Below are 53,256 nucleotides of genomic sequence, written 5' to 3' on the forward strand. Positions count from 1 at the left end.
TAAATTGTTAAAGAACAATTTCCACTTTTTTAGCGGAAAGGATTGATATCCTACACAATCCATTTTTTTTCGTCAAGTGATTTCAGTATTATTTATCACTCAACTATCTGACAACTTAAAACATTTTGCTTTCTCGCTGTCAGTGGGTGCGCATTATAGAGCGCCAATATTTTTTGGCAAGATCTTTTTTCAAAAAAGATCACTATTTTGAGAAAAACGGGATCGATTGATAATTTCTTAAACAAAACGAGGATTTAAACCGCACTTTGTGAGCAGGAATCAGCCGTCCTTGATTATTAATCTTGTGATAAATAGCCTAATTCGCTAAAACCATAGCGTTGCATCATATTATGAAAACCAAAAATATGGTTTATCGGCGCTGTCGCAAAAATCAAATGTCGGGAAATTTCATCAAGTTTCGCTTTTTCTCTGAACAGTTGTTTTTGCTGTAATAAATACTTTACCCGTTTGGCAATCGCTTTGCCCGAATCGACAAAAAACTTCACATGCGGCAAGCAAAGTTTTAGTTCATTCTCCAACAAGGGGAAATGTGTACACCCCCAGATCACGGTATCCAAATCCTTTAATTCCACCCACGGTTTGACAATGCTATGCAGACGCCCCAAGTCAACCGAATCGCCCCGCATTTTTCTTTCCGCCAGTTCAACCAGTTCAGTGGTGCCGATTTTCTCAACGATACAGTTTGCCGCATAACGTTGGATCAGGTCTTCCGTGTAGGCTCGCTTGACCGTCCCTTTTGTTGCCAATAAGCCGATATGTTTGCTTTGCGAGACGGCTGCAGCCGGTTTAATCGCCGGCACGGTGCCGACAATTCCGATATGCTGCGGCAAATGCTCCCTCAAGGTCGGCAGCACGACCGTACTGGCTGTATTGCAGGCAATGACGATCAAATCTATCGGATATTGATTGACGAGTCGGCGGCAAACCCACAAAGTGCGGTCAATAATCTGCCGCTCACTTTTTTCCGAGTAGGGAAAAAAGGCATTATCCAGACAATAAAGATAATGATAGTGGGGTAATAGTTGTTGGATTTCATGGTAGACCGTTAAGCCGCCCACACCGGAATCAAATACTAAAATAGTCGCTAACGCATTGTCTTTATTCATTATAAATAACCAAAGTCATCAAGAAACAGTTCCGTCACCAACAACGCATCCGCCTGCATATAGAACAGGGAACGCCTCGCCGCCAGTCCGTTGATTTTACTCCATTGCAATGCATCACGTCTGAATTTTTGTTCAAATAAAAACTCACCCAGCGGCTTTTGCCCTAACGCCAACAATGGCGGAAATCGTCTGCTGAGCGATGCGGGAATCACGGTACGGGCGAAAATCCAGCGTTGTCCGTTACCATACAAAAAAACTTCCCGAACAAAATAATCCTGCCCCGCAGGCAAAACCGCACTTTCATTTGCTAATGGATTCGGATACCAATCTTGATTTAACAGTTCAACATGAAACTGACCGCAATGTCTTTTCAGTTTGACCGTGAGCGAATCTGTCGATAGCAGCCACGCCGTTTCTTTTGCTGTCAAGCGATTTGTGCCGACTGATTGTGTTTGCCAAACCGCACTTTGCAATAAAGTGCGGTATCGTTCAAGCTCGTTACGCATGGCTATACATTGTCCGTTGATCCAACCAGCGTCTAATCAAGGCATCGACACACGCCGGATATTGTTCGATAATCTGCCTGGCGTGATGCTGCACGAGCGGGATCATTTTACGATCACGCATTAAGCTGGCAATCTTGAATTCGGCGATGCCGGTTTGTTTTGTTCCCAGAACTTCCCCCGGTCCGCGGATTTGCAAGTCTTTTTCAGCGATGACAAAGCCGTCTTGGCTGTCTCGCAAAACTTGTAGCCGCTGGCGGGACACCTTGCCGAGCGGTGGCTTATACATCAGTACACAATAAGAATCGATACTGCCGCGCCCAACCCGTCCGCGTAGTTGATGCAATTGTGACAAACCGAGGCGCTCTGCATTTTCGATAATCATCAGGCTGGCATTCGGCACGTCAACACCCACTTCAATCACCGTGGTCGCCACCAGTAAATCCAGTTCCGCCTCTTTAAAAGCGTGCATAATCGCCTGTTTTTCCTGTGGTTTCATGCGGCCGTGTACCAGCCCAATCGCCAGGTTCGGCAAGGCTCGCTGCAAATCTTCTGCTATTGCTTCGGCCGCCTGTGCTTCCAGTAGCTCGGATTCTTCGATTAGGGTACATACCCAATATGCCTGCCGTTTTTCATGGCTGCACGCCTGATTTACCCGCTGTACGATTTCATCACGCCGCTCTTCGGAAACAACTATGGTTTGAATCGGCGTTCGTCCCGGCGGCAATTCATCAATGATCGAGGTATCCAAATCCGCATATACCGTCATCGCCAATGTCCGCGGAATCGGTGTTGCCGTCATGATCAATTGATGTGGATATACGGCATTTTTTAGCCCTTTTTCACGCAACATCAAACGCTGGTGAACCCCAAAACGGTGCTGTTCATCAATAATCACCAATGCCAAATTGTGGAACTCCACCTCTTGCTGAAACAAAGCATGGGTGCCGATAATCATGTTGATCTGACCGCACTTCAACTTTTCCAGCTCGGCCCGACGTGCTTTACCTTTCACTTTGCCCGCCAGCCAGCCGATCTCAATGCCCAACGGTTCAAACCAACGGCGAAAATTTTGCGCATGTTGCTCCGCCAAAATTTCAGTCGGCGCCATCAGTGCTACCTGTTTATGATTGCCGATGGCAATCAGTGCCGCCAAGGCGGCAACCAGCGTTTTGCCCGATCCGACATCACCTTGTACCAAACGCATCATCGGTTCGCTTTTTGCCAAATCCAAACGAATATCCTGAGTGACTCGTTGCTGAGCTTTGGTCGGCTGAAACGGTAACTGCGCCAAAAACTGCACCGTTAATGCGGTATCTTCGCGCAACACTTCCGCATTCAGACACTTGGTTTCCGCCCGACTCTGCTGCATGGCGAGATTATGTGCCAACAACTCCTCATAAATCAAACGTTGTTGCGCCGGATGAGTGCCCTGAGCCAATTGATCAAACGAAACACCGGGCGGCGGACGATGTAAAAAGGTCAGCGCATCTTTCAGACTGATCTCATGCGGAGTAAATCCCACCGGCAGCAGTTCGTTTACCGGTGTGCTATGGAGTAGTTTTAATGCCTGATCGGTTAAATGGCGAAGTGCGGTCTGACGCAAACCGTCGGTAGTCGGGTAAATCGGGGTCAGATTCTCTTCCGGCAGCAACGGCTGATCATTGTGAATAATCTGATATTGCGGATGGTGGATTTCCGCCATAAAACGGCCGCGTTTAATTTCACCGAATGCTTTCACCCGTGTGCCGGCGCTGAGGCTGTTTTTCATACCGGCATTAAAATTGAAAAAACGCAGCATAATTTTGCTGCTGCCGTCAGACAAAGTCACACTCAGAATCGGGCGTTTCCCGAATGTGACCTCGTTGGTCTGCACCACGCCTTCAATGGTGGCATAACCGTCGGGGCGAATCTCATTCAGCGGCGTAATTCGGGTGCGATCTTCATAACGGCTCGGCAGATGAAACAGTAAATCCTGTACATTATGGATATTAATTTTAGCCAATTTGGCCGCAACTGCCGCACCGACGCCGGCAAGTGCGGTCAGAGGAATCGCGTCCAGCAGTTGCTCTTTCATGCCAAAATCACCTATTCGTTGATATTACGAACGATCTCGATCACGCCGGAAACCGAACCGAGCTTTTTCATGATCCCGTTAAGCTGCTGCACATGGTGAGTTGAAATCAGGAGGGTGACAAAGTAAACCCGCCCTTCTCTTTCTTCTGTGGTAATACTTTTGATATTGCTGCCGGTGGCGGCAATCGCCGAAGTCAAATTGGCCAAAATACCCTGTTTATTGACCATTTCAATCCGCAGTTCCGCATCAAATTCACTTCCGTTTTCGCTTTTTTCCCATTCGACCGAAGTGAAATGCTGCGGCTGGCTATGACTTTCACGCGTAATATTAGAGCAGAATTCATGGTGCACCACTAAGCCTTTGCCCGGGCTGACAAACGCAATTATCGGATCACCGGGAACCGGATGACAACATTTGGCACAGCTGATTAACAACCCTTCCGCCCCTTTGATGATCAAATTCGAATCTTTATGGTTATTCGGAATGCCATCGGTATCAATCGCAATTTTTTCACCGAGCAAGCTATGAGCGATCACCGCACTCATTTGATTTCCCAACCCGATTTCCGCCAATAAATCATCCATGTCGTCCAGTTTCAATTCCGCCAACAGCTGCTGTAACCGCAACGGATCGATATCGTCCAATTTATACGGGGAAAGGGAATGAATCAGCTGGCGTTTCCCCAGAATGACCGATTCGTCACGGCGCAGATTTTTCAAGGTTTGACGAATTTTGGAGCGGGCTTTGGCTGTCACGACAAAATTCAACCAGCCGGCACTCGGACGTGCCGACGGAGCAGTAATGATCTCCACCGTCTGCCCGCTTTCCAGCGGTTGCGATAATGGGTAAGGCACACGATCAACCCGAGCACCGATACAGGTTTGACCGATATCGGAATGCACCGCATAGGCAAAATCAATTGCAGTCGCCCCGGTCGGCAATTCTACGATCCGCCCTTTCGGCGTAAAGACATAAATTTCATCCGGGAACATATCGGATTTAACACTTTCGATAAATTCCAGCGAATTTCCCGAACTTTGTTGTAATTCAATCAAACTTTGCAACCAACGTTGAGCGCGGATCTGCGCAGTAGTGTTTTTCACTTCACTACCCTGTTTATACGCCCAATGTGCCGCAACCCCCATTTCCGCCATTTGATCCATATCTTCGGTACGGATCTGCACCTCGACCGGCACACCGTGCGGCCCGATCATGGAAGTATGCAACGACTGGTAGCCGTTGGCTTTCGGAATGGCGATATAATCTTTGACCCGTCCCGGACGCGGTTTGTACAAACCGTGCATTTGCCCCAACACCCGATAACAGGTGTCCACATCATCGACAATTGCACGAAACGCATAAATATCCATAATTGAATGAAAACGCTGTTCTTTCAAACGCATTTTCTGATAAATCGAATAAAGGTGCTTCTCCCGGCCGAACACGCGCGAAGCGATACCGGCATCGTTTAACCGCCCTTTGATTTCATCGGCAATTCGCTGAATCATCTCTTTACGGTTGCCGCGCGCCGCCTGAATTACTTTTTGTAATACTTGATAGCGGTTTGGATGCAGGGCTTCGAAGCCCAAATCTTCCAATTCGTTTTTGATGTGTTCTATCCCCAGACGGTGTGCCAGCGGACTGTAAATTTCTAACGTTTCTTTGGCAATACGGCGCCGTTTGTCCGGTCTTAACGAGCCGAGTGTACGCATATTGTGGGTACGGTCGGCGAGTTTGATCAGCACCACACGGATATCTTTGGTCATCGCCAGAATCATTTTGCGGAAATTTTCGGTTTCCGCCTCTTTGCGTGTTCTGAATTTCAATTTATCCAGTTTCGACACGCCTTCCACAATTTCGGCGACACTACGGCCGAAAGCTTCGGTCAACTGCTCTTCGGTATAAGGTGTATCTTCGATAACGTCATGTAACAACGCCGCCATCACGGCTTCGTGATCCAGTTTCATTTCGGCGATAATCGATGCCACCGCAACGGGGTGGGTAATGTACGGTTCACCGCTGGAACGGGTTACCCCTTCATGCGCGTCACGTGCGACAACATAGGCCTGCTTGACCAGTTCAATCTGTTCCGGCGGCAAATAGCCCTGAATAATGCGATCCAGACTTTCGAATAGATACAAATTACACCTGCTATAGTCGAGAAAAAATTACTGCTCGTCAGACAACAAAGAAACTGCGTGAATTTCCGCCGTTTCCTGTTCTAATTGCTCGTAGCGATCCTGCTTATCCATGATATCGTTATTGATCAACCCTTTTTCGATTTCACGCAAGGCGATCACGGTCGGCTTGTCGTTTTCCGGCTCGACCAACGGCTCACGCACATTCGACTGTAGCTGTCTCGCACGACGGGAAGCCGTTAAAATTAAATCAAAACGGTTGCCGATTTTTTCTACTGCATCTTGCACTGTTACTCGTGCCATACTCTTTCTCCACTCAATAGGCTTTACGATTAAACCCGATATGATACTAAAGCTGCCGTCATTTCGCCAGTAGTTGCTGAATTAATAATTGCTGCGCCTGCTGCTGCGCCGCCAGTGTCACCTTATCGGCGATCAAAATCGCGTTGATTTCCGCCACTGCCCGCTCGAAATCATCATTAATGATGACATAATCATATTCATCGTAATGCGCCATTTCGCTGATCGCCTTTTCCATTCGAGCGGCAATCACCTCGGCGGAATCCTGCCCGCGTCCGATCAGGCGCTGCTCCAATTCCGTCAGTGACGGCGGTAAAATGAAAATACTTTTACAGCGCGGCATTTTTGACCGCACTTGCTGCGCACCCTGCCAGTCAATATCCAAAAATATGTCGATCCCCTGCGCCAGATGGCTTTCGATCATCGGAATCGAGGTGCCGTAATAATTGCCGAACACGTTGGCGTATTCCAAAAATAAACCTTGTGCGATCAAACGTTCAAATTCGGCTGGCGTACTGAAATAGTAATGGACCCCGTGTTCCTCGCCCGGACGCGGTTGGCGAGTGGTGTGTGATACCGAAACCTGCGCCTTATCTTGCGACAGTTGTTTCAACAGGGCTGAAATCAGCGAGGATTTGCCTGCGCCGCTCGGGGCAGAGACAATGTAGAGGTGACCGTTTTGCATAATATTCCTTTTTTCATTTTATGCGCTGATTATGTCGCAAAATATAAAAAAAATCAGGTAAAAAATGCATCATTAGGCAGAAAAGGGCAAAGTGCGGTCTGTATCAGACCGCACTTGAGGTAATTCGGCGGCATTACAACACTTGCCGTTGCAATTGCCCGATAATTTGCGGATTTTCCAGTGTGGAAACATCTTGGGTGATCACTTCGTTTTTTGCGATAGCCCGCAACAAACGGCGCATGATTTTGCCGGAACGGGTTTTCGGCAGATTTTCCGCAAAACGGATATCTTCCGGTCGGGCGATTTTGCCGATCTCTTTCGCAACCCACAGTTTCAATTCTTCCGCCAATGCTTTCGCTTCATCGCCGTCGGGAAGTGCGGTATTGAGCACGACAAACGCCACCACGGCTTCCCCTTTGATTTCATCGGGCTTCCCGACCACCGCCGCTTCCGCTACTTGCGGATTGGCAACCAGTGCCGATTCGATTTCCATTGTGCCGAGACGATGCCCCGAAACATTCAATACATCGTCGGTGCGCCCTAAAATCCAGAAATAGCCGTCTTCATCACGGTGTGCCGAATCCCCCGCTACATAATATTTGCCGCCCAATTCCTGTGGGAAATAGGTTGATTTATAACGCTCGTCATCATTCCAGATAGTACGAAGCATCGATGGAAACGGGCGTTTGATCACTAAAATCCCACCGCTTTGATCGCTGATTTTCTGACCACGTTCATCAACCACATCCGCCATAATCCCCGGCAACGGCAAGGTGCAGGAACCCGGTTTCATCGAATTGATGCCCGGCAGCGGCGACAGCATAATCGAACCGGTTTCCGTCTGCCACCAAGTGTCGACAATCGGGCAATCCGCCTTGCCGATCACCTCATACAGCCACATCCATGCCGACGGGTTGATCGGCTCGCCCACACTGCCCAGCAGACGCAACGACGAGAGATCATATTTATTCGGAATGCGTTCGCCCAATCGGGTCAAAGAGCGGATCAGGGTCGGCGAAGTATAAAACACGGTGATCTTATGCCGCTGAATCATTCGCCAAATCCGCCCCGGATCGGGATAACTCGGCACCCCCTCATAAATCACCTGTGTCGCCCCGTTTGCCAACGGCCCGTAACAGACATAAGAATGGCCGGTGATCCAGCCGACATCAGCAGTACACCAATAAATATCGTCCGCCTTATTGTCAAACACATTGCGGAACGTATTGATTGCGCCCAATAAATAGCCTGCGGTACTGTGCACAATCCCTTTCGGCTTGCCGGTCGATCCTGAGGTATAGAGGATAAACAACGGATCTTCCGAATTCATCCATTCCGGTTCGCAAAAATCCGGCTGTTTTTTGGAAAGCTCATGCCACCAGAGATCACGCCCGTTTTTCCACGCGGTATCAATATTCAAACGATAATACACCACCACGTTCTCAACACTGCGGCAGCCCATCTCCAGCGCTTCGTCAACCGTCTCTTTCAACGGAATAATCTTTCCGCTGCGCAAGCCGCCGTTGGCGGTGATCACCAGTTTCGCCTCGGCATCTTCAATCCGATCTTTCAAAGCACCTGCCGAAAAACCGCCGAATACCACCGAATGTACCGCCCCGATTCGGGCACAAGCCTGCATCGCAATCACGGCCTCGACAATCATCGGCATATAAATCACTACCCGATCGCCCTTGCCGACGCCCAGCTCACGCAACGCATTGCCGAAGCGACAAACCCGATTATGCAGCTGGCTATAAGTGAAACTGTTCACCTGCCCGAAATCCGATTCGAAGATTAGCGCAGTTTTATTGCCTTTATCGGGCAGATGGCGATCCAAACAATTATAGGACGCATTGAGTTTTCCGTCCGGAAACCATTTATAAAACGGCGCCCGACTATCGTCGAAAATGGTCATAAAAGGCTTTTTCCAGCTAATCAGTTCACGCGCCAAATCCGCCCAATATTGCAAATAGTCTTTATCGGCAAATTCCCATAGCGCCTGATACGCTTCCAACTCGCCGATATTGGCGTGCCGACGGAAATCATCACTGGGTTTGAAAATACGGTTCTCTTTTAATACGGAATCAAGGTGTTGCATATCGACATTCCTCTTAACGAAGTTACAGGAAGCGAAAGAAAGCAGACGATCGCTGTAAATGAAACAAGCTCCCGTTTACCCTATATGAAGTTAAAATAATGAGCAATAGTTGTTAATAATTTGTTTCAAGACTTGGATCACAGAATTGGATCTTTTTTCCTCAATCCTGCATTAAAGGCAAAAAAATGACCGCAAGTGCGGTCATATAACATAAAAATGCAAACAAAAAATATTACGCGGCTTGCTGCGATTGCACCGTATCCTGCACTCGGCAAGTCGTGCCGTCGTCTTCCAGTTGTTTGAATACACCGACCACTTCGTGAATTTTTTCACCGTCCTTGAACATCACGAAACCGCCGTGTTCCATTTTGACCCATTGCTCGTTTTTGGTCAGCGGGAACGTGGAAATGATATTGACCTTATCATTCGGTTTGGCATATTCGTTAAAATCAATCACCCCTTCGTCGTCAATACGGAACGCTTTGCCGAACGGCGCTTTGCGCATAACATAGTGCAGATTGGTGGAACAATGCGCCAGCATGATTTGCCCGTTAGACAAAATAAAGTTGAATGTCCCCAACTCTGCCAGTTCGCACGAAATTTCCTGTACTGCGTCAAAGATTGCTTGATCATCCGGTTTTTTCGGATACCGCACTTTGAGTTTTTCCACCATATAGCAAAATGCGGCTTCGGAATCGGTGGTGCCGATCGGTTGGGCACGGCTTTCCGACAGATCCGGCATGGTTTTCAAATTGCCGTTATGGGCAAACACCCAATTTTCACCCCAAATTTCACGCATAAACGGGTGAGTGTTTTCCAGATTGACCTGCCCCTGTGTCGCTTTACGGATATGAGCGATCACATTCAGCGATTTGATATGGTATTGTTTAACGCAATCGGCAATCGGCGATGAGCTGCACGGCTTATCATCACGGAAAACCCGTACCCCTTTACCTTCAAAAAAAGCAATGCCGAAACCGTCGGAATGGTGATCGGTGATCCCCGCACGGCGGCGGAACCCTTCAAAAGAAAAAACAATATCGGTCGGGCTGTTACAATTCATACCCAAAAGCTGACACATAAAACGCTACCTGCAAGCACACCAAACTTCTTGTTAAAGAAGTGAAAAGATAAATCGAATGGTGCAGAATTATACGCTTTTTTTATCAATAGAAAATAGGAGGTTATTCATTTTTTGCAGATTTTTTACACGTTTTCATTTTATCAGTATCAAGGCGTGCAACCGCACTTTGCCGCCAACCGTCGACAAGCCGACTATTCTTGATAGTTTCCGCTACGGCAAGATAAAACGCCTGTTTACTGCTCAAAAAGAAAAGAATAGCTCATCATTATTCTCTATGCCTACATAATTTCTGGTAATATTTCACTCGCGGAAAAACAAGCGTTTTAATTGATTGGTTGATATTTCTCCCCTGCGAACTTGATCTAAAAAGACAGCTAAAATAATAACCAGCCCAATAATTAACCGTTGCAGATAAGAGGTTACATTTAACAATGTTAACCCGTTTTGTAATACTCCCATTATTAGTGCGCCCATAGAAGTGCTTATTACCGAGCCGACCCCGCCAATCAAACTTGTACCGCCAATAACCGTCGCCGCAATTGCTTCTAATTCATAACCATTACCTGCGATTGGTTGCGCTGCATTCAACCGCCCTACCAAAATAACCGCACCTATTGCCGCGAGTGCGCCATTCATAACATAGGCTTTAATTTCTAATTTATTGACATTAATTCCGGATAATCTCACGGCTTCACGATTTCCGCCCAATGCATAGATCTGTCTACCGAAAATCGTTTGAGTGAGGATATAATAACTTATAACCACGACGAACAAGGCAATAATGACCGGAATCGGAATACTGATGCCTTCACTAATATATAATTGTCCATTTCCAAAAAAACGTAGCGTATCAGGGAAATTATAAATTGTTTTGCCATCCGAAAAAGTCAATGCCAGTCCTCGAGCAATACCCATCATACCCAATGTCGTAATAAAAGAGGTTACTTTACAATGTACAATAATAAATCCATTGACATATCCACATATTGCACCGACTAAAATTGCACCTAAAATGGAGAATATGACGACGAATAACACTGATAATTCCGATGCATTTTCCCCCACCCAATCCAGCCCGGAATGAATGAATATCCCTAAAGAAACAGCCGAAAGCGCCACAATGGATCCGACCGAAAGATCAATTCCGCCTGTCAAGATTACATATGTCATTCCTACAGATATAATACAAATAACGGATACTTGTAACAGTATATTTAAAATATTATTGGTTGATAAGAAAAAATCTGATGTGAAAGACATACCGACAACCATAAAAAGCAAAACGATGCTGATACCGAGTTTTGAAATAATTTTTTTAAAGTCAAGCATAATACTATTCTCCAATGATTAGATACCGATCATTAAACGCATCAGGTTTTGTTCTGTCATTTCATTTTTATTCACAATTTCTTTAACTTTATTACCATTACGCATCACTATCACTCTATCAGACATTGTCATCAACTCAGGTAAATCAGAAGAAACCATGATGATACTGCCGCCGTTATTAACAAATTGGTGCATCAAATCATATATTTCAGATTTTGCACCTATATCGATACCTCTTGTTGGCTCATCAAAGAATAAAATATTGACCCCACTTTCAAGCCATCTGGCAATAATAACTTTCTGTTGATTACCACCGGATAGCGTTCTTGTTTCTTGCTCTTGATTTATTGATATTATTCTTAGTTTTCTTATGTTATCATCAACCACCTTTCTTTCAGCCTTCTGATCTAAGAAAAAATTATTCCAAAAACGTTTAAGAATCGGTAATGTAATATTGTCTCTAATACCTAAACCTAAAACCAAGCCTTGAGATTTCCTATCTTCTGTAATAAATCCTATTTTTAACTTTACTGCATCTTCAGGAGATTTTATTTCGACTTTTTCATCATCAATATAAATCTCTCCTGTCGAATCATCCGCACCATAAATAGCGCGTAGTAACTCGGTCCTTCCTGCGCCCACTAACCCTGCAAATCCCAATATTTCACCTTTATGCAGACAAAATGAAACATTATTGATATTATTATTATTTATATTTTTAAAACTTGCTTTTTTCTGATCAAAAACAATATCTCGATAATAATGGCTAAAATTTACATCTCTACCCACCATTAACTTCACAATATCATCATGCGATATATCTTGATAATTTAGTGTACCACTTACTTCTCCATCCCTTAATACTGTAATTTTATCTGCAATATACTTAAATTCCTCCAGTCGATGGGAAATATAGATCATGGCAACATTTTTTTTCTTAAGTTGATGAATGATTTTAAAAAGCACCTCTGTATTTTTTCGTGATATAGATGCGGTAGGCTCATCAAAAATAATGACTTTATAGTCACCGAGTATTGCTTTAGCGATTTCGACCATTTGCTGCTGTGCAATTGAAAGTGTAGAGACAAGATCATCAGGCTTGATGTCCAACTCTAATTCATTAATAATATTTTTTGTTTTATCTCTCATATATTTCCAATTCATTCTACCGCATGCCAGTTTCTTTTCCGAACCCAAAAATATGTTTTCCAATACACTTAATTGCGGAACCAGCATTAACTCTTGATGAATAAATCCTATCCCGAGCGTTTGAGCATCCTTGACCGTTTTTGGCAAATAATATGTTCCATGATAAAATATTTTCCCACTATCTCGCGGATAGATACCGGCAATTATCTTGCACAAGGTTGATTTTCCCGCCCCGTTCTCACCCACTAAGCAATGCACTTCTCCGGCTTTAATTTTTAAATTAATATTTTTTAGAATATTAATACCAAAAAAACTTTTATTAACATTATTCAATTCAAGTACAACTTGATTACTGTTATCCACAGTCATTTCTCATATCCTCAATTGATGCGAATGTGTCAAGAATAGATTTTTTTTCAAACAAAAAATGCGATCATTATCACAAAATAAAAACAGTCGCGTCAAAAGAATCACATAAAACCGATAAAACCCTAATCGACCTCTAAAAATGTGTCTTTTATCACATTTATTTAGCCGAAAAATGTTAAAATTAAAACACTGGTAAATAATATATTATCAGCTTAAAGAAACTCAATATGGCGCACTCTAAGAGGAAATTCAGATGAAAACAAAATTCTTACTCAAGTCAATTAAAACCGGATTATTGACTTTTGCACTGTCTACCACAGTCAACGCCGCTGACAAACCACAAATAGCACTGCTCATGAAAACGCTCAGTAATGAATATTTTATTTCGATGCAGCAAGGTGCCGAAGAGACGGCTGCTGCAATGAATATTGATTTAATCGTACAAGTTGCAGAAAAAGAGGACTCGACAGAACAATTGGTTGGCTTAGTTGAAAATATGATAGCCAAAAAAGTAGATGCCATCATCGTAACGCCCAACGACTCCATCGCTTTCATACCCGCTTTCCAAAAAGCCCAAAAAGCAGGTATTCCCATTATCGATCTTGATGTTCGTTTAGATTCGAATGCAGCGGAAAAAGCAGGTTTAAAATTTAACTATGTCGGTGTTGATAATTTTTTGGGCGGTTATTTAGCCGCTAAAAATCTGTCAGAGGCTATTAACGGAAAAGGTAATGTTGCCGTTTTGGAAGGTATTCCTGGGGTAGATAACGGCGAACAACGGAAAGCAGGCGCCTTAAAAGCCTTCGCCGAATATCCCGATATCAAAATTGTCGCCTCACAATCCGCCAATTGGGAAACGGAACAAGCACTTAATGTGACAAGCAATATTCTAACCGCCAATCCTGATATTAAAGGCATTTTTGCCGCAAATGACAATATGGCGATAGGGGCCGTTACGGCTGTTGAAAATGCACGACTGGCAGGTAAAGTTCTTGTTACCGGATATGATGGTATTCCATTAGCTATTGAATACGTCAAACAAGGTAAAATGCAAAATACGATTGATCAACTGCCTAAAAAACAAGTCGCCATTGCCATTGAATCGGCATTAAAACAGATCAATAAACAGGAAATTCCTGATGTCTTTTATGTCGATCCTATTGTAGTCGATAAAGAAAAATCAAAAAACTACTAGAATATTCATTCAGATAATGATTTTTTAAATAACAAAAAACCGAAAGTATCCCTTTCGGTTTTTAATTAAAAGTGCGGTTTAATATGATGGTTAATACACGCCTTGTGCCAACATGGCGTCTGCGACTTTGACGAAACCGCCGATATTGGCGCCGATGACGTAGTTAATATTGCCGTCTTCCTGCACCCCGTATCGCTCGCAGACTGCGTGGATAGAGAGCATGATTTCGTGTAGTTTTTGATCCACCTCTTCGCGCGTCCAACTTAAACGACCGGCATTTTGCGACATTTCAAGACCGGAGGTCGCCACACCGCCGGCATTCGCCGCCTTACCGGGGCCGAACAGCACGCCGGCATCGATCAAGGCATCGGTCGCCTCAATCGTGGTCGGCATATTGGCACCTTCCGCCACCAACTGCACACCGTTGGCAATCAGTTGTTTGGCATCGTCCAAATCCAGTTCGTTTTGGGTCGCACACGGCAACGCCAAATCCACTTTAACGCCCCACGGTTTGACTCCGGCAACATATTCCAGCCCGAATTGCTCGGCATACTCTTTTACTCGGCCGTATTTCACATTTTTAATTTCCATCAACGCCGCCAGTTTTTCAGTCGTGAAGCCGTCCTTGTCGATCACAGTCCCCAGCGAGTCGGAACAGGTAATCACCTTAGCGCCCAGACTGATGGCTTTTTCAATCGCATATTGCGCCACATTGCCGGAGCCGGAAACCGAAACCGTTTTGCCCGCCAAAGACTGTCCGCTGCGTTTTAACATCGCTTGTACGAAATAGATCAAACCGTAACCGGTCGCTTCCGGACGAATCAGGCTACCGCCATAGGTCAAGCCTTTGCCGGTAAACACACAACCGGTGTTGTTTGAGAGTTTTTTCATCATGCCGGTCAAGTAACCGATTTCTCGTCCGCCCACACCGATATCGCCTGCCGGCACATCGGTATCCGGGCCGATATGGCGGTATAATTCCAAAACTAACGCTTGGCAAAAGCGCATGATTTCGCCGTCGCTTTTGCCTTTCGGATCAAAATCGGAACCGCCCTTGCCGCCGCCCATCGGTAATGTGGTTAAGGCATTTTTAAACGTTTGCTCGAAGCCGAGGAATTTCAGAATAGACTGATTCACGGAAGGGTGAAAGCGCATACCGCCTTTAAACGGGCCGATTGCGCTATTGTATTGTACGCGGAAAGCGCGATTGACTTGCACCTGTCCCTTATCGTCTACCCAAGAGACACGGAATTGAATGATCCGCTCCGGCTCCACCAGACGTGCCAATAATCCGTACGAAGCATATTTCGGATTAGCCTGAATAAACGGCCATAAGGAAGTGAACACTTCTTTCGCCGCTTGCAGGAATTCCGGTTGGTGGCCGTCACGTTTCGCCAACTGTGTCAAAAAGTCGTCGAGTGTGCTGAGATTGCTCATAAAGTTTACCTTTTTCAATGAAATATGATGTGTGTGAAGAGTCGTTATCGTTTTTATAAAAAATCCACTTCAGTTTTTTGACCGAAGTGGATTTTTATTCTAAATCAGATCGTTACTAAAAAATAGCCAACTTTTCCCAGATTTCATCGATCTTCTTCACAATTTTTAAATCTTTTTTAATCGGTTTGCCCCACTCTCTGTTAGTTTCGCCCGCCCACTTATTGGTGGCGTCAATCCCCATTTTCGAGCCGAGACCGGCAATCGGCGAGGCAAAATCCAGATAGTCAATCGGGGTATGCTCGATAACCGTGCAATCACGCGCCGGATCACTGCGGGTGGTAATCGCCCAAATCACGTCTTTCCAGTCACGGGCATTAACATCGTCATCACACACAATCACAAATTTAGTGTACATAAACTGGCGTAAAAATGACCAAACCCCCATCATCACTCGCTTAGCATGGCCGGGATATTGCTTTTTGATCGTCACCACCGCCAAGCGATAAGAACACCCTTCCGGCGGCAGATAAAAATCAACAATTTCCGGAAACTGTTTTTGCAGAATCGGAATAAACACTTCGTTCAACGCTTCGCCCAACACCGCCGGTTCATCAGGCGGTCGACCGGTATACGTCGAATGATAAATCGGATTTTTACGCATTGTGAGATGCGTTACGGTCAATACCGGAAAATATTCTTGTTCGTTATAGTAACCGGTATGATCGCCATATGGCCCTTCAAGTGCGGTTTCGTTCGGATCGATATAGCCTTCCAACACGATTTCCGCCCCTGCCGGCACTTCCAACCCATTGGAGATCGATTTTACCACTTCACTTTTATTGCCGCGCAGCAAACCGGCAAACGCATATTCCGACAGCGTATCGGGAATCGGCGTAACCGCACTTAAAATCGTTGCCGGATCAGCACCCAACGCTACCGATACCGGAAAAGGTTCGTTCGGGTTAGCCTCTTTCCATTCCTGAAAATCCAATGCGCCGCCCCGGTGCGACAGCCAGCGCATAATCAGTTTATTTTTTCCGATCAGTTGCTGACGGTAAATGCCCAGATTTTGCCGTTTTTTATACGGCCCTTTGGTGATCGTCAGCCCCCAAGTGACCAACGGCGCCGCATCCGCCGGCCAGCAGTGCATAATCGGCAGCTGGTACAAATCCACCTGTTCGCCCTGCAACACGATTTGCTGGCAATCCGCCTTGCTCAACACTTTGGTCGGCATATTCAGCACCTGCTTGAATTGCGGCAGTTTGTCGATTAAATCTTTAAACCCCTTCGGCGGATCGGGTTCTTTTAAAAATGCCAATAATTTGCCGACTTCGCGCAGGGCGGTCACATTTTCCTGCCCCATGCCCAAGGCGACCCGACGTGCCGTACCGAACAGATTGCACAACACCGGAATTTCGTAGCCGATGGGATTTTCAAACAATAATGCCGGCCCGCCCAAACGCAAAGTGCGGTCGGCAATTTCAGTCATTTCCAGATGCGGATCGATCGGATGCGATATCCGTTTCAGCTCGCCCTGCCGTTCCAGCAGATCGATAAAATCACGCAGGTTTTTGTATTTCATGCAACTATCCTGTGATGTTTACTCATTGTCTATCATCACGCATTAATGCGCCTCGTCCCAATTTTCACCGACACCGACTTCGGCAATCAACGGCACGGCAAGTTCGGCGGCTTGTTCCATTAAGGTTTTAATCCGTGCGGCGTAATGTTCCACTTTGTCCGACCGCACTTCGAACACCAGCTCATCGTGCACCTGCATAATCATTTTAATCTCGTCGCTGTTGAGGATTTCGTCATCAATCGCCAACATCGCCCGTTTGATAATATCCGCCGCCGTGCCTTGCATCGGTGCATTGATTGCCACCCGTTCCGCACCTTTGCGCCGCATTGCATTTGTCGATTTGATTTCCGGCAGATACAAACGGCGTTTGAACAGGGTTTCCACATAGCCTTGTTCACGGGCTTTTTGTTGAATGTCGCTCATAAAGGTTTGTACACCGGGATAACGTTGGAAATACAAATCAATATATTGCTGCGCCTGTCCGCGCGCAATACCTAACTGGCGTGCCAGCCCAAAGGCGCTCATACCGTAAATCAGCCCGAAATTAATCGCTTTGGCGCTGCGGCGCTGCTCTGATGTAACGTCGTCCAACGACACCCCGAAAATCTCGGCGGCAGTGGCGCGGTGGATATCTTTTCCTTCGGCAAACGCCTTGCCCAGCCCACTGTCGTTAGATAAATGCGCCATAATCCGCAATTCGATTTGCGAGTAGTCGGCAGCAATGATTTTATTACCTTTAGCGGCAACAAACGCCTTGCGAATGCGCCGTCCTTCCTCGGTTCGGATCGGAATATTTTGTAAGTTCGGATCACTGGACGACAAACGTCCGGTGATGGTAACCGCCTGATGGTACGAGGTATGCACCCGCCCACTGTCTTTATCCACCATCAGCGGCAGTTTATCGGTATAGGTGGATTTCAACTTGCTTAAGCCGCGATGTTCGACCAATATTTTCGGCAGGTCATGTTCATATGCCAACTCTTCCAATACCTCTTCATTGGTCGAAGGTGCGCCTTTCGGGGTTTTTTTAATCACCGGCAAGCCCAGTTTGCCAAACAAAATCTCTTGCAGCTGCTTAGTGGAAGCCAAATTAAACGGCTCTCCCGCCAGTTCGTGCGCTTGTTGTTCCAACTGAATCAAACGGTTGGCGATTTCACTTGATTGCTGAAACAGTAAATCACTGTCGAGTAATACGCCGTTACGCTCAATGCGAGACAACACCGATACCAACGGCATTTCCAGTTTTTCGAATAGCTCGCCCAACGTCGGCTCGGTCTGCACTTTTTTCCACAGGGTTTGGTGCAACTTCATGGTAATGTCCGCATCTTCTGCCGCATATTCCGCCGCCTGTTCAATTGGAATCTGATCAAAAGTCAGCTGATTTTTGCCTTTACCCGCCAGTTCTTCAAACGTGATCGTGTTATGCCCCAGATAGCGTTTCGCCAAGTCGTCCATATTATGGCGACCGGTGCTGTCCAGAATATAAGATTCCAGCATGGTGTCATACGCCACGCCTTGCAGTTCGATTCCATGACGGAAAAAAATCGTTTCGTCATATTTGATATTTTGCCCGATTTTCTTGATCTGCGGATTTTCCAAAATTGGTTTTAATTTCGCCAATGCGGCGCTCAAATCCAGCTGTTCCGGGGCATCAAGATAACGGTGCTGCAACGGCAAATAGGCGGCTTCGCCATTTTGCAGGGCAAATGAAATCCCGACCAAATTGGCCTGCATATAGTTCAGGCTGTCGGTTTCGGTGTCGACCGCAATCAATTCCGCAGTCGACAATTTGCCCAACCAATGCGCCAACTCAGCGTCGGTCAAAATCGTTTGGTACAACGTGCGGTCTACCTGCACGCTTTCAAGCACATCGGCAACCGCACTTTGACCGCTATCGGCGGTTGCCTGATAAGCATTAAAGCTGCGAGTCGGCAACTCTGCCGCGGTTACCGAACTACTGCCGTTTTGTAGAATATCATTCAGCCAACGTTTAAATTCATAACGTCCGAACGCTTCGATCAATTCATCGTTTTGCGCCGCTTGTAACGTCAATTGATCATAATTCAACGGCAATTCGACATCGGTTTTAATCGTTGCCAGCAGATACGATAAATCCGCCATTTCTTTGGCTTCAGCCAGTTTGTCGCCCAACTTTTTCGCCCCGCGAATCGGCAACTCCGCCACTTTATCCAGATTGGCATAAATTTGCGCCATGCTGCCGATTCCCTGTAACAGCCCAAGTGCGGTTTTTTCACCGACACCGGCAACGCCGGGAATATTGTCCGAGCTGTCGCCGCGCAGCGCCAGATAGTCAATCATCAATTCCGGCGGAATGCCGTATTTTTCGATAACGCCGTCCCGATCCAGCAACGTATTGTTCATAGTATTAATCAAGGTGATATTGTCGTCCACCAACTGCGCCATATCCTTATCACCGGTACTGATCAATACTTTCTGACCGCACTTTGAAGCATTCACGGCCAACGTGCCGATCACATCGTCCGCCTCTACCCCGTCAATCACCAGCAGCGGAATGCCGAGAGCGTTGATAATACTGTGTAGCGGCAGAATCTGTTTGCGCAAATCCTCCGGCATCGGCGGACGGTGCGATTTGTACTGTTCAAATAATTCATCACGAAAGGTTTTGCCTTTAGCATCGAACACCACCGCCAGATAACGCGGATTGGCTTGTGAAATCAGGCTTTTCAGCATATTCAATACGCCGTACATTGCACCGGTCGGCTCGCCCAACGAATTGGTCAACGGCGGAAAGGCGTGGAAAGCACGGTAAAGATAAGAAGAACCGTCCACCAGAATCAGGCTGTTTTCGGCAATTTTGGCTGTCATAAGTTTGTCGCTTCTATTTAGTCGTTCGGAATATTATCGCTTTATTGTAACAAAAGTGCGGTTCAAAAACGGATTTAAATTGTAAACCGCTCTTCGCCACAATACACCGTCGCCCGGTTCTCGCGGGCGAAACCGACCAAGGAAAGGTTATGCTGTTCGGCAAGGCTGACGGCGAAGTCGGTGGCGGCGGAAACGGCGATTAAGATTTCTATCCCGCAAGCAACGCTTTTTTGCACCATTTCATAACTGGCACGGCTGGTGATGAGGACAACGCCTTGCGGCAAACCGCACTTTTGCCGCCCGCCATACCAACCCAGTAATTTATCCAACGCCACATGGCGCCCGACATCTTCCCGAATCGCCGACAGCTTACCGTTAAGATCAAAAAATGCCGCCGCATGGGTCGCGCCACTTTGTTGCGCCAGCCGCTGCGCCTGCTGTAATTGCATCAGGCAGTCATTCAATTTTCCCAGATCAAAGCGTAAAGTGCGGTTTAACGGCGTTAGCGGCCGAATGACCTGCTGTAACTGCTCAACCCCACACAAGCCGCAACCGGTCCTGCCCGCCAGTGTGCGCCGTTTCGCTTTCAGCGCCATAAAACAGCGGCTCGCCATCTCGATATGCACTTCCACCCCGTTTGTCAGCGTCTTGACTTCTAGTGAATAAATCTCACTCGGTTTATCGATAATCCCCTCAGCAAGGGAAAATCCCAATGCAAACTCTTCCAAATCGGCCGGCGTACACATCATAACGGTATGTGCAATGCCGTTATAAACCAAGGCAACCGGCACTTCACACGCCAACAAATCGGCTTTTTGCACCAAGTGCGGTTGGGCTTCGACCGTCTTTTCACGGCGCTGAAAGACGCCGACGTCTCTTGTTTTCAGTGTTGACAAAACTTCGCTCCCTAATCAAAAATAGGTAAATTGTCATAATTCTGCCCCTGTTCACAAAATATGGCAGAGTATCATATTGATCTGGATTACATAAAATGCGTTTGCCTGTTGCACCACTTTTTGAACAGGAGTAAGCTAGCGGGTGAATGTAACGTATTTTTACATTACTGTTACAATCCTAAAACGAACTTTTTTATTTTACTCTATATCTCACAATCTTGAGAGGTTCTTATGCAGCTCAGCAGAAGAAAATTCTTTAAAGTTTGTGCAAGTGGAATGGCGGGAACCTCCGCCGCCGCATTAGGTTTTGCTCCGGCAAGCGCACTGGCTGCGCCTCGCTCGTATAAACTGTTGCGCGCGCGTGAAACACGTAATACTTGTACTTACTGCGCCGTCGGTTGCGGCATGTTGCTTTACAGTGTGGGCGACGGGGCGATGAATGCCCGTGAAAAATTAATCCATATCGAAGGTGATGCCGATCACCCTGTCAGTCGCGGCGCACTTTGCCCGAAAGGCGCCGGCGCCTTGGATTACGTCAACAGCGAACGTCGTGTCCAATATCCCGAATATCGTGCGCCAGGCTCAAAAGTGTGGCAGCGCATCAGTTGGCACGAAGCCTACGAACGCATCGCCCGGTTGATGAAAGACGACCGTGACGCCAATTTTATTCCGACCAACAGCGACGGCTTGCCGGTTAATCGCTGGCTTTCGACCGGTATGCTGATGGCCTCCGCCTCCAGTAATGAAACCGGCTTGTTAAGCCAGAAATGGGCGCGATCGCTAGGCATGATCTCAATCAACAACCAGGCGAGTATCTGACACGGGCCAACGGTAGCAAGTCTTGCTCCATCATTTGGTCGCGGTGCCATGACAAACCACTGGGCTGATATTGCCAATGCCGATCTGGTGATCGTCATGGGCGGTAATGCCGCAGAAGCGCACCCTGTCGGTTTCCGTTGGGTTATCGAAGCGAAAAAACGCCGCGGCGCCAAGCTTATGGTTGTCGATCCGCGCTTTAACCGCACTGCTGCGGTAGCGGATTTCTATTCGCCGATCCGCTCCGGTACCGATATCGCCTTCCTCTCGGGGGTGATTAAATATTTGTTGGATAACGATAAAATTCAGCACGAATACATTCAACAATACACCAATGCCGGCTATTTAGTTGACGACGGATTCACGTTTGAAGACGGGTTGTTCAGCGGTTATGATCAAGAAAAACACCAATACGACAAATCCACTTGGACCTATCAGTTCGACGAAGAGGGCTTCGCCAAACAGGATCCGACCCTACAGCACCCGCGATGCGTCATCAACTTACTGAAACAGCACGTTTCCCGCTACACCCCGGAAATGGTTTCACGTATTTGCGGCTCGTCGGAAAAAGATTTCCTGCATTTCTGTGAGGAGCTCGCCAAAACGTCCGCCAAAGACAAAAATGCAACTTTCCTGTATGCACTCGGCTGGACACAGCACACCGTCGGCTCGCAAAATATCCGCACTATGGCGATGATCCAGTTGTTGTTGGGCAATATCGGTGTTTCCGGCGGCGGCGTGAATGCGTTGCGCGGTCACTCCAACGTGCAGGGCATTACCGATCTGGGCTTGTTCCCGCATATGCTGACCGGCTATATGCCGTTACCGACCGACAAAGACACCAGCCTCGACGTTTTCCTTGATCGGATTACACCGAAACTGATGCAAAAAGATCAGGTCAACTACTGGAAAAACACGCCGAAATTCTTTATCAGCCTGCTGAAAACGTTCTATGGCGATAAGGCAACCGCAGATAACCAATTCGGTTACCACTTCCTGCCGAAAATCGACGGCGCCTACGATCATTTCCGTTATATCGATATGATGTTTGAAGGCAAAGTCAACGGCTATTTGTGCCAAGGCTTTAACCCGATTGCCTCTTATCCGAATCGGGCAAAAATGATGACCGCACTTAGCAAATTGAAATACTTGGTGATTATGGATCCGCTGAAAACCGATACCTCGGATTTCTGGCAGAACTACGGCGAATACAATGATGTCGATACCGAATCGATTCAAACCGAAGTATTCCGCCTGCCGACCACCTGTTTCACTGAAGAGGACGGTTCCATCGCCAATTCCGGCCGTTGGCTGCAATGGCACTGGAAAGGCAGCGATCAGCCGCAAGAAGCCAAACCGGACGTGGAAATTCTGTCTGAATTGCGTGAATACCTGTTGCATCTGTATCAAAAAGAAGGCGGTCAGGGAATCGAACAACTCAATGCGATGCAGTGGAATTATCTCAATCCGCTAGAACCGCGTGCCGAAGAACTCGCGAAAGAGAACAACGGCTACGCTTTGGCGGATCTGCAAGACGAAAACGGCAATGTTATCGTGAAAAAAGGCGAATTGCTCTCCAGTTTTGCCCAATTGCGCGATGACGGCAGCACCTCGTCCGGCTGCTGGATTTATACCGGTCAGTGGACAGAAAAAGGCAATATGATGGCACGGCGTGATAATTCCGATCCGTCCGGTCTGGGCAATACCCTGAATTGGGCATTTGCATGGCCGCTGAATCGCCGGATTATCTACAACCGCGCTTCCGCCGATCGTCAAGGCAACCCTTGGGATCCGACCCGTCAGCTGGTGAAATGGAACGGCACAAACTGGAACTTTAACGACATTGCCGATTATACCGGTGCGCCGCCGGGCAGCAATGTGTCGCCGTTTATCATGCAGCCAGAAGGGGTCAGTCGCCTGTTTGCAATCAACAAAATGGCTGAAGGACCGTTTCCCGAGCATTATGAACCGATTGAAAGCCCGATCGGTACTAATCCGTTACACCCGAATGTGATTCATAATCCGGCGGTGCGTATTTTACCGAACGATCAGAAAACCATGGGTAACGCCGGCGAATTCCCGTATGTGGCGACAACCTACCGTTTAACCGAGCATTTCCACTACTGGACCAAAAATGCACTGTTGAACGTCATTGCCCAACCGGAACAATTCATTGAAATGGGCGAAGCGCTGGCGCAAGAAAAAGGCATCAAACACGGCGATGAAGTCAAAGTGTTCTCCAAACGCGGTTATATCAAGGCGGTTGCCGTTGTGACCAAACGGATTAAAGCACTGCAAGTTGACGGCAAAACCATTCATACCATCGGAGTTCCGATTCACTGGGGCTTTGCCGGAGTCGGTAAAAAAGGTTTCTTTGCCAACAATCTGACGCCGAGCGTCGGTGATGCCAATACACAAACACCGGAATTTAAAACCTTCTTGGTCAACATTGAAAAAGTAACGGGGGCTTAATATGGCAGTTCAAACCCAAGATATTATTAAAGCCTCTGCAACCTCGTCTTTGACCCCGCCGCCACAAGCGCGGGATCACAAAGTCGAAGTGGCGAAGCTGATTGATGTCAGCGCCTGTATCGGCTGTAAAGCCTGTCAGGTGGCCTGTTCCGAATGGAATGATCTGCGGGACACACCGGGAAAATGTATCGGCACCTATGACAATCCGGTCGATCTGACCGCCAAATCGTGGACCGTCATGAAGTTCAACGAAGTGGAAGAAGACGATCGTCTGGAGTGGTTGATCCGCAAAGACGGCTGTATGCACTGTTCCGAGCCGGGCTGCCTCAAAGCCTGCCCGGCCCCCGGCGCCATTATTCAGTATGCCAACGGGATTGTCGATTTCCAATCGGATAAATGTATCGGCTGCGGCTACTGTATTGCCGGCTGTCCGTTTAATATTCCGCGCATTAACCCGGAAGACAACCGTGCTTACAAATGTACGTTATGTTCCGATCGGGTCAATGTCGGACAAGAACCGGCGTGTGTCAAAACCTGCCCGACCGGTGCAATTCATTTCGGCAGTAAAGAAGCCATGAAACAATATGCGCAAACGCGTATTGCCGATTTGAAATCACGTGGTTATGAAAATGCCGGATTATACGATCCGCAAGGTGTCGGCGGCACGCATGTCATGTATGTATTGCATCATGCCGACAAACCGACCTTATATTCCGGCTTGCCGCAGGATCCGTCGATCAGCCCGGTCGTCAGCTTGTGGAAAGGCATATTGAAACCATTGGCAGGTATGGCAATGGGCGCACTGGCAATCGCCTCCGCCGCCCACTACATCGGTGTCGGCCCGAATACCGAAGAAGATGACGATGAAATCCAAAAACCGCTTGATCCACACGGAAAAGGAGAATAATGATGGTTGATTTAAACAGAAAAGTTATTCGCCACAACCTGAAAGAGCGGTTGAGCCACTGGCTGTTGGTGCTGTGCTTTTTTATGACCGCACTTTCAGGTTTATCGTTTTTCTTCGCCGATTTTTCATGGTTGGCGGATGTATTAGGTACACCGCAGTTGGCTCGCTACATTCATCCGTTCACCGGCTTAGTGATGATTTGTGCGTTTGCTATCTTGGCAAAACATTACTGGCGCGATAACCTGATCGAAAAAGGCGACTGGCAATGGCTGTTCAACGTGGTCGAAGTCTTAAAAGGCAATGAACACCATGTTGCCGATGTCGGCCACTACAATATGGGGCAAAAACTGTTGTTCTGGACGCTGATTATGGCGCTGGCAATCTTGCTGGTGACCGGCATTATTATCTGGCGTCCTTACTTTGCCCAAAACTTCCCGATTCCGGTGATTCGAATCGCCCTGTTACTGCACGCCACCAGTGCCATCGCACTGATTTTAGGCATTATGGTGCATATCTACATGGCGATTTGGGTCAGAGGTTCCATCACCGGTATGGTTGAAGGTTGGGTGACTGCACGCTGGGCGAAAAAACATCACCCGCGCTGGTTCCGTGAATCCATTCTGCCCGAACTGGAAAAAGAAGAAGCCAAAGAGAAACAAGAGCAAAATAAATGAGCATTCGCATCTTAGCGGAAAGCGAGATCAAGCAAGCGGCGGCAGGGTTTTTCGCCCCCCCGCTTCTTTTCGCCAATCCGAAAAATCTATATCGACGCCGTGCCGCCCGCCTGCGCAAATTGGCTGAAAATAATCCGTTACAGGCATATTTGCGTTTCTGTGCCAATATTGCCGACATTCAGCTCGAATTGTTGCAAACGGCACCGATTTCAGCGGACTCACGACTCAGTGCGGTCAAAGACAATGCGGCATTATTGAGCCAAAAACCGCTGCATTGGAAAAACTGGCAGCGTGATCCGGTCTGGATTGATTTGCTCAAACAGTTATTGCAACGTCTTAAACCACACGCCAACGATACTATTCTCGCCACTATCGATCGGCTGGAAAAAGCCTCGGCTAACGAACTGAACGCTTTGGCGGATCAGCTCCTGCAAAGCAACCACCTGCCTGAGCACAGCGATCAAGCCGTGTTCCTGTGGGCGGCACTCTCGTTGTATTGGGTGCAGCTGGTACAGCAAATTCCGCACCACGCCAAAACCGAATTGGGCGAAAACCGCCAATTCTGCCCGGTTTGCGGCTCGGCGCCGGTTGCCAGCCTGATCCATATCGGCGAAGCACAGGGCACCCGCTATCTGCATTGCTCGCTGTGCGAAAGCGAGTGGCATATGGTGCGGGTAAAATGCAGCAACTGCGAACAAGGCGGCAAGCTCCACTACTGGGCGTTGGATTCGCAAAATGCCGTAAAAAGCGAAAGCTGCGACGATTGCCAAAGTTATCTGAAAGTGTTGTATCAGGATAAAGATCCGGAAGTAGAAGCGGTTGCCGATGATCTCGCCAGTTTTTTCTTGGACGATGAAATGGAAAAACTGGGTTACGCCAAAAGTGCGGTCAACCCGTTTCTGTTTCCGTCGGAATAATCAAAATGGTGTGAAATACTCTGAGGGTGAGCCTGCGCTCACCCTTTTGATTATGTTGATTATACCTTTGCCTTCAAATAACGCTGCGCGCATTCCGATGCGGCAATCAAGCCTCCCGCCATCATGATAATATCCTTCAGAATCAAGCGCCCCGCCCCCGATAGATACGGAAAACCATAGTTCGGCGTCGGCAAATCCCCGCCGAGATTGGCAACGTAGGTTTCAGGCGTGGTGATTAGAAACGACAGCGTGACAATCGACATGCCGAACGTCAACAACCCGCCGAGCATACCGGTGGTCGAATTCCAGATACCTGACAATGTCAACAGCCCGATGGTTACGATCACGGCGCCCAAACCGTATGAAAACGGATAAGTCCCGTTTTGTTTATGCCAATCAATATTCTTCTGTACCATTTTTCCTTCCGGATTTTTATACAGTGTATATTCTTTCACCAGCTCGCCTTTGTCATTCTCTACCATTTTCTGACTATCCTTATAAAAGAAACTCATAAACGGGCTGTTGGCAACAAAATGCACAATCCCGTCCGCTTCATATTGAAAGGCTTTCAGCCCGCCAATCCAAAGCATCACGATACAAATCGCAATACGGATAAAGTTGATGAAAATACGCTGTTGATCGGCGAGAAACGCCGCCGCCGTGTTGATTAGCTTTGTGATCATGTTTACCTCATTATTATTGTGAAATGGCATGTAACCCTAAAAATATGTACGACATCATTCGATATGATTTACACAAGATATCAAATGCAATTTATTCTCATTTAAGACAAGTTGATAGATAAAATAAACGCAACTTTCAGGGATAAAGTCGCAAATCACAAATAATGCGGTTTTTGCACGACATAAATAAAAAACGGCGTTCAAATTAAGCTGAACGCCGTGCCAAAAAGAAAACAATGCTACTTCTTACCGATTTCGTCGGTCACTTGTCCGTAAATCATCATGGTAAACACCACCGTTCCGCCCAGAATATTACCCAGTGCGGTCGGGCCTAAAAACGTGACGAAATAGCCATACAGATTGGCTTCCCCCTGAATGACCAGATACGCCATTTCCGCCGAACCGACCACCACATGCGTAAAATCACCCAAGGCAATCAGGTAGATAAAGAAGAAAATCATCACGAATTTGCCGTTGCCGACGGTCGGCATCATCCACACCACGGACGCGATCAAGATCCCGGCCGGAATACCCCGTAAGATATTGTCACTGACCGACATTCCCGCCACATGATGGGCAATCTCTTTCATCGCCACCACAAATTCGGGATTAAACACATGATGATTTTGCAAAAATAACGCCGCCAGTGTCGTGCCGATTAAATTAGCCGCAAACACCGTCCCCCACAATTTCGCCACCGCCAGCAGCTTTTTCAAGCTGAGCGGATTAAATAACGGCACCACCGTGGTGATGGTATTTTCGGTGAATAACTGCATTCGCCCCAAAATTACCAAAAGGAAACCGACCGTGTAGCCCATATTGGTAATCAGCGGCGCCCAAGGTTCATCGGGCGTATAGGCAGTAAAAATCGCTTTGAAAATAAACGAAAACGTAATCACCAATCCTGCCGTAATGCCCGAAAACAATAATGCTTTGGTCGGACGCGACAACTCCTCTATTCCGTCTTGTCGGATAATTTCATACAATAAACGCGGGCTTAAACGCTCATGCTCTTCCACCGCCATTCGGTCACGATAGGATAACTTTTGGCTATTCAGTTCAGATTTCATTGAGACTCCTTTAAGATCAACCGCACTTATTTCAGTAATCTACGGTTCAGGTTAAAAATCGGGCAAACTATAGCATAAACTGCCGCAAAATAAAAAACCGCTCACAAACAAGCACCGAATTGACCTATTAAATTCAGGCGAAATAGCCTATAATCACTCGTTTTATAACCTGTTTAATCAACGGAACATTCCATGTTTGAAATCAATCCCGTAAAAAACCAAATCAGTGACCTGAGCCAACGCACTGCGGTGCTTCGGGGGTATCTTTGACTTCGACGGCAAAGTCGAACGTCTGGAAGAAGTAAACGCTGAACTCGAGCAACCCAATGTCTGGAACGAGCCGGAAAAGGCGCAGGCACTCGGCAAAGAGCGGTCATCGTTGGAAACGGTGGTCGATACCATTCGCACGCTGGAACAAGGGTTGGAAGATGCCGAAGGACTGTTGGAACTGGCTGTTGAAGCCGACGATCAAGACACCTTTGACGAAGCGGTCGGCGAGCTGCAAGAATTAGAACAAAAACTGGCGAAGCTGGAATTCCGCCGTATGTTCAGCGGCGAACACGACAGCGCCGACTGCTATGTCGATTTGCAGGCAGGTTCCGGCGGCACCGAAGCCCAAGACTGGACCGAAATGCTGTTGCGTATGTATTTGCGCTGGGTGGAAAGCAAAGGCTTTAAAACCGAATTGATGGAAGCCTCCGACGGCGATGTCGCCGGCATTAAATCCGCCACCGTTCGCATCAGCGGCGAATATGCTTTCGGCTGGCTACGCACCGAAACCGGCATTCACCGCTTGGTACGCAAAAGTCCGTTCGACTCAAACAACCGCCGCCATACTTCATTCAGTGCGGTATTTGTCTATCCTGAAATCGACGATGACATTGATATTGAAATTAATCCGGCGGACTTGCGGATTGATGTCTACCGCGCCTCCGGTGCGGGCGGTCAGCACGTTAACCGAACCGAAAGTGCGGTACGAATCACCCATATTCCGAGCGGTATCGTGGTGCAGTGCCAAAATGATCGTTCCCAACACAAAAATAAAGATCAATGTATGAAGCAGTTGAAAGCCAAGCTGTACGAAATGGAACTGCAAAAGAAAAATGCCGAAAAACAGGCGCTGGAAGACAGCAAATCCGATATCGGCTGGGGCAGCCAGATCCGCTCTTATGTCTTAGACGACGCTCGGATCAAAGATTTACGTACCGGCATTGAAAACCGCAACACTCAAGCGGTGCTGGACGGCGATTTGGACAAATTTATCGAAGCCAGCCTAAAAGCAGGCTTATAATGACAGCATTCATAAAAAATTAAGGTAAAAACTATGTCAGAACAACAACTTCCGGAACTGGATCTGCACGGTGAAATGTTGGTGCGCCGTGAAAAACTGACCGCACTTCGCGAACAGGGCAATCCGTTTCCCAATACCTTTCGCCGTGAGCATTTGGCACGGGATCTGCATACGCACTATGAAAACGAAGACGGCGAAGCATTGAAAGCACAAGAAATCGCCGTCACCGTCGCCGGTCGGATTATGACCCGTCGTAAAATGGGTAAAGCCGGCTTCATTACACTGCAAGACATGAGCGGCAAAATCCAACTCTATGTTGCCCGCGATTTACTGCCTGAAGGCGAATATCAAAACCTGATGTCGCTGTTGGATTTGGGCGATATCGTCGGCGCCAAAGGCACGTTGTTCAAAACCAAAACTGGCGAGCTGACCGTGCGCTGTACCGCACTTGAACTGTTAACTAAAGCCTTACGCCCGTTGCCGGACAAATTCCATGGTTTGAGCGATCAGGAAACCCGTTATCGCCAGCGTTATCTGGATTTGATCAGCAATGAAGAATCCCGTCGTGCGTTTGTAATTCGTTCCAAAGTGATCAGCGGCATTCGTCAATTCTTCCTCGACAAAGGCTTTATGGAAGTGGAAACGCCGATGCTGCAAGTGATTCCGGGCGGCGCAGCAGCTCGCCCATTTGTGACTCATCATAATGCGCTGGACATTGATATGTATCTGCGTATTGCACCGGAATTGTACTTAAAGCGTTTGGTCGTTGGGGGTTTTGAGCGAGTGTTCGAACTGAACCGCAACTTCCGCAACGAAGGCGTTTCGGTACGCCATAATCCCGAATTCACTATGCTGGAATACTATCAAGCTTATGCCGACTACCATGATTTAATGGACAACACCGAAGAATTACTGCGCAAATTGGCGTTGGACATTCTCGGCACCACCACCGTGCCATACGGCGAATATACGTTTGATTTCGGCAAACCGTTTGCCCGTCTGACCATGACCGATGCCATTTTGAAATACGGCGATAACATTCGCCCCGAGCAGTTACAGGATTTCCAACAAGCCAAAGCGTTAGCCGAATCACTGGAAATCGAAGTACAAAAATCTTGGGGATTAGGCGGCATTATCAATGCTATTTTTGAGGAAGTGGCGGAACACCACCTGATTCAACCGACATTCCTGATGGCGCATCCGGCGGAAATTTCCCCACTGGCACGCCGCAATGATGAAAATCCGGACGTCACCGACCGTTTCGAACTGTTTATCGGCGGACGTGAAATCGGTAACGGCTTCTCGGAGCTTAACGATGCGGAAGACCAAAACGCCCGTTTTGATGCGCAAGTCGCCGCCAAAGAAGCCGGTGACGATGAAGCGATGTTCAAGGACGAAGACTTCGTTACCGCACTTGAGCACGGTTTGCCGCCGACTGCCGGCGAAGGATTGGGCATCGATCGGCTGGCGATGATTTTCTCCAACTCGCCGTCAATCCGTGACGTTATCCTGTTTCCGGCAATGCGTCAGCATAAAGACTGAGAATACGGAAGAAACAAAAAACGGGTGGCAGCCTTGTTCTGAAGGCTATCACCCGTTTGTTTTTTTAAGCTGCAATCCGATAAACTACAACGATTTAATAACTGGAGTTAATCAAAACTTCCTCGCCGTATCCGCCCAATGTCGGCATCGGCTGATAGGTCGAATTTGCCGCCCGCATAATTCGGATACCGCGGATACCGGCCTCTTTCGCCGCTAAAATATCGTCATCACTGTCGCCGTAATGTATCGCCACGCCATGTTTGATGATTGCCGGTGTCTTATTGTATTTTGTCTCTCTCGGTAACTCGCCCATAAATTCAACCGGATGCATATTCTTAATTTTGAATGCCTTTTCCAACACCGGCGTGACCCTGTCCACTTTGCCGGCGGTACGTCCGGTAATAAAATAAATATTATCGCCGCGTTTTTGGTGCATTTCGATTAACTCGCTCGCTACTTGTTTCGGAATCGAATATTGATCGCAGCCGGCATTGACTTCATCCCAAAAATGTTGGTCTTTCAGATAGGCAAAACTGTCCGGCGAATATTTTTCTTTTCCGTAATAAAAACAAGGACTGGAAAACAATACCGTATCATCAATATCAAAACTGACCGTCAACGGCGCTTTTCCTTCCAGTTCTGCTTGAATAGTGTCGATGGTAATCCAGTGAATTGCCGCTTCCGTCAACATTTCTCTGGCATTGGTTCCCTGATGGCTATAAGGTTCTTTCTCGGCTGCGCTTACCGACAAGGTTGCGCCAAACAGCAATGACAAGACGACAGCGGACAGGTTTCTTTTCATGATTTTTCCTTTTGATTGATAAATTTCGTGCCAATTGTATTCGATAGCGAAATTAAAAAATTAGAACATGATCACAAAAGAACTTAGAAAGTGCCCTGCTCACCGTTTTTTAAATCCAATCTCGGCAAACGACAGGCTAAAAAGCCATCTAGACCGCACTTTTATTATGAAAGTACGGTCTGCTCGCTGTTAACCGGTAATCTCACTCACTTCGACCTTGCGGTTTTCATAACGTGATCTAGTGCAGGCGTCGGCGGTGGCAATCGCCGCACGGGCGGCGTCACCGGTCAGTAATTTGGCAAACTCTGCCGTCGGCGTCATACCGTGTAAAAGATCATTCAAGTATTTCATCTCTTTATGCATGACACTATTTAACCATAGCGGCGTACGCTTGCCCGGCTGCCCGTACTGAATCGCACCGTCCATATTGGTTCCGGTGTAAATTCGGGTGCGATCATCGTCTTCTTCCTGAGTTTCATGAATCAGGAAATGGGAATCTTGTCCGTTTACGCGCAATGTGCCGCCGCAATGGAACATATCCAGTTTAATCGCCCCTTTTTCGCCTTGAATCAACACATAATGTTCCCCCCAGCGGAATGCGGAACCCCACTCCAACACGGCAAAACGGTTATCGTCGAATTCCAGATTGAGAAACAGCATGTCGTCCTCATCACCGAATTTTTCACTGCGGTGTGCGACATTGCCCGCCGTCATGGTAACGGTTTTCGGCATTCCGCCCATAATAAACTGTACACAATCCAGCTCATGAATATGGTGATACAAATGCCCGCCTGATTTTTCACGAATCTTTTTCCAAGAAACCGTCGGCTGTTCGTCTTCCCAGCCGTTACGAGCGGCATGACAGTACAGCACTTTGCCGATCACGCCTTGTTGAATCAGTTCCTTGGCGTGATGCACGCCGTTGAAAAAATTCATGATATGCCCCGCCATAAAGATCACACCGTTTTCATCACAGGCTCGTACCATTTCATCACAATCCTGATAGCTCAAGGCAATCGGCTTTTCACAAAAAACGTGCTTTTTATATTTCGCCGCCAGTAATACCGGCGCTTTGTGCAGGTAATTCGGCGTTGCTACAATCACACAATCCACATCGGCACGACCGACCGCCGTTTCCAGATCAGGGGCTGAATCACAGCCCAATTCGTTGGCGATTTCCTCTCCGTGATCCGGATCGAACACCACCGTCACCTTGGCTTGTTCAAGTCCATTCATGATACGCGCCAAATCGGCTCCGAAATATCCGACGCCGATCACTGCATAATTAATCATGTTACTTCTCCTAAAAATTAATAACGAATGCAATCTTGTTTGTTTTCAACTTTCACTATGGGAATGCCTATTTAACCGATCCTTCCGATAACCCGCCGGCAATTTTATTCTGAATAAAACAGAAGAACAGCACGGACGGAATCACCACCAATACCGAAGCCGCCATCATGTCGCCCCAGTCGAGAATCTCCGCGCCGTTTAATGAGCGCAGGGCAACCGCAACCGTCATTTTGCTGGTGTCGTTTACCAAAATCAGGGCATACAGGAATTCGTTCCAGGCATTGATGAACGTGTAAATTGCCGTCGCCACGATTCCCGGTGCGACCAGCGGCAATACGATTCTGAAGAACACGGTAAATTTATTGGCGCCGTCAATCCGTGCGGCCTCTTCGATCTCTATCGGGACGGTACGGAAAAATCCGACCAGCAGCCAAACGGCATAAGGCACACTGAATGACAAATACACAATGATTAAGCCGGTGGTGGTATTGGTCAGTCCGACTTTTGCCATAGCGATCGAATAAGGAATCGCCAATAAAATCGGTGGAAAAATATAGGTTGTCACCAATAATTTCGACATAATTGCGCCCAGTTTCGGAAAAAAGCGCACAATGCCGTACGCCGCCATCGATGAAATCACAATGGCAATCAAGGTCGTGACCAAGGCGATAAACAAGCTGTTTTTGATATTGACGGAAAAATTCAAATTATTGATGACATTGTCAAAATAATCGAACGTAAACACTCTCGGCCAGAAACGGGTCGGCTCACCGGTTAGCTCTCCCTTGCCTTTTATCGAAGAAATGACAATCCAGACCAGCGGGAAAATTGCAATAACGGTCGAAAGGGTCAAAAAGGCGTGTGACAACACATCACCGAGAATCGATTTTTTCTTTTTCATGCTTTATTCTCCTTCTTTTTCCCAGCGGCTAATCACTTTAAAGTAGATAAAGCAGATGAGTAACAGGAAGATAAACAACAATACGGTCACTGCCGAAGAGCGCCCCAACAGCTTGGTTCCCCAGCCCATGTTATAAGCGTAGATCGGTAATGTCATCGTGGAATTGGCCGGGCCGCCGCCGGTAATCAGATAAATAATATCGAAATTGTTAAATACCCATACGGTTCGCAGCACCACCAACAGCCCGATCACCACCTTGATGTGCGGTAATGTGATGTGGCGGAACACCTGCCAAGCATTGGCACCGTCTATTCTTGCCGCCTCATATTGTTCAACCGATACCGTTTGCAGTGCAGAAAGCACATTCACCATAATCAACGGCGCACCGAACCAGATATTGATAAACACCAGACTGACAAATGCCCAAGTGCTGTCGGAGAGAAAACTCGGTGCAATGTCCATCAAGCCCAATTTTTCAATCATGTTCGGCAGATAACCGTAGACCCCGTTTAAAATCCACTGCCAGGAAAAAGCAATAACGATAGTCGGAAATGCCCACGGGATAATCAACAAAATCTTGTATAACCATTGCAAATGCCGAATCCGGTGGAGTGCCATTGCCAATGCGAAGCCCATCAGCACCTGCCCGACCAACGACAACACCGTCCATTTAAGCGAATTTAAAAACGCCCACCAAAAATTAGTATCCGCCAGCACCGCCCGATAATTGTCAAGGCCGACAAAGGTGTAGACCGGCATCACCAGATTTTTGTTGGTAAAGCTGTAAAAAATACTGGATAAAAACGGATAGATGAATAATGCCGATACGACAATCATTGCCGGCAAGACAAAAATCCAGCGCGTATAGCTTTTTTGAATCATCAGTAACCTCCTCCCCGCCGAAACCATAAACGGCAATAACGTACACGGGCATTATTCGCTCAATAGCGACAAACAGCTTGCCGCCATCGGTTGTGGTGATTATTGTGCGGTCATCGCGTCAAACAATTCATTCAACTGCTTTTCAGCCTTTTGGGCGGCAACCAGCGGATCCGTGCCGTGGGTGACAATCTCCTGAAACATCGTTTCAATGATATGCTGATTGGTCAATAAGCCGCCTTGAACGCTCGGGCCGTGTTCATAACCGATAGCCGTGCCGTGCTGTACCGCACTTTCAATCACTTTTTCAGCATGAGCAAACTGCTTGATCAGCGGATTATCTTGATAAACCGCCTGATCGGAAATTCCGCTGATTGCCGGCAACATACCGACCGGCACCGAACTTAGAAAGCGGATATAGCGATCTTGTTGGTACAGAGTTTCAATAAAGGCTTTGCTGATCTCAGGGTGTTTGCTGCTTTTCCACACCACTAACGGAATATTCGAGGTTTCAATGCCGTAATCCGGATCATCGGCCTTGATTTTCGGTATCGGGTAAGCATCAATTTGTTCTAACAATTGCGGAGAATTGGCTTGTACACCGCCGATTTGGAAGCCGGAATTAAAATCAAATGCCGTTCTGCCTTGATAATACAGTGTTGCCTGTTGCAGCACATTGTAGTTAATGGCATCTTTCGGTGACGTTTCCCGATACATTTTCACCCAATATTTAATCCCGTCCTGTACCAAAGGACTGGTTAAATCCACTTTTAAATCCGGCGTCAGCAAACTGCCGCCGCCGCTCTTGACATAAAAATTCAGGAAACGCGTTGCCATAAAATCATTGGTTCCCATCGGCACCGATAAACCGTAAACGCCGTCTTTGGTCAGCGTTTTGGCGGCCTGATACAGCTCGTCCCAAGTTTGCGGCACTTGCAGATTGTTTTGTGCCAACAGATCCTTGCGAATCCACATCACCTGTGCATGAGAATACAGCGGAACCGAATAATTTTGCGCCGCAACCGTGCCTTCATTAATGGCAGCAGCGGCAAAGCGATCCCGCCCGATTTTGTCAATTAAGTCATTAACCGGCTGCAAAGCACCGACATTAATCATTTCCACCACTTGATTCGGCAAGGCGGTGCTCATATCCGGCACATTGCCCGATGCCAGTCCGGTCGTCCATTTGGTATAAAAATCATTCCAAGAAAACGTTTCAATCTTGATTTTCACCTGCGGGTGCTGCTGCATAAAATCATTGGCGGCAGCCTGAATCACTTCAAGGCGCGGCCCTTGGGTAAAAGAGTGCCAAACGGTAATATTGCCCGCCAGTTCGCCGTTCTGCGGTGTCGGTACCGCACTTGCCGCCTCGCTTTTCCCTTCGTCGCAACCGCTTAACAGCATTGCCCCCAATATCAGCGATGTAGCGACAGAAATTAATTTTTTAAATTTCATTGAATACTCCTTACGTTTTATAAGAGCGACTGCTCGGTTTGCGGATCAAAAAAGTGCGCCCGTTTCATATCGAATGCCAAACTGATGCTTTCTCCCATTTTGATTTGTTGACGTGAATGCACCACCGCTTTGATCGCCTGTTGCCCGATCTCGGTATGCACAATATATTCCGCGCCCAACAGCTCGGCGACATTGACGGTTGAGGTGATCATCGCTTTTTGATAACTGCCCAACAACAACGGCTCATTGGAAATGTTTTCCGGCCGAATGCCGAGAATCACCGCATTGCCGACCGCACTTTGCCGTTTTAACCGTTGATAGATTTCATCAGGAATCGCCAAACGGTAATCGTCTGCGGTGATAAAGCAACCGTCTTCGATTTTGCCGTGAATAAAATTCATGGTCGGCGAACCGATAAAGCCGGCAACGAACAAATTATCCGGATGATCATAAATCGCTTTCGGCGATCCAATCTGCTTCACCACGCCGGCATTCATCACCACTATCCGATCCGCCATGGTCATCGCTTCGGTCTGATCATGGGTAACATACACGGTGGTGGCATTCAGTTTTTTGTGAATACGGATAATTTCCGCCCGCATATTGCTGCGCAATTTGGCGTCCAGATTGGACAGCGGTTCATCCATTAAAAAGACTTTCGGCGAGCGTACAATCGTTCTGCCCAACGCAACCCGTTGCCGCTGGCCGCCGGACAGCGCTTTCGGTTTGCGATCCAGTAATTGCTCCAGCCCCAAAATAACAGCCGCCTCTCTGACTTTCCGGTCAATCTCCTCTTTAGCGACTTTGCGCAATTTGAGGGCAAAAGCCATATTGTCGTACACGCTCATGTGCGGATAAAGCGCATAGGATTGAAATACCATGGCAATATCGCGATCCTTCGGTTCGACATGATTGACCATGCGCTCATCAATATAAAACTCGCCGTCGGAAATATCCTCCAATCCGGCGATCATGCGGAGTGTCGTCGATTTGCCGCAGCCTGAAGGGCCGACCAACGCAATAAACTCTTTATCGGCCACTTCCAGATTAAAATCCTGCACCGCCTCAAATCCGTTGCCGTAACGCTTATAAATATGACTTAATGATAACGTTGCCATCTTGGGGTTCCCTTCACTGATGGATTGATTCCCTATTTTTCTGACAAAAACAAAAATAAGGTTTAAAATAAAGTTACAAACATAAGACATCATACATCTACAATATTTTAGACATATGATGTCTTATGTTGAGAGAAAATAAAACGATCCTGATCACACTTTAAAACATTACTCGTAAATCATTTGAGAATTGCCATGACCGCTCCGTCCTTGTTTGCCGCACTCTACATCATCCTAATCGGCATCGGCTTTCCGATCATGCGTTATGAGCCTGCACTTCGCCCCCTCAACAACAATGCCGTGCGCTTTTTATCCGGCGGTTTGCTGCCGTTACGCCGATGATTATTCAGCGCCTGCGCGAAATTCACCTGACAAGGCGGATAAAATGTTTTACTATCACACAAACATAAGACATCATATATCTATTTAATCAAGCGCAAGCATCATCATGATTTTCTGTAAATGAAAAAATTAACTAAAAAAGCGGCAACCCTGGCGCTACAAGAAAAAATTAAAACCCTGATTTTAGAAAAAAACCTAAAACCCGGCGATTTAATGCCGACCGAAAACGAACTGATCGAGTTACTCGGCGTCAGTCGTTCCAGCCTGCGCGAAGCTGTCAAATCGCTGGAAGCCTTGCATATTCTGGACATTCACCACGGCATCGGCACCTTTGTCGGCGAATCGTCATTGGTGCCGATGATTCGCGGTCTGGCTTTCCACGCCCAACTGCACGTACACAATAACGTGAAATGTCTGCTGGACATCCTTGATGTACGTGAAATCCTACAATACGGTTTTGCACCGATTGCCTTGGCAAAAATCAGCGATCAACAGGTCGAGCAGTTACAACAGCTGGTGGCGTTAATCGAAAGCAACGCCCGTGCCGCCACCTTTTCCGATGACGAAGAGCGGCAAGTTCACCTGCTGGTTTATCGGGCGGTCGAAAATCATTTGCTGTCGCAATATTTAGATGCGTTCTGGCAAATTTACCAATTGCTGGAGCACGAATTACCCGCGAATACCGCCACCCCGACCGCTATTGCCATGCAATACCGGGAATGGGCGGACGCTATTGAGGCCAGAGATTTGGAACGTATGCAACACGCCATTCTGCTCTATTTTCAGCGTATCAGACAACGGCTGACGCTTAAGGACACGCCTGTATGAAGACAATTAAAACCGCCCTTATCGGCTGCGGCTTTTTTGGGCGACAATTAGCCGCCGGCTTTCGCCAAAACGGCGCCGAACTGGTCGGCGTCAACGACATCAATCATCAACTTGCCGCCGCACTGGCAACAAAATCCGGCTGTCGACCCTATCTTGATGTCGATGAAATGCTGACGCTTCACAAGCCGGATCTGGTATTAATCGCCACCTATAACTCCGCGCACCGGGAAGCCGCGGAAAAAGCGCTGAATGCCGGAAGTGCGGTTTTTATCGAAACCCCGTTTGCCGTTGAAACCGCCGATTGCCACCACATATCGACACTGGCCGAACAACGCGGCAAACCGATCTTTATCGGCCATGTTTTACGCACGCTGCCCGGGCTGCTGAAAGCTAAACAATTAATCGAAGCCGACGCCCTCGGAAAAATTACCGTCGCCCGTGCCAACCGCCAACGCTGGATCGACTCGGCACGCGATAAAGCGTGGTGGAAAAATGACATTAATTTGACCGGCGGCAAATTACTGCATGAAATTCATGAACTGGATCTACTCTGTTGGTTATTGGGCGAAGTAGAATCGGTATACGCCCAATCCACCAACCGCGCCCATCCCGACACGCCGGATAATCACGATATTATCCAATTACTGATGCAATTTAAAAACGGCGTGTTCGGCTCGCTGGAAATGGGAACCGCCTATCGCCTGCACGAATGGGGAATCGCCATTCACGGCGAACTGGGGTCGCTGGCGGTCAATTTCTTCACCTCAACCTTAACCCTCTCTTTTGCTGACGGACACCGACAGCAATTTAATCTGTACGATGAATTCGAAGCCGACTTATCATTGCGTGAAAACGGCAAAAGCACACAAAAATATAATCAAATTAACGGATTATGCCCTTTTTGGCTCAGTCGGGCGGTCGAAATCGAAGCATTGAGCGTCATACGGCATTTACAGCAAAAGCAGCACAGTGTACTGCATGACAGTCCGATGCGGGCGGTTTGCGTGGCGGCTGCCGCCAAACGTTCGATTCGGGAAAAAACCTTGATCAACGTCGAATACCGCTCACAATGATTTTACTTAACCGCACTTTACAGTAAAATCAGACATTCTTTCCCGATAACGACAAGGCAAATATCATCGAAACATGGCAGCGTGGGTTTGTGTTGCACCGCAGACCGTATAATGAAACCAGTCTGTTGGTTGATCTCTTTACCGAGGAGAGCGGGCGTCTGACCGTGTTGGCGAAAGGCGCACGGGCGAAGCGATCGCCGTTAAAAAGCCTGCTGCAACCCTTTACACCGCTGCTGTTACGCTGGTCCGGCCGCGGCGATTTGAAAATACTGACAAAAACCGAGGCCGCCGCCCTCGCCCTGCCGCTGCAACATACCGCACTTTACAGCGCATTTTATATCAATGAACTGATCAGTCGGGTTATCGAAATCGAAACGCCGTATCCACAGCTGTTTCAGGATTATTTAACCTGTCTGACCGCACTTGCCGTTACGCAAGGCAGCCCGACGGCAAACCTCGACGGGCAAAGTGCGGTTAAGCAAAGCGCTATTGAACCTTGCCTGCGCAAATTTGAATTTCAACTGCTGCAAACGTTGGGCTACGGCGTGGATTTTCTGCATTGTGCCGGTTCGGGGCTGCCGGTCGACCCCGCCATGAGTTATCAATATCGTGCCGAACAGGGCTTTATTGCATCGTTAATCAACAATAATCATACGTTTTACGGCAACGAATTGTTGGCATTCGCCACCTTAGAATTTGAACAAAAATCGGTTTTGTCCGCCGCCAAACGCTTCACCCGAATGGCATTAAAACCTTACCTCGGCAGCCGACCGCTGAAAAGTCGCGAACTGTTTCAAACGATACTGCCCGGCAGGCTGAAAGGATAACGGCTGTATCCTAACCTTTACAAGACGCTCCGGCTTTGTGCAGCTTGCCGAAGTCGTTTTTCGGATCGGGCTTGCGCATATTGTTAGGCGCCCCTTTTTGCACCGGAAATTCGGAATCCATCTGCCACGCATTCCAACCGCCGTCATACACCGCAGTGTTCGTCCAGCCGGTCATTTGGGTGATAAACCACGGTACGCCGGCGCGCCAGCCGGTACCGCAATAGAACGCCAAACGATCTCCGCGCCGAATGCCTTGCGCCTGCCACAGGTTAAAAATTTCATACGGATTGCGTAATGTCCCGTCCGGATCGTAATAATCCGCCACATTCGAGGAATCGGTGCCGGCAAAACCCCAAATCGCCCCTTGCGGCTCGCCCTTGCCCGGAATGTAATCATAACCGCTGACCTTGCCTGTATATTCGTCCCATGAACGGATACTGACCAGTTTGAGATTTTCCTCTTCCATCGCCTTAAGCGCCTGCCGCGGCATGGCAATATTATATTGCGGATGTTGCGGAATCGTTGTGCCGAACGCCTCAACTGGCTGCGGCACATTCACTTTGGTTTCGGTTCTGTAATCCAAATCTTTCCACATATACAACCCGCCGTTGAGGTAGCGTACATCTTCCACGCCCGCCCATTTCAACGCCCAGAAAACCCGCTGTGCCGCCAGTTGGTTGTCGGAATAAAGAATGATGGTTTTGTCTTTGCTGATACCGTTTTTAATCAGATTTTGCTCAATGACTCTCGGATCGGACAAATTCCAAACCGGCGCATTTTCCACCCAGTCGGTATCAAAATGATAAGCGCCGACAATATGCTGAACGTAAGCATTAGCCGTTTCCAGCGGCCCCCACGACACTTCAAACACCATGAACCGATCATTGTCATAACTTTCCGCTTTTTCGCCGTTGATCACTGCATTCAGCCATTGCGGCGATACGCTCCAAGTATAATTCGGGAAGCTCACCAGCGGATTACTGTCCACATTGGCGTAGTTGATAAACTCTTTAAACACCCGCACGTTGTAGCCTTTTGCGGCGAATTCTGCACTAATCCGCTCCAAATCGTCCGGATTATCATCATAAAACACCAAGGTTTTGTCTTTGGTAATGCCTTTATCGGCGGCAAATTGCTCAAATTTATCGTCCGAAATGTTCTCCAGCCAAGTGGTGGAAAACTGGATCGCCCCCGGAATATGACCGCCGCGAATCGCATTCGGGCTTTTAAAACCGTTATAAAAACTATCGTGACGGCTATCGATGATCACGAAATCGCTGTTGTCCAGCCGTTGTAATAATTCTGCGGTTTCAATATCGGTCACGGTTTTGCCGTCACATGCCGCCAATGCCAGCAGCACGCAGGCGTTCAAACACGGAGTTTTGAATTTCATTCTGTTTTCCTTATCAAGCGTATCGTTTAAACATCACAAAAGAGGCACACCAAGCGCCGAATAGCATCATGATCGTTGCCAGCCAGCCTTGCCATGAAAAATAGGCGGTCGCCACCAAACTGTTGGCGATGGTGCAGCCGCCGGACAATGCCGCCCCCACTCCCATCAAGATACCGCCGACCGCACTTTTGCCGAAAGTTTCCGCCGACGGCACACGCCAGCGGAATTCGCCGCTCAATTTGGCGGCGATAAACGCCCCTAACGGAATGCCCAGCACCAAACAAGTTCCCCAGTTCAAGTAACGACTTTGCCCGCTGACGACATATTGCACCACATTGGCGGACGGCACGCTGATGCCAAGCCCGAAATTGCGGCCGGTCGGAATACTGAGCAGCCATGCGGCAATGGCGATAGCGGCGATTAAGGTTCCGCTCAACAGCGGATGCCAGTGTTTTTCAAACAATAAATGGGACAAACCGGATCGGCGGGCGGGCAACATCGCTATCGGCATGGCGGGGCGCCGATATTGACGGTAAATCAGCAGCGCCGTGACCGCACTGAGTACCGACACCAAAACCCAAGGTGAAATGTGCAACGTACGGTAGATGTTGTCGTAATCGCTACGGTTCTCCAATAAAGGGCGAATCCAGTGGCGCAAAAAGCCGCTTTGCGCCGCCGCCATCGACAGCGCAAACAGCAGCACGGCACAACAACTGCCGATTAAGCCCTCCCCACTACGATACCAACTGCCGGTAGCGCAACCACCGGCAAAAATCATACCGCATCCGAACAAAAAAGCGCCCATCAGGGTTGCCGCTATCGGCAGCCGGTCGATTGGGACGGTCAAGAAGCCGTTATCCTGCAACAAAAACAAGGCGATCGATTGCAAGCTCACCGCCAATAAAAGTGCGGTCAGCAGTGGGTTGGATTTTGTTGTGCGAAAACTGAAATGACGAAAAATCGAGGCGATACAAAAACGCCCGCGTTGTAAGACGAAACCGAACAACAGCCCGAGAAACAAGCCTGTGATAATCATAGATTAAACCTTAATACTATGAACAAAAGAGGTCATTATTACAGCATAAATTTGTCGATAAGGCGAGTGCGATGATGAAAAATCGTGCCGGATAATGCCATTATTTCCACAGCGTAATCGTCCATTTGGCATCATCAAGCCTTGCAAAATCAGTCACTTGATATCCCTCTTCCGCCGCCCACTGTGCAATGGTCCGTGTCGCCTGCGTGCAGTCGAATTCAACGATCAGGCTATCGCCTTTCACTAACGGTTTTACCGCTTTTTGTACTTCCAGCAGTGAAAACGGGCAGACCTGCCCCAGAGTATTGAGTTGATATTGCATATTTTCTCCCGTAACCGCCGAATGCCTTTTCATAGCAGCGCATGGCGCAAAACCGACGCTCAATCCAATCTATTCAAACACGTCCGCCACAAACGCCACAAAGCTGCGCACCGTCGGCACGAAACCACGATTTTTATAATAAATGGCATACAACGGCACCGTCTCCAATGTCCAGTCGGGCAGCAGCCGCACCCAGTCGGACCGAATCAAACCGCCCATCTCGGGCAGTAGCGCAATACCGATGCCGTCTCCTACCAATTGCGCCAACAGTTCGGCATCATTGGCGCAAACCCGTTTAGCGGCGCTGATCTTTTCGCTTTTGCCGTCTTTGTGCAATAACCAGTCGCGTCCGTCACTTTTGTGTAACAGCGTATGCTGTGCCAGATCGGTCGGTGTTTGCGGCGTGCCGTGCCGCCGTAGATAATCGATAGAAGCATAAAGCCCGAGGGAAATCGCCCCTACCTGTTTTGCCACTAAATCCTCTTGCAGCGGTAAACCGATGCGTAACGCAACATCAATCCCGTCCTGAATCATATTCACCCGTCGATTTTCCATACTGATATCGAGCGATACATCGGGATAGCACCGCAAATATTGCGCCAAGTGCGGTGTCAGCCCCAGCCGCAACACTTCGCTCGATACCGAAATACGCAGCAAGCCGCGCGGTGTGCCGAGGCTTTGTGCCACACTGCCGACCGCATTGTCGGCACACTCCAACATCATCACCGCATGGCGGTAAAACGGTTCGCCCAGCTCATTGAGGCGCACGCCGTTACGGCTGCGATCGATCAATTTACTGCCAAGTGCGGTTTCCAGTTCGGTCAAACGGCGACTTAAACGGGATTTCGGCAAATGCAACTGTTCTGCCGCACGGCTCAAGCTTCCTGCCTGCACCGTCGCCACAAAAAACCGCATATCATTCAGATCAATTCGTTCCACTTATGCAACCTTATGTTTGTTTTTTGTATCTTGTTCCTTATCCGCAACGATTATAAACTGTCGCATATCCATTCGGCAACCGTCACCATGAAAGGAGGAGAAATGCGTATTCTAGAACCGGATCGAATCAATGAACTCGCCCGAAAAGCAAAAATCACCGCACTTTCCACGCTTGAACCGGCGGAAAGGGACGAACTGCGACAACGTTATCTCGCCGCCATTCGTGGGCAAATCACCCGTGTACTATCCGGCGTCACAGTGGTCGATCCGCTGGGTAATGATGTCACCCCGGAAAAATTGCGCCGAGCACAACGTAACGGAATGATAAATTAACTGAGAGAAAAGGAAGAAAAATGCGTACTATCGATAAAATTTATGCCGCCCCGCGCAAACACTGGGTCGGCGACGGTTTTTATGTTTCACCGCTGTTTTCCCATATGGCGGACGACAAATTCACCAGCCCGTTCTTAATGCTGGATTATGCCATGCCGCAGCACTTTGCACCGAATGAAGCCGATCCGCGCGGTGTGGGCGCCCATCCGCACGCCGGATTCGAAACGGTCACCATTGCTCTGCAAGGGGAAGTGGAACACCGTGACAGCGCCGGCAACGGCGGCGTGATCGGCACCGGCGATGTCCAATGGATGACTGCCGGACGCGGAATTGTCCATCAGGAATTCCACAGCGAACGCTTCAGCCGTGAAGGCGGCATGTTCGAAATGTTGCAATTCTGGGTCAATCTGCCTGCCAAAGACAAAAACACGCCGGCGGCTTATCAAAGTATTTCCGCCGCCGATATTCCGCACTGCAAACTGGCGGACAATGCGGGCAGCGTGCGGGTGATTGCCGGCAATTATAACGGCACAACAGGGGCGGCTCACACCTTTAGCGAGCTGAATATGTGGCAAATCGATCTGAATGCCGAGGCGAAAACCGCACTTGAGCTGCCGGCAAACCACAATCTGATGTCGCTTACCTTGCGGGGCAATCTCTTGATTAACGATGACAACATTGCCCGCCCGACGGAATTGGTTACCTTTAAAATGGAAGGGGGCAATATCCGTCTGCAAGCCGGTGACGAGGCGGTAAAACTGGTATTGTTGAGCGGTGTGCCGATTGACGAACCGATTGCCGCCCACGGCCCGTTTGTGATGAACAGCCGTGAGGAATTAGTTGAAAAATTCCATGCCTTCAACCGCGGCGAATTCGGCAATTTGTCACCCTGAAAAACGGCGTTAACGATAAAAGTGCGGTCGGCGGACAATGCCGACCGCAAGCGTACCGCTCACAGGATATTCGGTTACAATTTGATATAAAACCATTTATTCCTATTCTCTCTCAAACTGAAATTTACTTATTTGTTCGAACCGGGAACCGCATTCCACACCCTAACCGTCAACGGTGGGATCTCAGGCACGCACCACATCAGCGCAATGCGCAGCTGCAACTGGATTATAGCTACCACTGGTAACCAGCTGAAATAACGAATAAAAAGCCATTGAAAAGACATTCAATGGCTTTTTTATACCGCACTTTGCCCGCTACAATCCTTCAATCCGCTGATCTTGCGGATATTGCACGCTAACGATTTGTTTGACCGTTTGTTTGCTGTTCGGCGCGAGAGTGAACGTTTGTTGATAACGACCGTTATCGTCAATAGTAACGTTTTTCAGATTCGGTTCAATCACATTGACCGTAATCTCTTTATTTACCGCCTGCGGAACACGATCGTAAACCACAATATCCACCGCCTGCTCACGGGCATTTTGCAAGGTATACGCCGTTTCAAGCCGAACTACATTGGATTTGTTAATCAGACCGCTGTTTTCTTGCGTACGTTTTACCGGCTCGGCTTGCACGCTGATGGTTTGATCTTCACCGATAAGCTGTTTAAATTCCGCCCCCGGCAGTAACGTCGGCAAATAACCCGATCCCATGATTTTGCCGTCATACGAACTGCGCAGGCTGCCGCCCAATAACGGGTAATTTTGCGTATTCTTGCCGCTGACGGTCAACAAAATGGTATTTTGGTAATTTGGATAAAAAGCATATTCCGCTGTCGCTTGCTGCTCAATCTCAGCAATCATCAGATTGTGCTTCACCTTGTCGCCGGGAATACTCACCGCACCGGGAATCTGAAAACTGGAGGCGATCACATCATTTTCGATCACCGCCGATTGCGGCGCTGCCGCTACTGGCAACAGATCCGTTTCCGCTGCCGCACTTTTGTTTCTCAGTGCCATTGTCGGTGAATTCAACACTTTCGGTTGATAAAAATCAATCACCCAAGGTTGAACCTGCGGCGCTTCCCCGACCCGAATCGGCGTTGCGCCGGACAATACCAGCTTGACATTCTCCCAGTCTTCATTGCTGTTTTGCTGAATTTGCGCCCCGTATTGCAAACTTAACCGATTGTTTTTGCTGTTATAATTGAGTTGATATTGCGGCTGCCACGATGCATTGCCCGTATGATAAGCCAGTTTCACCGTTTGTTTGCCGTCATTCTCCGCCTGAACCTGCACCCGCACGATCCGCTGCATTAACCCTTGCTCTCCACCCAAACGTTGATATGTCTGTTGTAACCGCTCCAGCGTTTGCTGCTCCTGCTGTAAAACGGTGGAAATTTTCCGTTTTTCCTCCGCCAAGTCCGCATAAGTGCGGCGTGAGAACTGTTGTAAGCGGCTAAACTCCTCGATAGACGGATTTTTCTCGGCATTTAGGCTGCCTTGCTGCAATAATTGCAATAACTGAAACTGATTTTCCATGACGGCAAGTTGATCCTGAAGCTGTTCGATTTGCTGTTGCTGATCACGAATTTGCTGCTGTAGGCGGCGTAATGCTTCGGCGGCGTGGCTTTTCGCCAAACGCACTTCACTGTCCAACGACAACACCGTTAACCCCGAACGACCTTCGGCGGCAAACTGTAACGAACTCTCTTCCAAACTGATCGGCAACTGCTCGAAAACCAACTCGTTCACCCCTTTTTTCAGCTCAATTTCGCCTGTGCGTTCCACTTTCGCCAGATGCCGATAAAGCGTGACCTGCTCAATTTTCGAGGCAATCTTTTCCACCGCAGCCATTGTCTGACTTGCCCAAAGTGCGGTCGCCGCCGCAATAGCCGCCAATGCCGTTTTATTCATGGTTTTATCCCTAATTCGATGAGGGTTTAAATTGTTGATTTAAAAAGTCAATAACGACCTTGACGACTTGCGGCTGTGCCCAGTAAACACCGGCATGATCAGCATTTTTCACCACATAACGCTCTGCGTTGACGCCTTGCTCTACCAACGCCTCAAACAAGATATTGCTCTGACTCGGCGAAACCAGCAAATCCGCATCGCCGTGCATCAATAAAAACGGCGGTGTGCGGTTGGAAATGTGAGTAATCGGATTGGCTTGTGCCGCCGTTTCCGGCGTGGATTTCACCGTACCGCCCGGCGCAAACGGCGGAATACCGTTTAACATCAAGGCTTCAGCCGCATTTTCTTTATCATGCATGGCTTGCACCTCTGCTGAGTAATCCGCGCCGATTTCACTTAAATCGGACAAGCCGTAGAGATCAATCGCCGCCTGCACTACGCTGCTCTGCTCCAGATTTTCCCCCAAATCAAACTGGCGATCACCGTTGGTTGTCGCTGCCAATGCGGCAAGATAACCGCCGGCAGACTCGCCCATAATCGCAATTTTATCTTGATCAATGCCATACTCTTCGGCGTGCGCACGCAAATAGCGGATTGCCGATTTAACATCCAACAGCGGATCAGGGAACTTTCCTTGCGGAATATGGCGGTATTCAATACTGACCACCACATAACCCGCCTCCGCGATTGCCAGCCGCTGTTGAATATAATTGGCTTTCGGCGACATCAGGAAACCGCCGCCGGTGACAAACAACACGGCGGGCAAACGGCTGTCGCTCTGCGGTCTGAGAATATCCATTTTCAAATTCAACGGACGCCCCATCACTTGCGGTTGGGCATAGGTAATATCTTGCAATTCGTTCACCAACGGCTTTTCAACCGCCACTTCCAGCAAAGTGCTTTGCGGAGGCATCGGATTTAAGTTTGCGGCTGACGCCAACGGCAGAGCCAGCAATACCGCACTTGCCCATCTCAACAATTGTTGCTTCATTATTTTTTCTCCGGTTAATGCTATTTTTCGTAAATGATTAATACGTTTCTTTGACCGCACTTTCGCTGAAAAGTGCGCCGTCATACAGAAAACAACTTACCGCCCGTCATCGTTTCATGCTAAATTAAGCGGTATATCGAATATTGATTGACGTTAAAAACCAGACTTGAATCATGTTAAAAATAAAGAAAGTTTTTAATAACAATGCCGTTCTTGCCGAAAATGAGAACGCTGCCGAGTTGGTTGTGCTCGGGAAAGGCATTGCGTTTGGCAAAAAGTGCGGTGACGATGTCGAGCCCGGCTTGGCGGAAAAAACCTTCAGTTTGAATAAAAGCCCTTTCGCCACACGCTTAACTGAAATTTTATCGGAAATTCCGCAGGAATATTTTCGCCTGATCCATTTAATTGTCGATTATGCCCATCGCCAATTAGAGAAAACGTTATCGAATAATATTTATGTCAGCTTAACCGATCACCTTTATCATGCGGTCGAACGTGCCAAGAAGCAGCAGTCGATTAATAACGGCTTATTATTTGAAATCAAACGATTATATAAAAATGAATATCAAATCGGGCAATATGCCGTGGAATTGATTAAACAAGAACTGGCCATTGATTTAGGCGATGATGAAGCCGGTTTTGTTGCGCTGCATATTTTCAACGCCCGCACGGATAACGACGATATGGCGGATACCATGCGGACAACCCAAATCGTACGCGATATTCTGAGTTTGGTCGGCTACCATTTCAATCGGGTGTTGGATGAAAGCGATTTGGCATATTCACGCTTTGTCACTCATTTGCAATATTTTGCACAGCGGTTGTTTAATGCGCAATATGCCGACAGTAACGATGATTTTTTATATCAACATACCAAAACCGCCTATCCGGATGCCTACCGTTGCGTCAAAAAAATCGATCATTATCTGCAAAGCAATTTTCAAAAGCAGTTGAATCAAGATGAGCAGCTCTATTTGACGATTCACATTCAGCGCCTCATCAAAAAATAAATTTTGTGAACCTAATCACAATTTTGCCATTCACCGTTTGCCCCGGTATCCCAGACATTTTATAGTGTCGGCTCATACAAGGTTGTCACCGCACGTTGCAGTGTCGGGCAAGGCTTGAATGGTTTGATTGATTGGCGTTCAATTATCAAACCATTCAGGCTTTTTTTATACCTGTATTTAACACTTGGGGTGTGACTTTCAGTAGGCAAGCCTAAGCAAAACAAAAGTGCGGTTTTTATCCGTGATTTGTTTTGCTTGGGCTTTTTTTATGATTTCAAATTGAGGAATGGAAGATGGCAAAAGATTTTACAATCCTGGCTGCCGAGATTATTCGTTTAATCGGCGGTGAACAAAATATCCACTCGCTGATGCATTGCGCCACACGTTTGCGCTTTGTGTTAAAAGATCAGCGCTTGGCGGATAAAAACCGGCTGAACCAAACTGCCGGTGTCATCAGCGTGATTGAAAGCGGCGGGCAATTTCAAATTGTTATCGGCAATAATGTGCCGAAAGTTTATACCGCGATTATGCAACAGGCAAAAATTCAAACCGACGCCGCTGTCGCAACGACAAAACCCTCGCTGCTGAACCGAGCGATCGATTATTTGGCCGGTGTTTTCACGCCATTAATTGGGGTGATGGCCGGTGCCGGTATTTTAAAGGGGCTGGTTGCGATACTTTCCGTAACGAATGTACTTTCACAGGATTCCGGAACATTTTTAGTGCTGGATGCCACAGCAAGCGGAACTTTTTATTTCCTACCGCTCTTTTTAGCGATCACTGCGGCAAAAAAAATGAACACCAGCCCGTTTATCGCCTTGGCAATTGCAGCGGCATTGGTTTACCCGACCATTGTCGCCGCCACGGCAAGCGGCAATCCGATTGATTTTTTAGGCTTTGATCTGGCATTGATGACCTACACCTACAGTGTCATTCCGATTTTACTGGCGGTTTGGGCACAACATTATGTGCTGGCATTTTTTGAAAACAGACTGCATGAATCGATCCGCAATTTTTTTGCGCCGGCATTTACATTATTGATAATTGTGCCGTTCACATTTTTAGTAATCGGGCCGATCGGCTCAGGCATCGGCAACGGATTGGCAGCCGCCTTGGCATGGCTCTATCAAGGCAGCCCGGTGTTAAGCGGTTTGGTCATGGGCGCATTGTGGCAAGTGTTGGTCATCTTCGGGGTTCACTGGAGTGTGGTGCCGATTATGATTAACAATATGGCGGTTCTCGGCTTCGATGTGTTTTTACCGATGACCGCAGCCGCCGTTCTGGGACAAGCCGGCGCCACCATCGGGGTATTGTTGAAAACACGCAACAACGACTTGAAATCCCTTGCCGGTTCCACCGCCTTCAGCGGCGTACTCGGCATCACCGAACCGCTAATTTACGGGGTAACACTACGTTTCAAAAAACCGTTTATTTGCGGCATGATCGGCGGTGCTGTCGGTGGTGCGCTGATTGCCGTCGGCGGCACAAAATCATTCGCTTTCGGCTTTAGCGGACTGCTGGGCTATCCGGTCATGATCGGCGCTGAAAGCAGCTTAACCGCCTATAGCTTGGGCATGTTGGTTGCTTTTGTCATTGCGGTCATTCTGACCTATTTATTCGGCTTCAACGATGCGATGCTCGGCGGCAATACAACCGATGCCGACAATCCGCACAACGAAAGCCGAACCGACAGCGGCAAAGTGTCTACCATTCCGTTGCTCAAGCTCTGTTTGAACAGCCCGTTACAAGGCGAAATCCACGCCCTGAACAGCATTGACGATCCGCTCTTTTCATCGGAATCACTCGGAAAAGGTATCGCAATTCTACCCAATCAGGGAGAATTGATTTCACCGGTCAACGGCACCGTCAGCTCAGTTTTCCCGACCAAACATGCGATTAATATCGAATCCGATGACGGTTTAGAAGTGCTGATTCATGTCGGCATGGACACCGTACAACTCAACGGACAATTTTTTGAACAGCTGGTGCAGGACGGCGATAAAATCACCGTTGGGCAACCGCTGCTGAAATTTGATATCGAACAGATCACTGCCGCCGGCTATTCTGTAATGACCCCGGTGATCATCGCCAATAGCGATGATTATTTAGACGTCATCGCCACGCAAGAGCAGCAAATTTATCTCGGCGAACCGTTAATGAAAGTATTAGCCAAATAACCCCTTACTCGTAACATTAAAAAAAGGAACATGCTATGAACAAGTTAAAACCATTTCCAAAAAACTTTCTTTGGGGCGGTGCCACCGCTGCAAACCAAATTGAGGGCGGCTTCGATGCCGACGGCAAAGGGCTGTCCAGCGCCGATATGGTCGCTTATGTGCCGAAAGCCGAACGCGGCGCGCACAGTGCTGCGATTGAAGTAACATCACAACGGATCGAGGCAATTTTATCCGGTGAATTTCAAGGACGTTTCCCGAAACGCGATGGGATTGATTTCTATCATAAATACAAAGACGATATTGCACTGTTTGCCGAAATGGGCTTTAAAATGCTCCGTATTTCCATTCATTGGGCGCGAATTTTCCCGAACGGATACGACGAGCAGCCGAATGAAGCCGGTTTGCAATACTATGAAGATATGTTCAAAGAAATGCATAAATACGGTATCGAACCGATGGTCACGCTCTGCCACTACGAAACTCCGCTTGGTCTGACCGAGAAATATAACGGCTGGCTGGGGCGTGAAGTGATCGGGCATTTCCTGCGTTATGTGGAAACCGTGTTCAGCCGTTATAAAGAATTGGTCAAATATTGGCTGACCTTCAATGAAATCAATATGATCACCATGCACAGCCCGTTCACCGGCGGCGGCGTAGTGATTGACCGCGTGCCGGAAGCGGAGCGTGAAAATGCCAAATACCAGGCGCTGCATCATCAATTTGTAGCAAGCGCTCTCGCCACCAAACGCCTGCACGAAATCATTCCGGGCGCACAAATGGGCTGTATGCTGGCTCGCCTGACCCACTATGCCTACAGCGCTGATCCGGCGGATCAACGGTTGGCACAATGGTTGAATCAGCAAAATCTGTATTTCACCGATGTACACGCACGCGGCGAGTACCCGAAATTCATGCTCAGACACTGGCAGGAAAATAACGTGCAAATCCGGAAGGCGTTGGGTGATGATGCGATTTTAAAACAGTATCCGGTAGATTTTGTTTCTTTCAGCTACTATATGTCGCTGGCCGCTTCCACCCATGACAATGTCGAACGCACCGGCGGCAACCTGTTGGGTGGAGTAAAAAATCCGTATCTGCAAGCATCCGACTGGGGCTGGCAAATCGATCCTATCGGTCTGCGAATTACCCTAAACGACCTGTACGACCGTTACCAAAAACCGCTGTTTATTGTAGAAAACGGTCTCGGCGCTTATGACCAAGTAGAAGCGGACGGCACAATCCATGATGATTACCGTATTGACTACCTGCGTGCCCATATTCAACAAATGCAGGAGGCGATCAGTGACGGCGTCGATTTACGCGGTTATCTGAGCTGGGGGCCGATTGATTTGGTGAGTATGTCCACGTCGGAAATGTCAAAACGTTACGGTTTTATCTATGTTGACTTGGACGACGACGGCAACGGCAGCGGCGAACGCCGTCGCAAAGATTCGTTCTACTGGTATAAAAACGTCATTGCCAGCAACGGTACGGAACTGTAACCGCACTTTGACGTTCAAAAAAACAGGCAGATATTCAACC

44 protein-coding genes are annotated in these 53,256 nt (G+C 48.0%); 16 read left to right on the forward strand and 28 right to left on the reverse strand.

What is annotated here, in order from left to right:
- Positions 1-296: 296 nt before the first annotated feature.
- The 10 genes from murI to OA57_RS10785 all read right to left on the reverse strand — a co-directional run bounded on the left by murI (position 297) and on the right by OA57_RS10785 (position 12,859).
- Positions 297-1,127 (reverse strand): glutamate racemase, encoded by an 831-nt coding sequence (gene murI, locus OA57_RS10740; protein ID WP_034617624.1) that lies wholly within the window; start codon positions 1,125-1,127, stop codon positions 297-299.
- Entirely contained in the window at positions 1,127-1,633 is a 507-nt protein-coding gene (locus OA57_RS10745) for a chorismate--pyruvate lyase family protein (RefSeq protein ID WP_052122478.1), read from the reverse strand. Before OA57_RS10745 ends, murI begins: the two co-directional genes overlap by 1 nt.
- Complete coding sequence (gene recG / locus OA57_RS10750) at positions 1,626-3,707, reverse strand: ATP-dependent DNA helicase RecG (protein ID WP_034617627.1); 2,082 nt, start codon at positions 3,705-3,707, stop codon at positions 1,626-1,628. The genes OA57_RS10745 and recG overlap by 8 nt, the downstream gene beginning before the upstream one ends.
- An 11-nt stretch (positions 3,708-3,718) precedes the next feature.
- Positions 3,719-5,848 (reverse strand): bifunctional GTP diphosphokinase/guanosine-3',5'-bis pyrophosphate 3'-pyrophosphohydrolase, encoded by a 2,130-nt coding sequence (gene spoT, locus OA57_RS10755; protein ID WP_034617629.1) that lies wholly within the window; start codon positions 5,846-5,848, stop codon positions 3,719-3,721.
- 27 nt (positions 5,849-5,875) lie between these two features.
- Positions 5,876-6,148 carry a DNA-directed RNA polymerase subunit omega gene (rpoZ, locus tag OA57_RS10760; protein ID WP_034617631.1) on the reverse strand — a complete coding sequence of 91 codons (273 nt, stop codon included), beginning with the start codon at positions 6,146-6,148 and terminating at the stop codon, positions 5,876-5,878.
- A gap of 58 nt (positions 6,149-6,206) precedes the next feature.
- Entirely contained in the window at positions 6,207-6,830 is a 624-nt protein-coding gene (gene gmk / locus OA57_RS10765) for a guanylate kinase (RefSeq protein WP_034617634.1), read from the reverse strand.
- A gap of 133 nt (positions 6,831-6,963) precedes the next feature.
- Positions 6,964-8,928 carry an acetate--CoA ligase gene (gene acs / locus OA57_RS10770; protein WP_034617637.1) on the reverse strand — a complete coding sequence of 655 codons (1,965 nt, stop codon included), beginning with the start codon at positions 8,926-8,928 and terminating at the stop codon, positions 6,964-6,966.
- Positions 8,929-9,160: 232 nt separating this feature from the next.
- Positions 9,161-10,009: a class II glutamine amidotransferase gene (locus OA57_RS10775; RefSeq protein ID WP_034617640.1), complete on the reverse strand. Its 849-nt coding sequence runs from the start codon at positions 10,007-10,009 to the stop codon at positions 9,161-9,163.
- Positions 10,010-10,312: 303 nt separating this feature from the next.
- A complete protein-coding gene (locus OA57_RS10780) occupies positions 10,313-11,341 on the reverse strand; it encodes an ABC transporter permease (protein WP_034617643.1) in 1,029 nt (342 codons plus the stop codon).
- A gap of 18 nt (positions 11,342-11,359) precedes the next feature.
- Positions 11,360-12,859 carry a sugar ABC transporter ATP-binding protein gene (locus tag OA57_RS10785; RefSeq protein ID WP_034617646.1) on the reverse strand — a complete coding sequence of 500 codons (1,500 nt, stop codon included), beginning with the start codon at positions 12,857-12,859 and terminating at the stop codon, positions 11,360-11,362.
- Between the two features lie 253 nt (positions 12,860-13,112).
- On the opposite strand from OA57_RS10785, the gene OA57_RS10790 reads away from it, so the two are divergent.
- Positions 13,113-14,054, forward strand: coding sequence for a sugar ABC transporter substrate-binding protein (locus OA57_RS10790; protein WP_034617649.1), 942 nt, complete (start codon positions 13,113-13,115; stop codon positions 14,052-14,054).
- A gap of 90 nt (positions 14,055-14,144) precedes the next feature.
- On the opposite strand, the gene gdhA is transcribed toward OA57_RS10790, so the two are convergent.
- From gdhA to fdhD, 4 genes are all read right to left on the reverse strand, one after another.
- The gene (gene gdhA / locus OA57_RS10795; protein WP_034617651.1) at positions 14,145-15,491 is read right to left on the reverse strand and encodes an NADP-specific glutamate dehydrogenase; all 1,347 of its coding nucleotides are present in this window, start codon (positions 15,489-15,491) and stop codon (positions 14,145-14,147) included.
- Between the two features lie 115 nt (positions 15,492-15,606).
- Positions 15,607-17,073, reverse strand: a complete 1,467-nt coding sequence (ubiD, locus tag OA57_RS10800) for a 4-hydroxy-3-polyprenylbenzoate decarboxylase (RefSeq protein WP_034617654.1) — start codon at positions 17,071-17,073, stop codon at positions 15,607-15,609.
- Positions 17,074-17,115: 42 nt separating this feature from the next.
- Positions 17,116-19,920: a DNA polymerase I gene (polA, locus tag OA57_RS10805; protein WP_034617658.1), complete on the reverse strand. Its 2,805-nt coding sequence runs from the start codon at positions 19,918-19,920 to the stop codon at positions 17,116-17,118.
- A gap of 74 nt (positions 19,921-19,994) precedes the next feature.
- Positions 19,995-20,816 carry a formate dehydrogenase accessory sulfurtransferase FdhD gene (gene fdhD, locus OA57_RS10810; protein ID WP_052122479.1) on the reverse strand — a complete coding sequence of 274 codons (822 nt, stop codon included), beginning with the start codon at positions 20,814-20,816 and terminating at the stop codon, positions 19,995-19,997.
- A gap of 231 nt (positions 20,817-21,047) precedes the next feature.
- Between fdhD and fdnG the strand changes: the two genes are divergently transcribed.
- Genes fdnG through fdhE form a run of 4 tightly spaced genes read left to right on the forward strand, consistent with a single transcriptional unit; the run spans position 21,048 to position 26,602 of the window.
- Complete coding sequence (gene fdnG / locus OA57_RS10820; RefSeq protein WP_152596750.1) at positions 21,048-24,104, forward strand: formate dehydrogenase-N subunit alpha; 3,057 nt, start codon at positions 21,048-21,050, stop codon at positions 24,102-24,104.
- Between the two features lies 1 nt (position 24,105).
- Entirely contained in the window at positions 24,106-25,011 is a 906-nt protein-coding gene (gene fdxH, locus OA57_RS10825; protein WP_034617666.1) for a formate dehydrogenase subunit beta, read from the forward strand.
- Between the two features lie 2 nt (positions 25,012-25,013).
- Entirely contained in the window at positions 25,014-25,685 is a 672-nt protein-coding gene (locus OA57_RS10830; protein ID WP_034617669.1) for a formate dehydrogenase subunit gamma, read from the forward strand.
- The gene (gene fdhE, locus OA57_RS10835; protein ID WP_034617672.1) at positions 25,682-26,602 is read left to right on the forward strand and encodes a formate dehydrogenase accessory protein FdhE; all 921 of its coding nucleotides are present in this window, start codon (positions 25,682-25,684) and stop codon (positions 26,600-26,602) included. The genes OA57_RS10830 and fdhE overlap by 4 nt, the downstream gene beginning before the upstream one ends.
- A 59-nt stretch (positions 26,603-26,661) precedes the next feature.
- Here fdhE and OA57_RS10840 read toward each other — a convergent pair whose 3' ends face one another.
- Both OA57_RS10840 and OA57_RS10850 read right to left on the reverse strand, forming a co-directional pair.
- The gene (locus OA57_RS10840; RefSeq protein WP_052122480.1) at positions 26,662-27,285 is read right to left on the reverse strand and encodes a DUF417 family protein; all 624 of its coding nucleotides are present in this window, start codon (positions 27,283-27,285) and stop codon (positions 26,662-26,664) included.
- 239 nt (positions 27,286-27,524) lie between these two features.
- Positions 27,525-28,355, reverse strand: a complete 831-nt coding sequence (locus tag OA57_RS10850) for a formate/nitrite transporter family protein (RefSeq protein ID WP_034617678.1) — start codon at positions 28,353-28,355, stop codon at positions 27,525-27,527.
- A 192-nt stretch (positions 28,356-28,547) separates the two neighbouring features.
- Between OA57_RS10850 and prfB the strand changes: the two genes are divergently transcribed.
- Positions 28,548-29,646 (forward strand): peptide chain release factor 2 gene (prfB, locus tag OA57_RS10855; RefSeq protein WP_152596751.1). Its coding sequence is split into 2 segments (ribosomal slippage): positions 28,548-28,622 and positions 28,624-29,646, totalling 1,098 coding nucleotides; the frame shifts between segments, so codons are not numbered across the junction.
- 33 nt (positions 29,647-29,679) lie between these two features.
- Entirely contained in the window at positions 29,680-31,188 is a 1,509-nt protein-coding gene (lysS, locus tag OA57_RS10860; RefSeq protein ID WP_034617681.1) for a lysine--tRNA ligase, read from the forward strand.
- Positions 31,189-31,282: 94 nt separating this feature from the next.
- Here lysS and aphA read toward each other — a convergent pair whose 3' ends face one another.
- The 6 genes from aphA to OA57_RS10890 form a co-directional block, all read right to left on the reverse strand.
- Entirely contained in the window at positions 31,283-31,990 is a 708-nt protein-coding gene (gene aphA / locus OA57_RS10865; RefSeq protein WP_034617685.1) for an acid phosphatase AphA, read from the reverse strand.
- 189 nt (positions 31,991-32,179) lie between these two features.
- A complete protein-coding gene (locus tag OA57_RS10870) occupies positions 32,180-33,283 on the reverse strand; it encodes a Gfo/Idh/MocA family protein (protein ID WP_034617688.1) in 1,104 nt (367 codons plus the stop codon).
- A gap of 67 nt (positions 33,284-33,350) precedes the next feature.
- Entirely contained in the window at positions 33,351-34,184 is an 834-nt protein-coding gene (locus OA57_RS10875) for a carbohydrate ABC transporter permease (protein ID WP_034617690.1), read from the reverse strand.
- Positions 34,185-34,187: 3 nt separating this feature from the next.
- Positions 34,188-35,066 carry a carbohydrate ABC transporter permease gene (locus tag OA57_RS10880; RefSeq protein ID WP_034617692.1) on the reverse strand — a complete coding sequence of 293 codons (879 nt, stop codon included), beginning with the start codon at positions 35,064-35,066 and terminating at the stop codon, positions 34,188-34,190.
- Between the two features lie 99 nt (positions 35,067-35,165).
- Complete coding sequence (locus OA57_RS10885; RefSeq protein WP_034617695.1) at positions 35,166-36,518, reverse strand: ABC transporter substrate-binding protein; 1,353 nt, start codon at positions 36,516-36,518, stop codon at positions 35,166-35,168.
- Between the two features lie 17 nt (positions 36,519-36,535).
- The gene (locus OA57_RS10890; RefSeq protein ID WP_034617696.1) at positions 36,536-37,636 is read right to left on the reverse strand and encodes an ABC transporter ATP-binding protein; all 1,101 of its coding nucleotides are present in this window, start codon (positions 37,634-37,636) and stop codon (positions 36,536-36,538) included.
- 195 nt (positions 37,637-37,831) lie between these two features.
- Between OA57_RS10890 and OA57_RS12735 the strand changes: the two genes are divergently transcribed.
- The 4 genes from OA57_RS12735 (at position 37,832) to recO (ending at position 40,706) form a co-directional block, all read left to right on the forward strand.
- Positions 37,832-37,978, forward strand: coding sequence for a hypothetical protein (locus OA57_RS12735; RefSeq protein ID WP_161788351.1), 147 nt, complete (start codon positions 37,832-37,834; stop codon positions 37,976-37,978).
- A 120-nt stretch (positions 37,979-38,098) separates the two neighbouring features.
- On the forward strand, positions 38,099-38,806 hold the full coding sequence (locus OA57_RS10895; protein ID WP_034617698.1) for a FadR/GntR family transcriptional regulator: 708 nt from the start codon (positions 38,099-38,101) through the stop codon (positions 38,804-38,806).
- A complete protein-coding gene (locus OA57_RS10900; RefSeq protein WP_034617701.1) occupies positions 38,803-39,879 on the forward strand; it encodes a Gfo/Idh/MocA family protein in 1,077 nt (358 codons plus the stop codon). The genes OA57_RS10895 and OA57_RS10900 overlap by 4 nt, the downstream gene beginning before the upstream one ends.
- Positions 39,880-39,941: 62 nt before the next feature.
- A complete protein-coding gene (gene recO / locus OA57_RS10905) occupies positions 39,942-40,706 on the forward strand; it encodes a DNA repair protein RecO (RefSeq protein ID WP_084589928.1) in 765 nt (254 codons plus the stop codon).
- A gap of 10 nt (positions 40,707-40,716) precedes the next feature.
- On the opposite strand, the gene OA57_RS10910 is transcribed toward recO, so the two are convergent.
- The 4 genes from OA57_RS10910 to OA57_RS10925 form a co-directional block, all read right to left on the reverse strand.
- A complete protein-coding gene (locus OA57_RS10910; protein ID WP_034617706.1) occupies positions 40,717-42,099 on the reverse strand; it encodes a rhodanese-like domain-containing protein in 1,383 nt (460 codons plus the stop codon).
- 13 nt (positions 42,100-42,112) lie between these two features.
- A complete protein-coding gene (locus OA57_RS10915) occupies positions 42,113-43,135 on the reverse strand; it encodes a YeeE/YedE family protein (protein WP_200883627.1) in 1,023 nt (340 codons plus the stop codon).
- A gap of 100 nt (positions 43,136-43,235) precedes the next feature.
- Positions 43,236-43,457: a sulfurtransferase TusA family protein gene (locus tag OA57_RS10920; RefSeq protein ID WP_034617709.1), complete on the reverse strand. Its 222-nt coding sequence runs from the start codon at positions 43,455-43,457 to the stop codon at positions 43,236-43,238.
- Between the two features lie 69 nt (positions 43,458-43,526).
- Entirely contained in the window at positions 43,527-44,396 is an 870-nt protein-coding gene (locus OA57_RS10925; RefSeq protein ID WP_034617712.1) for a LysR family transcriptional regulator, read from the reverse strand.
- Between the two features lie 102 nt (positions 44,397-44,498).
- Here OA57_RS10925 and OA57_RS10930 point away from each other — a divergent pair, with 102 nt between their 5' ends.
- Complete coding sequence (locus tag OA57_RS10930; RefSeq protein ID WP_034617714.1) at positions 44,499-44,729, forward strand: DUF896 domain-containing protein; 231 nt, start codon at positions 44,499-44,501, stop codon at positions 44,727-44,729.
- Positions 44,730-44,749: 20 nt separating this feature from the next.
- Positions 44,750-45,622 carry a pirin family protein gene (locus OA57_RS10935; protein WP_034617717.1) on the forward strand — a complete coding sequence of 291 codons (873 nt, stop codon included), beginning with the start codon at positions 44,750-44,752 and terminating at the stop codon, positions 45,620-45,622.
- Positions 45,623-45,937: 315 nt separating this feature from the next.
- On the opposite strand, the gene OA57_RS10940 is transcribed toward OA57_RS10935, so the two are convergent.
- Positions 45,938-47,536, reverse strand: a complete 1,599-nt coding sequence (locus tag OA57_RS10940; RefSeq protein WP_034617720.1) for a mucoidy inhibitor MuiA family protein — start codon at positions 47,534-47,536, stop codon at positions 45,938-45,940.
- A 10-nt stretch (positions 47,537-47,546) separates the two neighbouring features.
- Positions 47,547-48,527: an alpha/beta hydrolase gene (locus OA57_RS10945; protein WP_034617722.1), complete on the reverse strand. Its 981-nt coding sequence runs from the start codon at positions 48,525-48,527 to the stop codon at positions 47,547-47,549.
- Positions 48,528-48,700: 173 nt separating this feature from the next.
- Between OA57_RS10945 and licT the strand changes: the two genes are divergently transcribed.
- The 3 genes from licT to OA57_RS10960 all read left to right on the forward strand — a co-directional run bounded on the left by licT (position 48,701) and on the right by OA57_RS10960 (position 53,216).
- Complete coding sequence (gene licT, locus OA57_RS10950; protein WP_034617724.1) at positions 48,701-49,537, forward strand: BglG family transcription antiterminator LicT; 837 nt, start codon at positions 48,701-48,703, stop codon at positions 49,535-49,537.
- A gap of 293 nt (positions 49,538-49,830) precedes the next feature.
- Complete coding sequence (locus OA57_RS10955; protein ID WP_034617726.1) at positions 49,831-51,714, forward strand: beta-glucoside-specific PTS transporter subunit IIABC; 1,884 nt, start codon at positions 49,831-49,833, stop codon at positions 51,712-51,714.
- 35 nt (positions 51,715-51,749) lie between these two features.
- Positions 51,750-53,216, forward strand: a complete 1,467-nt coding sequence (locus OA57_RS10960; protein ID WP_034617729.1) for a glycoside hydrolase family 1 protein — start codon at positions 51,750-51,752, stop codon at positions 53,214-53,216.
- The last annotated feature ends 40 nt before the right edge of the window (positions 53,217-53,256 follow it).

The organism is Chelonobacter oris (assembly GCF_000772535.1).
Lineage (GTDB): Bacteria > Pseudomonadota > Gammaproteobacteria > Enterobacterales > Pasteurellaceae > Chelonobacter > Chelonobacter oris.

Coding starts and splice junctions, on each gene's coding strand:
- OA57_RS10900 (WP_034617701.1), top strand. CDS start 38,803: ATGAAGACAATTAAAACCGCCCTTATCGGCTGCGGCTTTTTTGGGCGA.
- OA57_RS10775 (WP_034617640.1), bottom strand. CDS start 10,009: ATGTGTCAGCTTTTGGGTATGAATTGTAACAGCCCGACCGATATTGTT.
- rpoZ (WP_034617631.1), bottom strand. CDS start 6,148: ATGGCACGAGTAACAGTGCAAGATGCAGTAGAAAAAATCGGCAACCGT.
- polA (WP_034617658.1), bottom strand. CDS start 19,920: ATGACAGCCAAAATTGCCGAAAACAGCCTGATTCTGGTGGACGGTTCT.
- OA57_RS10870 (WP_034617688.1), bottom strand. CDS start 33,283: ATGATTAATTATGCAGTGATCGGCGTCGGATATTTCGGAGCCGATTTG.
- murI (WP_034617624.1), bottom strand. CDS start 1,127: ATGAATAAAGACAATGCGTTAGCGACTATTTTAGTATTTGATTCCGGT.
- OA57_RS10915 (WP_200883627.1), bottom strand. CDS start 43,135: ATGATTATCACAGGCTTGTTTCTCGGGCTGTTGTTCGGTTTCGTCTTA.
- gmk (WP_034617634.1), bottom strand. CDS start 6,830: ATGCAAAACGGTCACCTCTACATTGTCTCTGCCCCGAGCGGCGCAGGC.
- OA57_RS10850 (WP_034617678.1), bottom strand. CDS start 28,355: ATGAAATCTGAACTGAATAGCCAAAAGTTATCCTATCGTGACCGAATG.
- OA57_RS10910 (WP_034617706.1), bottom strand. CDS start 42,099: ATGAAATTCAAAACTCCGTGTTTGAACGCCTGCGTGCTGCTGGCATTG.
- OA57_RS10785 (WP_034617646.1), bottom strand. CDS start 12,859: ATGACTGTGGATAACAGTAATCAAGTTGTACTTGAATTGAATAATGTT.
- OA57_RS10885 (WP_034617695.1), bottom strand. CDS start 36,518: ATGAAATTTAAAAAATTAATTTCTGTCGCTACATCGCTGATATTGGGG.
- fdxH (WP_034617666.1), top strand. CDS start 24,106: ATGGCAGTTCAAACCCAAGATATTATTAAAGCCTCTGCAACCTCGTCT.
- aphA (WP_034617685.1), bottom strand. CDS start 31,990: ATGAAAAGAAACCTGTCCGCTGTCGTCTTGTCATTGCTGTTTGGCGCA.
- ubiD (WP_034617654.1), bottom strand. CDS start 17,073: ATGAAATACAAAAACCTGCGTGATTTTATCGATCTGCTGGAACGGCAG.
- OA57_RS10890 (WP_034617696.1), bottom strand. CDS start 37,636: ATGGCAACGTTATCATTAAGTCATATTTATAAGCGTTACGGCAACGGA.
- OA57_RS10830 (WP_034617669.1), top strand. CDS start 25,014: ATGGTTGATTTAAACAGAAAAGTTATTCGCCACAACCTGAAAGAGCGG.
- OA57_RS10840 (WP_052122480.1), bottom strand. CDS start 27,285: ATGATCACAAAGCTAATCAACACGGCGGCGGCGTTTCTCGCCGATCAA.
- acs (WP_034617637.1), bottom strand. CDS start 8,928: ATGCAACACCTTGATTCCGTATTAAAAGAGAACCGTATTTTCAAACCC.
- fdhE (WP_034617672.1), top strand. CDS start 25,682: ATGAGCATTCGCATCTTAGCGGAAAGCGAGATCAAGCAAGCGGCGGCA.
- OA57_RS10880 (WP_034617692.1), bottom strand. CDS start 35,066: ATGATTCAAAAAAGCTATACGCGCTGGATTTTTGTCTTGCCGGCAATG.
- OA57_RS10875 (WP_034617690.1), bottom strand. CDS start 34,184: ATGAAAAAGAAAAAATCGATTCTCGGTGATGTGTTGTCACACGCCTTT.
- lysS (WP_034617681.1), top strand. CDS start 29,680: ATGTCAGAACAACAACTTCCGGAACTGGATCTGCACGGTGAAATGTTG.
- OA57_RS10780 (WP_034617643.1), bottom strand. CDS start 11,341: ATGCTTGACTTTAAAAAAATTATTTCAAAACTCGGTATCAGCATCGTT.
- OA57_RS10935 (WP_034617717.1), top strand. CDS start 44,750: ATGCGTACTATCGATAAAATTTATGCCGCCCCGCGCAAACACTGGGTC.
- OA57_RS10920 (WP_034617709.1), bottom strand. CDS start 43,457: ATGCAATATCAACTCAATACTCTGGGGCAGGTCTGCCCGTTTTCACTG.
- OA57_RS10745 (WP_052122478.1), bottom strand. CDS start 1,633: ATGCGTAACGAGCTTGAACGATACCGCACTTTATTGCAAAGTGCGGTT.
- OA57_RS10960 (WP_034617729.1), top strand. CDS start 51,750: ATGAACAAGTTAAAACCATTTCCAAAAAACTTTCTTTGGGGCGGTGCC.
- gdhA (WP_034617651.1), bottom strand. CDS start 15,491: ATGAGCAATCTCAGCACACTCGACGACTTTTTGACACAGTTGGCGAAA.
- OA57_RS10945 (WP_034617722.1), bottom strand. CDS start 48,527: ATGAAGCAACAATTGTTGAGATGGGCAAGTGCGGTATTGCTGGCTCTG.
- licT (WP_034617724.1), top strand. CDS start 48,701: ATGTTAAAAATAAAGAAAGTTTTTAATAACAATGCCGTTCTTGCCGAA.
- OA57_RS10790 (WP_034617649.1), top strand. CDS start 13,113: ATGAAAACAAAATTCTTACTCAAGTCAATTAAAACCGGATTATTGACT.
- OA57_RS10930 (WP_034617714.1), top strand. CDS start 44,499: ATGCGTATTCTAGAACCGGATCGAATCAATGAACTCGCCCGAAAAGCA.
- OA57_RS10955 (WP_034617726.1), top strand. CDS start 49,831: ATGGCAAAAGATTTTACAATCCTGGCTGCCGAGATTATTCGTTTAATC.
- OA57_RS12735 (WP_161788351.1), top strand. CDS start 37,832: ATGACCGCTCCGTCCTTGTTTGCCGCACTCTACATCATCCTAATCGGC.
- OA57_RS10940 (WP_034617720.1), bottom strand. CDS start 47,536: ATGAATAAAACGGCATTGGCGGCTATTGCGGCGGCGACCGCACTTTGG.
- OA57_RS10895 (WP_034617698.1), top strand. CDS start 38,099: ATGAAAAAATTAACTAAAAAAGCGGCAACCCTGGCGCTACAAGAAAAA.
- recG (WP_034617627.1), bottom strand. CDS start 3,707: ATGAAAGAGCAACTGCTGGACGCGATTCCTCTGACCGCACTTGCCGGC.